Annotated in this window: 52 protein-coding genes (2 of these 52 cut by a window edge); 24 read left to right on the forward strand and 28 right to left on the reverse strand. The window is 55.3% G+C overall.

Annotated elements, in window-relative coordinates:
- Together envC and gpmM are read right to left on the reverse strand one after the other, a co-directional pair.
- Positions 1-393, reverse strand: the start of a protein-coding gene (gene envC, locus HVX72_RS00535) for a murein hydrolase activator EnvC (RefSeq protein WP_042286984.1). The gene continues 891 nt to the left of window position 1, outside the view; 393 of the gene's 1284 nt are visible here — the first part of the coding sequence; its start codon is at positions 391-393; its stop codon lies beyond the left edge, outside the window.
- Between the two features lie 9 nt (positions 394-402).
- Positions 403-1947, reverse strand: a complete 1545-nt coding sequence (gene gpmM / locus HVX72_RS00540) for a 2,3-bisphosphoglycerate-independent phosphoglycerate mutase (RefSeq protein ID WP_060570252.1) — start codon at positions 1945-1947, stop codon at positions 403-405.
- A 244-nt stretch (positions 1948-2191) separates the two neighbouring features.
- On the opposite strand from gpmM, the gene HVX72_RS00545 reads away from it, so the two are divergent.
- From HVX72_RS00545 to cysE, 5 genes are all read left to right on the forward strand, one after another.
- A complete protein-coding gene (locus tag HVX72_RS00545; protein ID WP_042286978.1) occupies positions 2192-2623 on the forward strand; it encodes a rhodanese-like domain-containing protein in 432 nt (143 codons plus the stop codon).
- A gap of 50 nt (positions 2624-2673) precedes the next feature.
- Positions 2674-2925 (forward strand): glutaredoxin 3, encoded by a 252-nt coding sequence (gene grxC / locus HVX72_RS00550; protein WP_012908148.1) that lies wholly within the window; start codon positions 2674-2676, stop codon positions 2923-2925.
- Positions 2926-2981: 56 nt separating this feature from the next.
- A complete protein-coding gene (secB, locus tag HVX72_RS00555; protein ID WP_003024155.1) occupies positions 2982-3449 on the forward strand; it encodes a protein-export chaperone SecB in 468 nt (155 codons plus the stop codon).
- Positions 3449-4468, forward strand: a complete 1020-nt coding sequence (gene gpsA / locus HVX72_RS00560) for an NAD(P)H-dependent glycerol-3-phosphate dehydrogenase (protein ID WP_181822338.1) — start codon at positions 3449-3451, stop codon at positions 4466-4468. The genes secB and gpsA overlap by 1 nt, the downstream gene beginning before the upstream one ends.
- A gap of 78 nt (positions 4469-4546) precedes the next feature.
- On the forward strand, positions 4547-5368 hold the full coding sequence (cysE, locus tag HVX72_RS00565; protein ID WP_042286927.1) for a serine O-acetyltransferase: 822 nt from the start codon (positions 4547-4549) through the stop codon (positions 5366-5368).
- Positions 5369-5554: 186 nt separating this feature from the next.
- On the opposite strand, the gene trmL is transcribed toward cysE, so the two are convergent.
- The 5 genes from trmL to HVX72_RS00590 all read right to left on the reverse strand — a co-directional run bounded on the left by trmL (position 5555) and on the right by HVX72_RS00590 (position 10302).
- Positions 5555-6028, reverse strand: a complete 474-nt coding sequence (gene trmL, locus HVX72_RS00570) for a tRNA (uridine(34)/cytosine(34)/5-carboxymethylaminomethyluridine(34)-2'-O)-methyltransferase TrmL (protein ID WP_060570301.1) — start codon at positions 6026-6028, stop codon at positions 5555-5557.
- Positions 6029-6071: 43 nt separating this feature from the next.
- Entirely contained in the window at positions 6072-7259 is a 1188-nt protein-coding gene (gene lldD / locus HVX72_RS00575; protein WP_042286923.1) for an FMN-dependent L-lactate dehydrogenase LldD, read from the reverse strand.
- A complete protein-coding gene (gene lldR, locus HVX72_RS00580; protein WP_042286920.1) occupies positions 7256-8032 on the reverse strand; it encodes a transcriptional regulator LldR in 777 nt (258 codons plus the stop codon). Before lldR ends, lldD begins: the two co-directional genes overlap by 4 nt.
- The gene (gene lldP, locus HVX72_RS00585) at positions 8029-9684 is read right to left on the reverse strand and encodes an L-lactate permease (protein WP_042286917.1); all 1656 of its coding nucleotides are present in this window, start codon (positions 9682-9684) and stop codon (positions 8029-8031) included. Before lldP ends, lldR begins: the two co-directional genes overlap by 4 nt.
- A gap of 255 nt (positions 9685-9939) precedes the next feature.
- Positions 9940-10302 carry a YibL family ribosome-associated protein gene (locus HVX72_RS00590; RefSeq protein ID WP_042286914.1) on the reverse strand — a complete coding sequence of 121 codons (363 nt, stop codon included), beginning with the start codon at positions 10300-10302 and terminating at the stop codon, positions 9940-9942.
- 288 nt (positions 10303-10590) lie between these two features.
- Here HVX72_RS00590 and HVX72_RS00595 point away from each other — a divergent pair, with 288 nt between their 5' ends.
- Positions 10591-10800, forward strand: a complete 210-nt coding sequence (locus tag HVX72_RS00595) for a hypothetical protein (RefSeq protein ID WP_181822339.1) — start codon at positions 10591-10593, stop codon at positions 10798-10800.
- Positions 10801-10811: 11 nt separating this feature from the next.
- Here the strand turns inward: HVX72_RS00595 and mtlR are convergent, their stop codons facing one another.
- The 3 genes from mtlR to mtlA form a co-directional block, all read right to left on the reverse strand.
- The gene (gene mtlR / locus HVX72_RS00600; RefSeq protein WP_042286909.1) at positions 10812-11402 is read right to left on the reverse strand and encodes a mannitol operon repressor MtlR; all 591 of its coding nucleotides are present in this window, start codon (positions 11400-11402) and stop codon (positions 10812-10814) included.
- Positions 11399-12547, reverse strand: coding sequence for a mannitol-1-phosphate 5-dehydrogenase (gene mtlD, locus HVX72_RS00605; RefSeq protein WP_181822340.1), 1149 nt, complete (start codon positions 12545-12547; stop codon positions 11399-11401). The genes mtlR and mtlD overlap by 4 nt, the downstream gene beginning before the upstream one ends.
- A 130-nt stretch (positions 12548-12677) precedes the next feature.
- On the reverse strand, positions 12678-14591 hold the full coding sequence (mtlA, locus tag HVX72_RS00610; protein ID WP_060570247.1) for a PTS mannitol transporter subunit IICBA: 1914 nt from the start codon (positions 14589-14591) through the stop codon (positions 12678-12680).
- Positions 14592-15243: 652 nt separating this feature from the next.
- On the opposite strand from mtlA, the gene HVX72_RS00615 reads away from it, so the two are divergent.
- From HVX72_RS00615 to yiaY, 4 genes are all read left to right on the forward strand, one after another.
- Positions 15244-15852: a glutathione S-transferase gene (locus HVX72_RS00615; protein WP_042286899.1), complete on the forward strand. Its 609-nt coding sequence runs from the start codon at positions 15244-15246 to the stop codon at positions 15850-15852.
- A gap of 99 nt (positions 15853-15951) precedes the next feature.
- Positions 15952-17343, forward strand: coding sequence for an L-seryl-tRNA(Sec) selenium transferase (gene selA / locus HVX72_RS00620; protein WP_042286896.1), 1392 nt, complete (start codon positions 15952-15954; stop codon positions 17341-17343).
- Positions 17340-19187: a selenocysteine-specific translation elongation factor gene (selB, locus tag HVX72_RS00625; RefSeq protein ID WP_181822341.1), complete on the forward strand. Its 1848-nt coding sequence runs from the start codon at positions 17340-17342 to the stop codon at positions 19185-19187. Before selA ends, selB begins: the two co-directional genes overlap by 4 nt.
- Before the next feature lie 184 nt (positions 19188-19371).
- Positions 19372-20523 (forward strand): L-threonine dehydrogenase, encoded by a 1152-nt coding sequence (yiaY, locus tag HVX72_RS00630; protein WP_181822342.1) that lies wholly within the window; start codon positions 19372-19374, stop codon positions 20521-20523.
- A gap of 81 nt (positions 20524-20604) precedes the next feature.
- On the opposite strand, the gene HVX72_RS00635 is transcribed toward yiaY, so the two are convergent.
- Positions 20605-21486 (reverse strand): ROK family protein, encoded by an 882-nt coding sequence (locus HVX72_RS00635; RefSeq protein ID WP_042286886.1) that lies wholly within the window; start codon positions 21484-21486, stop codon positions 20605-20607.
- A 165-nt stretch (positions 21487-21651) separates the two neighbouring features.
- Between HVX72_RS00635 and aldB the strand changes: the two genes are divergently transcribed.
- Complete coding sequence (gene aldB / locus HVX72_RS00640; RefSeq protein ID WP_181822343.1) at positions 21652-23190, forward strand: aldehyde dehydrogenase AldB; 1539 nt, start codon at positions 21652-21654, stop codon at positions 23188-23190.
- 43 nt (positions 23191-23233) lie between these two features.
- On the opposite strand, the gene HVX72_RS00645 is transcribed toward aldB, so the two are convergent.
- The 3 genes from HVX72_RS00645 to HVX72_RS00655 all read right to left on the reverse strand — a co-directional run bounded on the left by HVX72_RS00645 (position 23234) and on the right by HVX72_RS00655 (position 27072).
- The gene (locus HVX72_RS00645; protein ID WP_042286880.1) at positions 23234-23548 is read right to left on the reverse strand and encodes a hypothetical protein; all 315 of its coding nucleotides are present in this window, start codon (positions 23546-23548) and stop codon (positions 23234-23236) included.
- 157 nt (positions 23549-23705) lie between these two features.
- On the reverse strand, positions 23706-25661 hold the full coding sequence (locus HVX72_RS00650) for a glycoside hydrolase family 127 protein (RefSeq protein WP_181822344.1): 1956 nt from the start codon (positions 25659-25661) through the stop codon (positions 23706-23708).
- Between the two features lie 10 nt (positions 25662-25671).
- Positions 25672-27072 carry an MFS transporter gene (locus HVX72_RS00655; RefSeq protein ID WP_181822345.1) on the reverse strand — a complete coding sequence of 467 codons (1401 nt, stop codon included), beginning with the start codon at positions 27070-27072 and terminating at the stop codon, positions 25672-25674.
- 234 nt (positions 27073-27306) lie between these two features.
- On the opposite strand from HVX72_RS00655, the gene HVX72_RS00660 reads away from it, so the two are divergent.
- From HVX72_RS00660 to HVX72_RS00670, 3 genes are all read left to right on the forward strand, one after another.
- Entirely contained in the window at positions 27307-28122 is an 816-nt protein-coding gene (locus HVX72_RS00660; protein ID WP_181822346.1) for an AraC family transcriptional regulator, read from the forward strand.
- A 334-nt stretch (positions 28123-28456) separates the two neighbouring features.
- Positions 28457-28837, forward strand: coding sequence for a helix-turn-helix domain-containing protein (locus HVX72_RS00665; RefSeq protein WP_233459247.1), 381 nt, complete (start codon positions 28457-28459; stop codon positions 28835-28837).
- Positions 28838-29068: 231 nt separating this feature from the next.
- Positions 29069-29542 carry a 4Fe-4S binding protein gene (locus tag HVX72_RS00670; protein WP_181822347.1) on the forward strand — a complete coding sequence of 158 codons (474 nt, stop codon included), beginning with the start codon at positions 29069-29071 and terminating at the stop codon, positions 29540-29542.
- A 42-nt stretch (positions 29543-29584) separates the two neighbouring features.
- Here the strand turns inward: HVX72_RS00670 and avtA are convergent, their stop codons facing one another.
- Together avtA and malS are read right to left on the reverse strand one after the other, a co-directional pair.
- Positions 29585-30838 carry a valine--pyruvate transaminase gene (gene avtA / locus HVX72_RS00675; protein WP_042286864.1) on the reverse strand — a complete coding sequence of 418 codons (1254 nt, stop codon included), beginning with the start codon at positions 30836-30838 and terminating at the stop codon, positions 29585-29587.
- 172 nt (positions 30839-31010) lie between these two features.
- Positions 31011-33041: an alpha-amylase gene (gene malS, locus HVX72_RS00680; RefSeq protein ID WP_181822348.1), complete on the reverse strand. Its 2031-nt coding sequence runs from the start codon at positions 33039-33041 to the stop codon at positions 31011-31013.
- A 316-nt stretch (positions 33042-33357) separates the two neighbouring features.
- Between malS and HVX72_RS00685 the strand changes: the two genes are divergently transcribed.
- Complete coding sequence (locus tag HVX72_RS00685; protein WP_181822349.1) at positions 33358-34182, forward strand: protein bax; 825 nt, start codon at positions 33358-33360, stop codon at positions 34180-34182.
- 122 nt (positions 34183-34304) lie between these two features.
- On the opposite strand, the gene xylR is transcribed toward HVX72_RS00685, so the two are convergent.
- Positions 34305-35483 carry a D-xylose utilization transcriptional activator XylR gene (gene xylR / locus HVX72_RS00690; protein WP_042286856.1) on the reverse strand — a complete coding sequence of 393 codons (1179 nt, stop codon included), beginning with the start codon at positions 35481-35483 and terminating at the stop codon, positions 34305-34307.
- Between the two features lie 328 nt (positions 35484-35811).
- Between xylR and xylA the strand changes: the two genes are divergently transcribed.
- From xylA to yiaB, 3 genes are all read left to right on the forward strand, one after another.
- Positions 35812-37134, forward strand: a complete 1323-nt coding sequence (xylA, locus tag HVX72_RS00695; protein ID WP_181822350.1) for a xylose isomerase — start codon at positions 35812-35814, stop codon at positions 37132-37134.
- Positions 37135-37233: 99 nt separating this feature from the next.
- The gene (gene xylB, locus HVX72_RS00700) at positions 37234-38688 is read left to right on the forward strand and encodes a xylulokinase (protein ID WP_181822351.1); all 1455 of its coding nucleotides are present in this window, start codon (positions 37234-37236) and stop codon (positions 38686-38688) included.
- 171 nt (positions 38689-38859) lie between these two features.
- Complete coding sequence (yiaB, locus tag HVX72_RS00705; protein WP_042286847.1) at positions 38860-39204, forward strand: inner membrane protein YiaB; 345 nt, start codon at positions 38860-38862, stop codon at positions 39202-39204.
- 126 nt (positions 39205-39330) lie between these two features.
- Here the strand turns inward: yiaB and HVX72_RS00710 are convergent, their stop codons facing one another.
- Complete coding sequence (locus HVX72_RS00710; RefSeq protein WP_060570300.1) at positions 39331-40326, reverse strand: acyltransferase; 996 nt, start codon at positions 40324-40326, stop codon at positions 39331-39333.
- Positions 40327-40502: 176 nt separating this feature from the next.
- Between HVX72_RS00710 and HVX72_RS00715 the strand changes: the two genes are divergently transcribed.
- The 4 genes from HVX72_RS00715 to hokA all read left to right on the forward strand — a co-directional run bounded on the left by HVX72_RS00715 (position 40503) and on the right by hokA (position 44372).
- On the forward strand, positions 40503-40805 hold the full coding sequence (locus HVX72_RS00715) for a YsaB family lipoprotein (RefSeq protein ID WP_181822352.1): 303 nt from the start codon (positions 40503-40505) through the stop codon (positions 40803-40805).
- Between the two features lie 95 nt (positions 40806-40900).
- Positions 40901-41812, forward strand: coding sequence for a glycine--tRNA ligase subunit alpha (gene glyQ, locus HVX72_RS00720; RefSeq protein WP_060570235.1), 912 nt, complete (start codon positions 40901-40903; stop codon positions 41810-41812).
- 9 nt (positions 41813-41821) lie between these two features.
- Entirely contained in the window at positions 41822-43891 is a 2070-nt protein-coding gene (gene glyS, locus HVX72_RS00725) for a glycine--tRNA ligase subunit beta (protein ID WP_181822353.1), read from the forward strand.
- Positions 43892-44219: 328 nt separating this feature from the next.
- Positions 44220-44372 (forward strand): type I toxin-antitoxin system toxin HokA, encoded by a 153-nt coding sequence (gene hokA / locus HVX72_RS00730; RefSeq protein WP_120714894.1) that lies wholly within the window; start codon positions 44220-44222, stop codon positions 44370-44372.
- 130 nt (positions 44373-44502) lie between these two features.
- Here the strand turns inward: hokA and cueP are convergent, their stop codons facing one another.
- From cueP to HVX72_RS00750, 4 genes are all read right to left on the reverse strand, one after another.
- The gene (cueP, locus tag HVX72_RS00735; protein ID WP_181822354.1) at positions 44503-45042 is read right to left on the reverse strand and encodes a copper-binding periplasmic metallochaperone CueP; all 540 of its coding nucleotides are present in this window, start codon (positions 45040-45042) and stop codon (positions 44503-44505) included.
- Positions 45043-45205: 163 nt separating this feature from the next.
- Positions 45206-45418 (reverse strand): RNA chaperone/antiterminator CspA, encoded by a 213-nt coding sequence (cspA, locus tag HVX72_RS00740; RefSeq protein WP_000014594.1) that lies wholly within the window; start codon positions 45416-45418, stop codon positions 45206-45208.
- Between the two features lie 272 nt (positions 45419-45690).
- Complete coding sequence (locus tag HVX72_RS00745) at positions 45691-45981, reverse strand: HTH-type transcriptional regulator (protein ID WP_042286829.1); 291 nt, start codon at positions 45979-45981, stop codon at positions 45691-45693.
- A 252-nt stretch (positions 45982-46233) separates the two neighbouring features.
- On the reverse strand, positions 46234-47604 hold the full coding sequence (locus tag HVX72_RS00750) for an MFS transporter (protein ID WP_042286826.1): 1371 nt from the start codon (positions 47602-47604) through the stop codon (positions 46234-46236).
- A gap of 441 nt (positions 47605-48045) precedes the next feature.
- Between HVX72_RS00750 and HVX72_RS00755 the strand changes: the two genes are divergently transcribed.
- On the forward strand, positions 48046-48756 hold the full coding sequence (locus HVX72_RS00755; protein WP_042286824.1) for a DUF3053 domain-containing protein: 711 nt from the start codon (positions 48046-48048) through the stop codon (positions 48754-48756).
- An 89-nt stretch (positions 48757-48845) separates the two neighbouring features.
- On the opposite strand, the gene ghrB is transcribed toward HVX72_RS00755, so the two are convergent.
- From ghrB to HVX72_RS00785, 6 genes are all read right to left on the reverse strand, one after another.
- Positions 48846-49820, reverse strand: a complete 975-nt coding sequence (gene ghrB / locus HVX72_RS00760; RefSeq protein WP_060570233.1) for a glyoxylate/hydroxypyruvate reductase GhrB — start codon at positions 49818-49820, stop codon at positions 48846-48848.
- Positions 49821-49842: 22 nt separating this feature from the next.
- Positions 49843-51123 (reverse strand): MFS transporter, encoded by a 1281-nt coding sequence (locus HVX72_RS00765; RefSeq protein ID WP_042286817.1) that lies wholly within the window; start codon positions 51121-51123, stop codon positions 49843-49845.
- A 67-nt stretch (positions 51124-51190) separates the two neighbouring features.
- Positions 51191-52129: a sugar kinase gene (locus tag HVX72_RS00770; RefSeq protein ID WP_181822355.1), complete on the reverse strand. Its 939-nt coding sequence runs from the start codon at positions 52127-52129 to the stop codon at positions 51191-51193.
- Positions 52130-52132: 3 nt separating this feature from the next.
- Positions 52133-52882, reverse strand: coding sequence for a sugar phosphate isomerase/epimerase (locus tag HVX72_RS00775; protein ID WP_181822356.1), 750 nt, complete (start codon positions 52880-52882; stop codon positions 52133-52135).
- 100 nt (positions 52883-52982) lie between these two features.
- Positions 52983-53999 carry a LacI family DNA-binding transcriptional regulator gene (locus HVX72_RS00780; protein WP_042286807.1) on the reverse strand — a complete coding sequence of 339 codons (1017 nt, stop codon included), beginning with the start codon at positions 53997-53999 and terminating at the stop codon, positions 52983-52985.
- A gap of 125 nt (positions 54000-54124) precedes the next feature.
- A complete protein-coding gene (locus tag HVX72_RS00785; protein ID WP_042286803.1) occupies positions 54125-54787 on the reverse strand; it encodes an OmpA family lipoprotein in 663 nt (220 codons plus the stop codon).
- A 152-nt stretch (positions 54788-54939) separates the two neighbouring features.
- On the opposite strand from HVX72_RS00785, the gene HVX72_RS00790 reads away from it, so the two are divergent.
- Positions 54940-57149, forward strand: the 5' portion of a protein-coding gene (locus HVX72_RS00790; protein ID WP_233459249.1) for a molybdopterin guanine dinucleotide-containing S/N-oxide reductase. Its footprint extends 115 nt past the window's final position; 2210 of the gene's 2325 nt are visible here — the first part of the coding sequence; the start codon lies at positions 54940-54942; its stop codon lies beyond the right edge, outside the window.

The following is a 57149-nucleotide window of genomic DNA, read 5'->3' on the forward strand; positions in this document are numbered from 1 at the left end:
CGCATCCAACTGTGCGGCGAGGCTGCGTTCCTGGCTGGCTTTTTGCTGCTCCAGCTTCGCGATGGAGGCGTTCATCTCATCAATTTGCTTGTTGAGCTGAGCGAGAGTGTTTTGGGTTTCGCGCAGTTTACGCGCGGCGACGGAAATCGCTTCTTCCTGTGCTTTCAACTGCGCTTGCAGGGTTGCGCGCTGCTGCTGCTGCTGGCGCACGGCGCGCTCTTTGGCGGCGATATCCGCCTGGATGGATTTGAGCTGATCGCGGTCATCCGCGTGGGCGGAAAAGGCGCACAACAATACGCCAGCGCTCAACACGCTGGCGTAAATCAGGGGCCTGACTGAAAACCGTTGCGTTTTCATGACCCCTTGTTTGGTATTCATCGCCTTTCCCCTCATGGGGAGGGATTATTCCACGATGAACAGCGGCTTACCAGTCATCTCTTGCGGGATTTCCATACCCATCAGCGTCAGCATGGTCGGCGCGATATCGGAAAGTTTACCGCCTTCCACCGCTTTTACGTTTTTGTCACCCACGTAAATCAGCGGAACCGGCAGGTTCGTGTGCGCCGTGTGCGCCTGACCCGTCGCCGGATCGCGCATCTGCTCGGCGTTACCGTGGTCCGCAGTGATCAGCAACTGTCCGCCAACGGATTCAACGGCTTTCGCGACCTGCTCAACGCAGTGATCCAGTGCTTCCACTGCTTTCACGGCTGCTTCCATCACCCCGGTATGACCGACCATATCGCCGTTCGGGTAGTTACAGATGATGGTATCGTACTTCCCGCTTTCGATAGCGGCGACCAGTTTTTCAGTCAACTCCGCAGAGCTCATTTCCGGCTGAAGATCGTAGGTCGCCACTTTCGGTGAATTAATCAAAATGCGTTCTTCACCGGCAAATGGCTCTTCCACGCCGCCGTTGAAGAAGAAAGTCACATGCGCGTATTTTTCCGTTTCGGAGATACGCAACTGGGTTTTGTCATTCTTCGCCATCCACTCGCCGAAAGTGTTTGCCAGAGAGGCTGGTGGGTAGGCGACGGCCGTTTTGATGTCCGCCGCGTATTCGGTCAGCATGACAAAATTCAGGTTAACCACTTTCTTACGCGCAAAGCCGTCGAAGTCAGTGTTAACGAATGCCCGTGTGATTTCACGCGCGCGGTCGGCACGGAAGTTCATGAAAATCAGCGCATCGCCGTCTTCCATTGCCGCATCGGCCTGGCCTTCCGCACGAATCACGGTCGCTTTAACGAATTCATCGTTTTCGTCGCGAGCGTAAGCGGCCTGCAGGCCTTCAACCGCGGTTGCGTACTGGAATTCGCCTTTTGCCAGGGTCATCAGATCATAAGCCTGTTCAACGCGATCCCAGCGGTTGTCGCGGTCCATGGCGTAATAACGTCCGATAATAGAAGCGACGCGGCCTTTGCCCAGCGCGGCAAACTTGTCTTCGAAGGCTTTCAGTGAGGATTCAGCGCTGCGCGGCGGGGTGTCGCGACCGTCGAGAAACGCATGCAGGTAGATTTTCTCCGCGCCGCGTTCTGCGGCCAGTTCCACCATCGCCATGATGTGGTCTTCGTGGCTGTGTACGCCGCCCGCAGAGAGCAGGCCCATGATGTGAACCGCTTTACCCGCGTTTTTCGCCTGGTCTACCGCCGCGGTCAGCACCGGATTGGCAAAGAAGGTACGTTCTTTAATTTCGACATCCAGACGCGTCAGGTCCTGATACACGATGCGGCCCGCGCCCAGGTTAACGTGACCTACTTCTGAGTTACCCATCTGACGGTCAGGCAGACCCACTTCCAGACCGGACGCGTCGATCAGCGTATGCGGACGTTGCGCCCACAGCGCGTCCATGACGGGCGTTTTCGCAGAGAAAATGGCGTTATCCTGGCTCTCTTCACGGTAACCATAGCCATCGAGAATGACCAGCACCATAGGTTTTTTCGAAACCGACATTGTGAAACCTCACACTAAAGAAACAAAAATTTTGCGTAATTTTACTACAGCTGAATCGATAAAATAGCCTCAGAAGATCAAATAATAGGGCCGCGCGGCGCATGGACGGCGCGGTTTTACGCTATTTTTTCCATTGCGCCCCGCAAAAATGCAATCCAGTGCACGCGCTGGCTGTATTTGCGCCATCGCGCAGGTATACTCCTTCCCTGGTTTTTAATCACTGAGTCGGGAGTTGTTACCCCCCATGCAAGAAATTATGCAATTTGTTGGTCGCCATCCCATACTGAGTATCGCCTGGATTGCGTTACTGGTGGCGGTTTTATTCACCACGTTTAAAGGCCTGACCTCAAAAGTGAAGGTCATCACCCGTGGTGAAGCCACGCGTCTTATCAACAAAGAAGACGCCGTTGTTGTCGATTTACGTCAGCGTGACGATTTCCGTAAAGGCCATATCGCAGGCGCTATCAACCTGCTGCCAAGTGAAATCAAAGCGAACAACGTGGGCGAGCTCGATAAGCACAAAGACAAACCGGTGATCGTGGTCGACGGTTCCGGCATGCAGTGTCAGGAAGCGGCAAATGCGCTCATCAAGGCAGGCTTTGAAAAAGTGTCCGTGCTGAAAGAAGGCGTTGCTGGCTGGAGCGGCGAGAATCTGCCGCTGGTTCGCGGCAAATAAACTCGCCGCTGGCACGAAATCCACAGATAAAGCGAATATCGGAGAGATGTATGGCCAATATCGAGATCTACACCAAAGCAACCTGCCCGTTTTGCCATCGCGCGAAAGCGTTGTTAAACAGCAAGGGCGTGAGTTTCCAGGAGCTTCCGATTGACGGCGACGCCGTAAAACGGGAAGAAATGATCAAGCGCAGTGGCCGTACAACGGTTCCGCAGATTTTTATTGATGCACAGCACATTGGCGGCTGTGACGACTTGTATGCGTTGGATGCGCGTGGTGGACTTGATCCCCTGCTGAGCTAACGTCATCACAGATTTAGGCTGTATTTTAAGGACAACACTAAAAGGGTTTTCTACACATGTCAGAACAAAATAACACCGAAATGGCTTTCCAGATCCAACGTATTTACACCAAAGATGTCTCTTTCGAAGCGCCAAATGCGCCGCATGTTTTCCAGAAAGACTGGCAGCCAGAGGTTAAACTTGATCTTGATACCGCATCTACCCAACTGGCAGATGATGTGTACGAAGTTGTACTGCGTGTCACCGTAACCGCTTCCCTGGGTGAAGAAACGGCGTTCCTGTGCGAAGTTCAGCAGGGCGGTATTTTCTCCATTAGCGGTATTGAAGGTACCCAGATGGCGCATTGCCTGGGCGCATACTGCCCGAACATTCTGTTCCCGTATGCCCGCGAATGCATCACCAGCCTGGTTTCACGCGGTACGTTCCCGCAGCTGAACCTTGCGCCGGTTAACTTCGATGCGCTGTTCATGAACTATTTACAGCAGCAGGCTGGCGAAGGTACTGAAGAACATCAGGATGCCTGATGAACCCACGTAATGCTTCAATGACAGTGATTGGTGCCGGCTCGTACGGCACCGCTCTCGCCATCACCCTGGCGAGAAACGGCCACCCGGTTGTCCTGTGGGGCCACGATCCGCAACATATTGCGACGCTTGAGCGCGATCGCTGTAACGTCGCGTTTCTTCCTGACGTGCCTTTTCCCGATACGCTCCATCTCGAAAGCGACTTAGCCACCGCGCTGGCGGCAAGCCGCGATATTCTGGTGGTGGTGCCAAGCCATGTGTTTGGGGAAGTGCTGCGACAAATCAAACCGTTGCTGCGTGCTGACGCGCGGCTGGTCTGGGCGACAAAAGGGCTTGAAGCCGAGACGGGACGCCTGTTGCAGGACGTTGCGCGCGAGGCGCTGGGCGATCAAATTCCGCTGGCGGTCATCTCCGGTCCGACCTTTGCGAAAGAGTTGGCGGCGGGATTACCGACGGCCATCTCGCTGGCGTCAACTGACGACACCTTCGCCGACGACCTTCAGCAACTGCTTCACTGCGGCAAAAGTTTCCGCGTCTACAGCAATCCGGACTTCATTGGCGTTCAACTTGGCGGCGCGGTGAAAAATGTGATTGCGATTGGCGCCGGGATGTCAGACGGCATCGGCTTTGGCGCTAACGCACGCACCGCGCTTATCACGCGTGGACTGGCGGAAATGTCGCGTCTGGGCGCGGCGCTGGGCGCCGATCCGGCCACCTTTATGGGGATGGCGGGACTGGGCGATCTGGTGCTGACCTGTACTGACAATCAGTCGCGTAACCGCCGCTTTGGCATGATGCTCGGTCAGGGCATGGATGTGCAAGGCGCGCAGGACAAGATTGGACAGGTGGTGGAAGGCTACCGCAATACGAAAGAAGTCCGCGAGTTGGCGCACCGTTTTGGTGTCGAAATGCCAATAACCGAGGAAATTTATCAAGTATTATATTGCGGAAAAAACGCGCGCGAGGCAGCATTGACCTTATTAGGCCGTACACGCAAGGACGAGCGTAGCCGCCACTAGTCGCAAGGATCTGTTTTCGTCAATGACCCGGCCCGCGAAGAACGGGCCGGTCGTTAGCCTCATTACCTGGAGTTCGCAATGCCGTGTGAAGAACTGGATATCGTCTGGAACAATATTAAAGCCGAAGCCCGTGCCCTGGCCGATTGTGAGCCAATGCTGGCCAGTTTTTACCACGCAACGCTACTCAAGCATGAAAACCTGGGCAGTGCGCTAAGCTACATGCTGGCGAACAAACTGGCCTCGCCGATTATGCCTGCGATTGCCATTCGGGAAGTGGTGGAGGAAGCCTACGCCGCCGACCCGGAGATGATTGCCTCGGCAGCCTGCGATATTCAGGCGGTGCGCACTCGCGACCCGGCGGTTGATAAATATTCCACCCCGCTGTTATACCTGAAGGGTTTTCACGCCCTACAGGCTTATCGCATCGGCCACTGGTTATGGAACGAAGGTCGCCGCGCGCTGGCTATCTTCTTACAAAATCAGGTATCTGTGACGTTCCAGGTCGATATCCACCCGGCTGCGCGGATCGGACGCGGGATCATGCTCGACCATGCCACTGGCATCGTGGTGGGCGAAACCGCGGTAATTGAAGATGACGTGTCGATTCTGCAGTCGGTCACCCTTGGCGGCACCGGCAAAACCAGCGGCGATCGCCATCCGAAGATCCGTGAAGGAGTGATGATTGGCGCCGGGGCGAAGATCCTTGGCAATATTGAAGTTGGACGCGGAGCAAAAATCGGCGCGGGTTCTGTGGTGTTACAGCCTGTACCGCCGCACACCACCGCCGCAGGGGTGCCAGCGCGCATCGTCGGCAAGCCGGACAGTGATAAACCGTCGATGGATATGGATCAGCATTTTAACGGGATACATCATACGTTCGAATACGGCGACGGAATCTGATTTCGGGCTATCTTACGTGCCAGCCTGAATCCAGGCTGTGCTTGCCACCTCACGGGCTATGCGTATGCTCCGGTGACTGCGTGCAGACTGTCTTCAATGTGGCGGCGTCGATAACGCCCGAAAAAAATGCCCCGTCTCTGCGTGATTCGTTGGCGGGGTAAGCGTAGCGTCGTCACCCGACAACCCTCAGCTACGCAATACCGCGCCGGGATACCCTAACTGTCGCCACGCCTCGTACACCACCACCGACACCGCGTTTGACAGGTTCATACTGCGACTGTCCGGCATCATCGGAATCCGAATTTTTTGCTCCGCAGGCAAGGCATCAAGAATGCTGGCAGGTAAGCCGCGCGTCTCCGGGCCAAACATCAAATAATCCCCGTCCTGATAGCTCACCGCGCTGTGGGCGGGCGTCCCTTTGGTGGTGAGGGCAAACAGACGCTGTGGCTTTTCGGCTTCCTGAAACGCCGCGTAATCACGATGGCGCGCCACGGCGGCAAATTCATGGTAGTCCAGTCCCGCACGACGCAGGCGTTTGTCGTCCCAGGTAAAGCCCATCGGCTCAATGATATGCAGACGAAAGCCCGTGTTAGCGCACAGGCGAATGATGTTGCCGGTATTGGGTGGGATTTCTGGTTCGAATAAAACGATATTAAGCATGTTTGCTGCCCCTTCAATTGCGCGGGGCAGCATAGCACGTTCACTACGCGGCATCACCCTGCGCGAGGGGGGCCAGCGCCGCGGGAAGGTTGCCGATCTCCTGAACCAGCGAGTCTTTGCTGATTTCGCTAATGGATTTCGCGCCGGTCAGCGTCATCGCGACTTTCATCTCTTTCTCGATCAGGTTCAGCAGGTTGGCGACGCCCGCCTGGCCGGCGGTGGCCAGCGCGTAAAGATACGCGCGGCCCAGCAGCACGCTGTCTGCGCCCAGCGCAATCATGCGTACCACGTCAAGCCCGTTACGGATACCACTGTCGGCCAGAATAGCGATGTCGCCTTTTACCGCGTCGGCAATCGCGGGCAGGGCGCGCGCGGAGGAGAGCACGCCGTCGAGCTGGCGTCCGCCGTGGTTAGACACCACAATGCCGTCCGCACCAAAGCGCACCGCGTCGCGAGCGTCTTCCGGATCGAGGATCCCTTTGATCACCATCGGGCCGTCCCAGAAGTCACGGATCCACTCAAGGTCTTTCCACGAAATTGACGGATCGAAGTTATTTGCCAGCCAGCCGATGTAATCTTCCAACCCGGTTGGTTTGCCAAGATAGGTCGAAATGTTGCCTAAATCATGCGGACGACCGTTCAGGCCTACGTCCCACGCCCATTGTGGATGGGTCACCGCCTGCCAGTAACGGCGCAGAGCTGCGTTTGGACCGCTCATGCCCGAATGTGCGTCGCGGTAGCGCGCGCCGGGTGTTGGCATATCGACCGTAAAGACCAGCGTTGAACAGCCTGCCGCTTTCGCCCGCTCCAGCGCGTTACGCATAAAACCGCGGTCACGCAGCACGTACAGCTGGAACCACATCGGACGGTTAAGGGTCGGCGCCACCTCTTCGATTGGGCAAACGGACACGGTGGAAAGGGTAAACGGAATCCCCTTCGCATCCGCGGCGGCAGCGGCCTGCACTTCGCCTCGACGGGCGTACATGCCGCAGAGGCCAACCGGCGCCAGCGCCACCGGCATCGACAGCTTTTCTTTAAAGAGGGTGGTTTCCAGGCTTAAGTCAGACATGTTTTTCAAAACGCGCTGACGCAGCGCCACTTCCGATAAATCCTCTACGTTGCGGCGCAGGGTGTATTCCGCATAGGCGCCGCCGTCAATGTAGTGGAACAGAAACGGAGGCAGAATGCGCTGGGCTGCGGCGCGATAATCGCTGGCTGCTGAGATAATCATGCTTTGTTCTCCCTGGAATGCTCATTGTGGTCGCCGGGCAGGCGGGTGATTCGCGCCTGGCGGGCCTGATCTTCATCAAATTGTTTAATGGTGGCGTGGACGAAGCTGAGATGCGCCATCATCGCTTTACGCGCGCCGTCGGCGTCACCGGCAAGAATGGCGTCCATGACCGCCTGATGTTGCTCCGTCAGCTTTGCAAAGACCGGCGGGACAAGGTACATACGCTGGCGACTCTGTTTTACCGACGAGTGCAGTACGTCGAAGAATCCGCGCATGGTCTGCAACAGCACCACATTGTGTGACGCCTCGGCGATGGCGAGATGAAACCGAACGTCGGCCTGAGAGGCGATGTCCGGATCTTCGCTGAGGGTCGCGTCAAAGCAGAGCCTGATTTTTTCTTTATCTGCCTGGGTAGCGCGCAGGGCGGCATGCCAGGCGGTGCTGGCTTCGATGGCGTGGCGGGCTTCCAGAATGTCGAAGCTGTAGTCCGGGTCGTCCGCCATCAGCGTTTTGAGCGGCTGTACGATGTTTTGCTCGGACCACTCTTCATGCTGCCAGCGGACAAACGTCCCTCCGCCGCGACGGCTGAGCAGGACGCCTTCGCTCACTAATTTCGCCAGCGCTTCGCGCAAAGAGTTGCGCGACACGCCAAGCTGCTGGGCAAGCTGGCGTTCGGCGGGCAGCTTCATACCCGCCTCCAGCTGCTGTTCTTCAATCAGCGCCCGCACACGAGAGGCTATCTCGTCGGACAGGCGTTTTGGCATCACAATCACGGGATCATCCAGGTTAAGACATACGCCTGAAGCGTGGTGATCACGCCCACCATGCAGGTGAAGATCAGGCTGTGTTTGACGGTGAAACGGAACAAGTCCGACTCTTTACCGACCAGTCCTACCGCCGCGCAGGCGATAGCAATGGACTGCGGCGAAATCATCTTGCCGGTGACCCCGCCGGTGGTGTTTGCAGCGACCATCAGCACATCCGACACGCCAATTTGCTGGGCGGCGGTAGCCTGCAGCGCGGCAAACAGCGCATTCGATGAGGTATCTGAGCCGGTGAGGAACACGCCCAGCCAGCCGAGGAACGGCGAGAAGAAGGTGAAGGCGCTGCCGGTATGCGCCAGCGCTAATGCCAGCGTTGACGAAAGACCGGAATAGTTAGAGATAAACGCGAACGCCAGCACCATCCCGATGGAGTAGATAGGCAGCGCCAGCTCCTTCAGGGTGCTGCCAAAGGTCTGGATGGCGGCGGAAGGCTTCATCTTTAGCCAGACGATGGACAGCAGCGCGGCGAACAGAATGGCGGTACCGGTCGCTGAGAACCAGTCGAATTTATACACGGCGGCATAGGCGGTTGCTTCGTTGACTACCGGCGGCATGCGGGCAATCAGCTTGTCGAGGAACGGAACCGGGATGTTAATCACCCAGTCGTACAGCGCGCCGCCTGGGGCGAACAGGGCTTTAAACGGCGGTACGCTCCACAGCGTCACGGTGGCGGTCAGGAACAGGAACGGCGACCACGCGCGAACAATCTGTCCGGCGGTGTAGCCAGTGCGCGCCAGCGTCTGATCCACATGGGAAGCCCCCATATCCGCAAAGCGGAAAATACGCACCGGCTGCCAGCGTTTCAGGAACAGCGTCAGGCAGACCAGCGACACCAGTGAGGAAATGATGTCCGGCAGCTCCGGACCGATAAAGTTGGAGCTGAGGTATTGAGCAATCGCGAACGAGCCGCCCGCTACCATCACCGCAGGCCAGGTCTCTTTAATGCCGCGCCAGCCGTCCATAATCGCCATGATCCAGAACAGTACGATGATGGTCAGGAACGGCAGCTGGCGGCCCACCATCTGGCCGATCTCAAAACTGTCCAGTCCGGTTACCTGCCCGGCAACCAGAATCGGGATCCCCATTGCGCCAAACGCCACTGGCGCAGTGTTGACGATCAGGCAAAGCCCGGCGGCGTAAAGCGGATTAAAGCCCAGTCCAACCAGCAAGGCGGCGGTAATCGCCACCGGGGCGCCGAACCCCGCAGCCCCCTCCAGAAACGCGCCAAAGGAGAAGCCGACGATCAGCATTTGCAGGCGCTGGTCAGGGGTAATCGACAGAATCGACGAGCGGATAATGTCGAACTGCCCGGTTTTCACCGAGATTTTGTAGACAAACACAGCAGCGATAATGATCCAGGCAATCGGCCACAAACCATAGAAGAAACCATACACCACCGAGGCCAGCGCGCGATCGACCGGCATTTTGTAAAACAGCAGCGCCACAGCCAGCGCGATAACCACCGTCCACGAGGCGGCAACATAGCCTTTCAGCTTGAGCTTGATCAGCGCGAAGAAGAAAAACAGAATCGGGAGCGATGCGATCAGGCTGGACAGCCAGATATTCCCGGCCGGATCGTAGTTTTGTTGCCAGAGATTCATTGCAGGTCTCCTGAGGGCCACGCGCATAATGCTATGAGTCTGTGCTCATCTCGACATCACATTATGTGTAAAAGTGGCCCTGCCAATATTGTTGTGTAGGGATAATGACAACAAATGGTTAACCAAATGTTATGTATTGGCAACGATAGTGTAAGGCTAAATCAGCGAAGTGTGAACCAGTGGACGCAAAGGAGGGGGATTGGTAGGGCCAATTTACGCGTGGATTAGGGCGGCGAAGCGCCACCCGTAACGCAATTAGAATTCAGTCTTTGAAAAGCCGGTCATTTCTTCCAAACCCATTTCACGGCCCAGGGCGGTCATTGGATGTACGACCACCAGACCACGCACGCTTTTTTTCAGCTTGCCCATATCGGCCTGCTCTTTTTTACTGATTGCGCGGCGGAACGGCATGTTCATCAGCTTTTGCGCTTCTTTGCTCAGTTTCTGGCTGTGCACTTCGCGCAGGCGGGCGATCTCCGTTTCGAGCGTGGTTTTCTCTTTTTCCAGCTCCGCGTACTTATCGGCGGCCTCGACCAGCGACAGTTCAGCCTGCTGGTGGCGAACAGCATCAAGGCGATCGCTCAGGCGTTTAATTTCGTTTTTTTCGACTTCTTTCATGGTATGGCTTCTGATAGAAATAAAGGGAATGCCCTATAGTATGCGCGCTGAGCGGGTTTCTTCACAATCAATCGCTAAAAAATAATCAAAACGGATAAGAATGGCCGCGCAGACATCATTGTTACCTGGCTGATAAAAAAGGCTTTTTGCCAGGAAAAGAGTCAGGCTCGCCATTTTCTGCGCAGGATCATGTTTAAGCACGTTTTCCTCAACCCGTTCGCGTTTCTGATCCTAAACTAAAATTGGCGGCTGCGTTTGTTTACAGCGTTGACAGAGGGAGGACTTCTCATGGCGAAAATGGGTGAAAATGTTCCACATCTGATTGATAAAGCGATTGATTTTATGGCCTCAAGTCAGGCGTTCCGGGAATACCTGAATAAAACGCCTGCGCGCGATACGGTCCCGAATGATATCCCGCTGGAGCATGCGAAGATGTATCTCGCCCGGCTGGAATATTATCGGCAGCTGTATCAGCCAAAGCTGGAAGATAAGGTGTGAGACAACCGGGCCTATTTCTGGAAGGCTTTTTTTAAGCTGATTTTAGAAATCAGCTCAGTCAGGGAAAGCACCATTGTCGAGCGTACCGCTTGCTGGTAGCGCTGGATTTGCATGGCATACAGCGCCGGGTCGGAGGCATCAAACTGCGGCGGCGGCGGTAGCGCCGTCACGCAGTGAAGTTCGCCGAACGGTCCGAGAATTTCATCGTCGGTAAACGCGTACTCATTGCCATCATGGTTCATCTCTTCACGCAGCGCCATCAATAGCTCCGCATCCTCATACTCTGGACGACTCAGCACGCCGAGGCCATAGATAAGTTTCAGGCGCACCGACAGATCGCCCAGCGGTCCGTCGCCGTCGAGTAACGGTTCTACTGCGTATTTCACCGCGTAGTCGTCTTTGCGAAACACCTGAAGCACCAGAATGTTCACCGCCTCGGTGAGTAACTCGACGGCGGTGATCAGGAAACTTCGTACGGTTTTGCCAGCATTCAGACGCTCAAGCACACGGTTTTCAAAGGCCTGGGTTTCTTCCATTATTGCCTGCATATCTGACAATCTTTCATTCGGGCGCAGGTTCGCCTGCGCCGTATTTTGCATCATTTGATCGCGTTATACGCGTTTACGGCCTCGGCCACGACTTCGCTGCTGGCATCCAGTCCGGAAACCTGCGCCAGAGCGGCCTGAGGGCCTTTGTCGGCAATCAGCGCCGCCAGTTCCTGCGCCTGCGGATCGTCTTCGCTACGGAAATGCATCGCCGCGGCAATGCCTTTCACCATGTTCAGATGCGGCAGGCCATATTCCAGCGTGCCCAGCAGTGGTTTGATCAACCGATCACCGGCGCTCAGTTTCCGCAGCGGCTGACGGCCAACGCGCTCAACGTCGTCTTTCAGGTACGGGTTTTCGAAACGGCCAAGAATTTTCTGGATATACGCCGCGTGCTTGTCTGCATCAAAACCGTAGCGTTTGATCAGCACCGCGCCGCTCTCCTCCATCGCCCCTTTTACCACCGCGCGGATTTTCTCGTCGAGGATCGCGTCGCGGATAGTCTGATGACCGGTCAATTTTCCGAGGTAGGCGGTTATAGCATGCCCGGTGTTCAGCGTGAAGAGTTTACGTTCGACAAATGCCATCAGGTTATCAGTTAATTCCATTCCCGGGATGTCCGGCAGCGCGCCTTTAAACTGCGTTTTGTCGACAATCCACTCGCTGAACGTTTCAACGGTCACTTCCAGCGGATCGTGCGTAGCGGAGGCGGAAGGGGGAACAATACGATCCACCGCGGAGTCGACGAAGCCGACGTGCGCCTCCACCCATGCCTTGTCATCTTCCGCCAGCGCGTTCATGACATGGCCTTTCAGCTGCGTGGTGCCACGGACCATGTTTTCACAGGCGATGATGTTCAGGGGGGTGTCGATACCCTGCGCTTTGCGCTGCGCCAGCCCTTTTGCGATAGCAGGCGCGATGCGCTCAAGCACGACCGGACCAACGGCAGTGGTCACCAGATCCACTTGGGCGATTAGCTTAACCACGTCGTCGCCGATGCTGCTTACCGCATCAACGCCGGTAACGGTATCCACCTGCTCATTTTCACCCACCACGTGCACCTGATAGCTATGACGGGCGTTCAGGGCGTCGAGCACGACCTGATTTACATCAGCGAATGTCAGTTGTATCCCCGCGTCTGCCAGCAATTTGCCGATAAAGCCACGTCCGATATTACCTGCGCCAAAATGTAATGCTTTCATAGTAGTAACCTTCGTTAATGTTTTTACCCAAGAGGGCTGGGGTGAAAAGCGGTTCCTCACCCAAACCCTCTCCCTTACAGGAGAGGAAAATAGGGGCCCGGCAAACGCAAGCGCTACCGGGCAAATGCACTTACTTACGACCTGCCAGCAGCTCAAGCACTTCTTCGACGCTGGTGGTGTTAGCCAGACGTTCGATAACGGTTTCATCATCCAGCGCGTTGGTCAGGCTGGTGATCACCTGGATGTGCTCGTTATTGCGTGCGGCGATACCAATAACCAGACGGGCGATATCATCCTCTTCTTCACCGAAGCGAACGCCTTGCGGATACTGGCAGAACACGACACCGGTTTTCAGTACGCGATCTTTGGCTTCCACCGTACCGTGCGGAACCGCAATGGATTCGCCCAGATAGGTCGGGGTCAATTTTTCACGCGCCAACATCGCGTCAACGTATTCCGGCTCAACGTAGCCGCCTTTAACCAGTTGTTCACCGGCAAAGCGAATGGCCTCTTCTTTGGTAGCCGCGGTACGGCCGAGGAAGATGTTCTCCGCGCTCAGTTTGAACAGATGAGCGTTACTTTCGTCAAAACTGTCCTGCAGGCTGGTACGCACTTTCTCTTCATTGTCTGTGTGACGCTGCGCCGCAACCAGACGTTCGGTCAGGCTGGCGTACAGACCGCTGTCGAGGAAATTGGTCAGCGAAATATGCTGTGCCTGTGGAACCTGACGCATTGCGCGCTCGGTGAGATCGCGGTGGGTGATGACCAGGTCAACATCCGGCGGCAAGTTATTGATGGCGCTGTTGGTCACTGAAATCTGAGACAGACCGGCATCCTGTACTTTCTTACGCAACACGCCTGCGCCCATCGCGCTGGAGCCCATACCGGCGTCGCAGGCTACGATGATTTTACGCACATGGCTCAGGTCGTTGGTGACATCGCCTGCAGACAGCGGCGTGCCGCCTTTGGATTCTGCTTTCATGTCCTGCATACGACGGGTGGCCGCTTCAATGTCGTCTTCTTCTTTCACCTTGCTGGTTTTCAGCAGAATCGCCGAGACCACGAAGGAGACCGCCATGGCCGCACAGATTGCCGCGATGTTAGCGAAGTAGGCGCCTTTTGGCGTCATCGCCAGCACCGCCAGAATAGACCCCGGAGACGCCGGAGACACCAGACCGCCGTTCAGCAGCGTCAGGGTGAACACGCCGGTCATGCCGCCGAGGATAACGGCCAGAATCAGACGTGGGTTCATCAGCACGTAAGGGAAGTAAATTTCGTGGATCCCGCCCAGGAAGTGGATGATAGCCGCACCGCCCGCAGACTGTTTTGCACTGCCACGACCAAAGAACATGTACGCCAGCAGCACGCCCATCCCCGGGCCCGGGTTGGCTTCAATCAGGAAGAAGATGGATTTGCCCATCTCGTGCGACTGCTGAATACCCAGCGGCGAGAAGATACCGTGGTTGATGGCGTTGTTGAGGAACAGGATTTTCGCTGGTTCAACAAAGATGGACGCCAGCGGCAGCATGTCATGGACAACCATGAAGTTGACGCCCGCCGCCAGAATTTTTGACAAACCTTCCACCAGCGGACCAATACCGAGGAACGCCAGAATCGCGAGGATCATCCCGATGATGCCAGCGGAGAAGTTATTCACCAGCATTTCAAAACCGGACTTGATCTTACCGTCTACCCAGTTGTCGAATTTCTTGATGCAGTAGCCGCCCAGCGGACCTGCAATCATGGAGCCGAGGAACATCGGCATGTCTGCGCCGACGATCACGCCCATGGTGGTGATCGCCCCGACCACGCCGCCGCGCTCGCCGCCCACCAGTTTACCGCCGGTATAACCGATCAGCAGTGGCAGGAGATAGGTAATCATCGGGCCGACCAGCTTCGCCAGCGTTTCGTTTGGCAACCACCCTGTCGGAATAAATAATGCGGTGATAATACCCCACGCGATAAACGCGCCGATATTTGGCATCACCATATTGCTGAGGAATCGACCAAAGCTTTGCACTTTGATCTTAATATCGGATGACATAAAAACACCCCTTCTTATGTTTGCTGTCGCGCAGGCCGGAAGCCCGAGGTTTTGTTAATGTGGCGGCAGAGGTAGCCGGACCCTGTAGATACTGCGAAATCTGGCACTGAATCGATCAGCTGTCCAGTCTGCGCCCTTTTGTGTGATGTGAATCACATAAATATAGGGGGTAGGGAGGTATTTAATGTGATTTGCATCACGAAATGGTTGTATGGAAAAACATCAAAGTGGATTTTTGAACCATTAATGGCACAAAAATGTGATTTGTTTCACGTTTTTGTTTTATCGGTTTGTTGAATATTTGTGATTTAAATCACAATAAATTTTCAGTCGAATTTGCCCTGATGTGATGTAGCGCAGGTTCTGCGTTTGCCGCGCCATTGAGTTATTAACTGCATTTGCCCTTGATACCTTATAGAACATGCATTGTTCCTCATGAGGCTGATAGCAATGAAAACGTCTTTTTTATTTTCCTTGTCGTAACAGGCGTATATCGCATAAAACATATCTCTCATTTTCAGCACAACAGTGCGGTGTTTCGTTGGCAGTCTGCTAACTTTCATTCTCTTTGCACGCATCTGAGCCATACTGAATACTGTTGATTATTCTTTGGCGCATTGTCTTCCCCCTACGTTGGCATAAAGGACCCGGTATGAAACTCATAGGTAGCTACACCAGCCCGTTTGTACGCAAAATCTCGATTCTGCTGCTGGAAAAGGGCATCACCTTCGAATTTGTTAATGAACTGCCGTACAACGCGGAAAACGGCGTGGCGCAGTACAATCCATTGGGGAAAGTCCCGGCGCTGGTGACCGATGATGGAGAATACTGGTTTGATTCGCCAATCATTGCCGAATATATCGAACTGCTGGACATCGCCCCGGCGATGCTACCGCGCGAGCCGCTGGCGTCGCTGAAGGTGCGCCAGCTTGAAGCCCTGGCTGACGGTATTATGGATGCTGGCCTGGTGTCGGTGCGTGAACAGGCGCGACCGGCGGCGCAGCAGTCGGAAAATGAGCTTCTGCGTCAGCGTGAAAAAATCACCCGCAGTCTGGATGCGCTGGAAGGCTATCTGGTGGACGGAACCATTAAACCCGATACGGTGAATCTGGCGACTATCGCGATTGCTTGCGCCGTGGGCTATCTCAACTTCCGTCGCGTGTCGCCGGGCTGGTGCGTGGACCGTCCTAATCTGGTAAAACTGGTGGAAACCCTGTTTAGCCGCGAAAGTTTTGCCCGCACGGAACCGCCAAAGGCTTGATACGTATTATGTCCGCCTGAGCCATCTCACGTTACAATCCCCCTTATGTCGAAACGCCTCTCCGCACATGGAGAGGATTACCAACCGCCAGGCTATCCCATGACAACCGAAACGCGTTCGCTGTACAGTCAGCTTCCTGCCATTGATCGCTTATTGCGTGAAAGTGCATTTCTTACCCTGTGTGACAGCCACGGGCATACCCGTGTCGTTGAACTCCTTCGCCAGATGCTGGACGAGGCCAGAGAGACGATACGTGATACCCAGGCGCTGCCCGTGTGGAGCGACAACTGGGCGCAGGAAGTTAGCGTCCGTCTGCAGAAAGCGGCTCAGAGCGCGCTGCGTCCGGTAATCAATCTGACCGGTACGGTGCTGCACACGAATCTTGGCCGCGCATTGCAGGCGGAAGAGGCGATAGCGGCGGTGGCGCAGGCCATGCGTTCACCGGTGACGCTGGAGTACGATCTCGACGGCGCCGGGCGCGGCCACCGTGACCGCGCGCTGGCGGAGTTACTGTGCCGCATTACCGGCGCGGAAGACGCCTGTATCGTCAATAACAACGCGGCGGCGGTATTGTTAATGCTGGCGGCAACGGCGGCGGGGAAAGAGGTGGTGGTCTCGCGCGGCGAACTGGTAGAGATTGGCGGCGCGTTTCGCATTCCTGACGTGATGCGCCAGGCTGGCTGTACGCTTCATGAAGTAGGCACCACCAACCGCACGCACGCGAAAGATTATCGCCAGGCGGTAAATGAAAACACCGGGCTGTTGATGAAGGTCCACACCAGTAACTACAGCATCGAAGGCTTTACCAAAGCGATAGACGAGAGCGAACTGGCGCAGATCGGCCAGCAACTGGATATTCCGGTGGTGGCCGATCTCGGCAGCGGTTCGCTGATTGATCTCAGCCAGTACGGTCTGCCAAAAGAGCCGATGCCGCAGCAACTGATTGCCGCGGGCGTCAGTCTGGTGAGCTTTTCCGGCGATAAACTGCTCGGCGGTCCGCAAGCGGGTATTATCGTCGGCAAAAAAGAGATGATTGCGCAACTGCAAAGTCACCCACTGAAGCGCGCGCTGCGGGCGGATAAAATGACCCTTGCGGCGCTGGAGGCGACGCTACGGCTATATCTGCATCCGGAAGCGTTGGCGCAAAAACTGCCGACATTGCGGGCGTTAACCCGCCCTCAGGAGGCGATTACCGCCCAGGCGCAGCGGTTACAGGTCTCGCTTGCCAAACATTATGCAAATGACTTTGCGGTCAGCGTGACGCCGTGTCTGTCGCAGATCGGCAGCGGTTCATTACCGGTTGATCGCTTGCCGAGCGCGGCATTAACCTTTACCCCGCACGACGGGCGCGGCAGCCGTCTGGCGGCGCTGGCGAGCCGCTGGCGAGCGCTGCCCGTTCCGGTTATTGGGCGGATTAACGATGGTCGCCTGTGGCTGGATTTGCGCTGCCTTGAAGATGAGACCCGGTTTATGGAGATGTTGTTGAAATGATTATTGCGACCGCCGGACACGTTGACCACGGGAAAACGACGCTGCTACAGGCGATCACGGGCGTGAATGCCGATCGTCTGCCGGAAGAAAAAAAGCGCGGGATGACGATCGATCTGGGCTACGCCTACTGGCCGCAGCCGGACGGGCGCGTGCTGGGTTTTATCGACGTGCCCGGACATGAAAAGTTTCTCTCTAATATGCTGGCGGGCGTGGGCGGTATCGATCATGCGCTGCTGGTGGTGGCCTGCGATGATGGCGTGATGGCGCAAACCCGCGAGCACCTGGCGATATTACAATTGACCGGCAGCCCGACGCTGACGGTGGCGTTAACCAAGGCCGACCGGGTTGATGACGCACGTGTGTCAGACGTTGAGCAGCAGGTACAAGAGGTGCTGCGTGAGTATGGCTTTGCCGGGGCGACGTTATTCGTGACCGCCGCCAATGAAGGGCGAGGCATTGAGGCGCTACGCGAACACCTGCAGCTGTTACCGGCACGCCAGCATGCCAGTCACCAGACCTTCCGTCTGGCTATCGACCGCGCCTTTAGCGTAAAGGGCGCCGGGCTGGTGGTGACGGGGACGGCGCTGAGCGGAGAAGTGCAGCAAGGCGACACGCTGTGGCTGACGGGCGTCAACAAACCTATGCGCGTGCGCGGATTGCACGCGCAAAATCAGGCGACAGAACGCGCGCATGCCGGGCAACGTATCGCGCTGAATATCGCTGGTGACGCCGAAAAAGAACAGCTGCGCCGGGGTGACTGGCTGCTCTCGGCGAAACCCCCCGAGCCGTTTAGCCGTATTATTGTGGCGCTGGAAAACCACGCGCCGTTAACCCAATGGCAGCCGCTGCATATCCACCATGCCGCCAGTCATGTCACCGGACGGGTCTCGCTGCTGGACAATAACCTCGCGGAACTGGTTTTCGACACCCCGCTGCTGCTGGCGGATAACGATCGGCTGGTACTGCGCGATATTTCTGCGCGGGCCACGCTGGCGGGCGGGCGCGTGGTTGCGCTTAACCCCCCGCGTCGTGGAAAGCGTAAGCCGGACTATTTACAGTGGCTGGCGTCGTTGGCAGAAACCACCGATGATGGCGCCGCGCTTGCTGTGCATCTTCAGCGCGGAGCGGTGAATCTGCCTGCATTTGCCTGGGCGCGCCAGCTTAATGGCGACGGTATGCGACAGCGTGTCCAGCAGCATGGGTTTATCCAGGCAGGCGACAGTCTGCTAAACGCCCCGGTTGCCGCCCGCTGGCAGCGTAAAATTCTCGACACGCTGGCGACCTATCATGAGCAACACCGCGATGAGCCGGGGCCTGGGCGTGAACGCCTGCGGCGGATGGCGCTGCCGATGGAAGATGAAGCGCTGGTGCTGTTGCTGATTGAGCAAATGCGTGAAAGCGGCGAAATTCATAGCCATCATGGCTGGTTGCATTTGCCCGATCACAAAGCGGGATTCAGCGATGAGCAGGCGGCGATCTGGCAAAACGTGGAGCCGCTGTTTGCAGACGACCCCTGGTGGGTACGCGATCTTGCGCGGGAAACGGCCACGGAGGAGCAGACCATGCGCCTTGTGCTACGGCAGGCGGCACAGCAGGGAATGATTACTGCGATCGTAAAAGATCGTTATTACCGTAACGATCGCATTGTTGCCTTCGCCACGCTGATCCGTGAGCTGGATCAAGAGAGAGGGTCAACGTGCGCGGCGGATTTCCGTGACCGTCTGGGCGTTGGGCGTAAACTGGCCATTCAGATTCTGGAATATTTTGACCGCATCGGCTTTACCCGCCGTCGTGGCAACGATCATTTATTACGCGATGCGTTATTATTCCCGGCCAGACAATAACATTACTTATTTATATTTCAAATGAATTGAGATAATATAAATAGTGATTCCTATGAAAGCACATTTGTTTATTATCCTAATGTGCTTTTTAATGTTTCTTTCGGAAAATAACAGCAACGATCATATTTTATTATTTCTCACCCTCGTATGCTTTTGCTCTTTTTCAACATTAAGGATTGAGCAAATGGCTGCTTCTACATTTTATATTCCATCCGTGAATATTATTGGTGCTGATGTATTAAATGACGCAATAAATACGATGGTGGAATATGGCTTTCGCCGCACGTTAATTGTGACAGACACGATGCTCACCCGGTTGGGTATGGCGGATAATTTTCAAAACGCGTTGCAGGAACGCGCTATTTTCAGCGTGATCTATGACGGTACCCAGCCAAACCCGACCACCGAAAACGTGGCTGAAGGGCTGAAACTGCTGCAGGAGAATAACTGCGACAGCGTGATTTCGCTGGGCGGTGGCTCACCCCATGACTGTGCGAAAGGCATTGCGCTGGTGGCGGCAAACGGCGGCGATATTCGCGATTATGAAGGGGTTGATCGTTCTGCTAAACCGCAGTTGCCGATGATTGCCATTAATACCACCGCAGGCACGGCGTCGGAAATGACCCGTTTTTGCATTATTACCGATGCTGAACGCCACATTAAAATGGCGATCGTCGATAAACACGTTACGCCGCTGCTTTCCGTCAACGACTCAACGTTGATGATGGGAATGCCGAAGTCGCTGACCGCCGCAACGGGTATGGACGCGTTAACCCACGCCATTGAAGCGTACGTTTCCATCGCGGCGACGCCAATCACCGATGCCTGCGCGCTGAAAGCCGTGGCCATGATTAGCGAAAACCTGACCGTCGCGGTGGAAGACGGCAGCAATGCGCAGGCGCGGGAAGCGATGGCCTACGCGCAGTTCCTGGCGGGAATGGCCTTTAATAACGCCTCGCTGGGTTATGTTCACGCGATGGCGCACCAGCTCGGCGGTTTCTACAATCTGCCGCACGGCGTGTGCAATGCGGTGCTGTTGCCGCACGTTCAGGTGTTTAACAGCCAGGTCGCGGCGGCGCGTCTGCGTGACTGCGCAGCGGCGATGGGCGTCAATGTGGAAGGGTTGAACGACGCCGAAGGCGCCGCGGCCTGTATCGACGCCATACGCACGCTGGCGCAGCAGGTGAATATTCCGGCAGGGCTGCGCGATCTCGGCGTGAAGGAGGAGGATATTCCGCTGCTGGCGACCAATGCGCTGAAAGATGCCTGCGGGCTGACTAACCCGATCAAGGCGACACACGAGCAGATCGTGGCGATCTTCCACGCTGCGATGTAAAACGCCGACCGGATGGCGCTACGCTTTACAGATCTGTACGGTTCAGCCTGATCCGATAAAGCGCAGCCGCCATCCGGCAAGTTAACCGCGGCTCAGTTTCTGCTTTGCCAGCCATACCGCGCCGAGTCGTCCCGCCTGATTACCCAACTCGCAGGGTAAAATCGGTACTTTCAGCGCTTCCCACTCCTCGAAGCGCTGCAAATATTTATCCAGTAATTTATAGATCTTTTCCTGCTCGCTGATGCCGCCGCCAATCAGTACTGCCTGCGGATCGAACATTGAAATCACGCTATACACTCCGCGCGCAAGGAAATGCGCCCATTGTTCAATCGCTTCGCGCAGGTGAACGTCGCTCTCCATGCGCTCGAACAGCGCTTCGCCGTCGGGCATTTCATCTTCGGGGACCGCCAGCGCCCGGCGGCACGCCTTCATCAGACCGCTCGCGGAGGCGACTTCATGCATGCATTCACCGTTATCGCCTACGGGGATCACGCCAAATTCGCCCGCCCGGTAGTGCGAACCGCGATAAATGTCGCCTTCCACCACGATCCCGCCGCCGATGCCGGTACCAATAGTGATGCAGACAAAGCTCTCATAGTCCCGGCCCGCGCCGCGCCAGCGTTCGCCCAGCGCCGCGCAGTTGGCGTCGTTTTCCGCCGTGACGGGCAGGTCCGTCAGTTGGGCGAACAGTTCGCAGAGATTCTCGTTATCGAGATAATCGAGTGCGCCGGCCTTTGCCGCCTGGCCCGTGTGGGTGTTGATATGACCAGGAAAGCTCACGCCGATCGCGGCGATATCATGTGCTTTCTGATACGCCTCCACGACCGCTTTCCACTGCTGTTTAAAGGCATTCTTATCGTCCGGCGTGTCGAATTCATCTGACGTCAGTTCGTTGCCGTTTTCATCAATGACGCCATGTTTAATATGGGTACCGCCCACGTCGAAGCCGATAAATAGCTGCATTGCACGTATCCTTATAAGACCCAGAGCTTATAAGTATGGCTCAGCGGCAAAAACGAAACGTAAAGTAAGGTAATCCGTGATATAGCTCGTAAAGCCGCCAACGACTGGCGAGAAAATCGCCAGCGGCGTCTACCCTTGTTATACACCTGCGGCAAGGAGACGATCATGACGAATAACCCCCCTTCAACACGTATTCAGCCCGGCGAGTACGGTTTTCCGCTGAAGCTAAAAGCCCGTTATGACAATTTTATTGGCGGTGACTGGGTTCCTCCGGCTGACGGCGAATATTACCAGAACCTGACGCCGGTTACCGGGCAGCTATTGTGTGAAGTCGCCTCATCCGGCAAACGCGATATTGATCTGGCGCTTGATGCGGCCCACAAGGTGAAAGATAAATGGGCGCAAACCTCCGTTCAGGACCGAGCCGCCATTCTGTTTAAAATAGCCGACCGCATGGAGCAAAATCTGGAACGGCTCGCCACGGCGGAAACCTGGGATAACGGTAAGCCCATCCGTGAAACCAGCGCGGCTGACGTGCCGCTGGCCATCGACCATTTTCGTTATTTTGCTTCCTGCATACGCGCCCAGGAGGGCGGGATCAGTGAAGTGGACAGCGATACCGTAGCCTATCATTTCCACGAGCCGCTCGGTGTGGTAGGGCAGATTATCCCGTGGAACTTCCCACTGCTGATGGCGAGCTGGAAGATGGCGCCAGCGCTGGCGGCGGGGAACTGCGTAGTGCTCAAGCCCGCGCGCCTGACGCCGCTGTCCGTTCTGCTATTAATGGAGGTGATTGGCGACCTGCTGCCGCCGGGCGTGGTTAACGTCGTGAACGGCGCGGGGGGCGAGATTGGCGAATATCTGGCGACCTCGAAACGCATCGCCAAAGTTGCGTTCACCGGTTCGACGGAAGTCGGACAGCAGATCATGCAGTACGCCACGCAAAACATCATCCCGGTAACGCTGGAACTGGGCGGCAAATCGCCAAACATCTTTTTTGCCGATGTGATGGACGAAGAAGATGCGTTTTTTGACAAGGCGCTGGAAGGGTTCGCGCTGTTTGCCTTTAACCAGGGCGAGGTCTGTACCTGCCCGAGCCGCGCGCTGGTGCAGGAGTCGATTTACGAACGCTTTATGGAGCGCGCCATTCGTCGAGTGGAAAGCATCCGCAGCGGTAATCCCCTCGACAGCGTGACGCAAATGGGGGCGCAGGTTTCCCACGGTCAGTTGGAAACCATCCTTAATTATATTGATATCGGTAAAAAAGAAGGCGCGGATATCCTTACCGGTGGGCGGCGTAAGCAACTGGAAGGCGAACTAAAAGATGGTTATTACCTCGAACCGACCATCCTGTTCGGCAAAAATAATATGCGCGTCTTCCAGGAAGAAATCTTCGGTCCGGTACTGGCGGTCACCACCTTTAAAACGATGGAGGACGCGCTGGAACTCGCCAACGATACGCAATATGGCCTGGGCGCGGGGGTCTGGAGCCGTAACGGCAATCTGGCTTATAAAATGGGGCGCGGAATTCAGGCCGGACGTGTCTGGACTAACTGCTATCACGCTTATCCTGCGCATGCGGCATTTGGCGGCTATAAGCAGTCGGGCATCGGCCGTGAAACCCATAAAATGATGCTGGAACATTACCAGCAGACCAAGTGTCTGCTGGTAAGCTATTCCGACAAACCGCTGGGACTGTTTTAACTGGCTGCGTTCTCGGGCTTACAAAATGCGTAAGCCCGATAGCTTAATCCAGCACCTTAACCTGTAGAGGGCGGAAACGGCTGTAAATCCATAATCCCAGGCAAGCAATCGAACCAACGAAAACGGTGAACAGGACAGTGATAAACAAACCGCTAAACAATGCGGTGGGGATCGCCAGTAAACCCTGTACCGGTTGGTCGTTCCATTTCACCATGTTGAAGCCGAAAAGGCTCAGCACGCCGCAAATGAAGCTGAAAAGCATCATGGGAATACCGAGGCCTATCAACAATAACCGGTAGATGGCCGAGGCTTTGATGCGTTTGAAGCGGGTTGAAGATGTATCGTCCGTGCTGCTCATGATGCTCCTTAGTGTGTTTGCCAGAAGATGGTCGCCGCATTATTCCTTTAAATGTGCTTGTCTGGCAAACGTCGCTTCCGTGGATGGCGGCCTGGCATAGTGGCGCCGTAGAATAAATAAGGCGCAAGCCGCCATCCAGTAATTTAGCGCGGCTCCCTCATCGTTCGTTAACCCAGATCCGCATTTCGCCTTCGCCCCGATTGGCCCAACTGAACCACGGAATAAAGGTCAGCGTGTGCGGCTGCCAGGCGCCGGGAGCGCGATCATAGTGCCAGAGTGCGCTTTGCGCGGCGTCGGGGGCGCTCTGTTTTAACCCTTCCGCCTGGATCAGCATCTTATGGGCAAACAGTCCTTTACCCTCAAAGATCCGCAGATCGCTCTCTTTTGGTAACCACAGATTATGCAGCTCCTCGCCGTTGTCGGCTTGTTCAAGGCAATACACCAGCGGTCCGCGTTGAAGGGCGACTTTACCCGCGACGTGGCGTACCCGCGGGTTGCCATACACCCGGCGCACCGGCATCGGTAGCGTCAGCCCGATGGTGTCGCCTTCCTGCCAGTCACGGGTGATGTGCAGATAGCCTTTGCGGATATCCTGGCTGACCTCATCGCCGTTAAGCGTTACGCGGGCATCTGAACACCAGTCCGGCAGGCGCAGCGCCAGCGTATGCCGCACAGCTTGTGGCGAGTCGATGGTAATACTGACGTGCTCCTGCCACGGATAGTTGCCGTCAATACGCAGCCTGAGAGAGCCGTTTTCCGTTTGCAGTTCAATACTGTTACCCACGTAGAGGTTGATATACAGCGCTTCCGGACGCGGCGTATAGATGTAATGACCCAGCGAAGTCAGAACCCTGGCGATGTTCGGCGGGCAGCAGGCGCAGCCAAACCAGCGCTGGCGCACGGGCTTCACGTGGTCATAGATATGATTAAATTTTAATGACTGTGGATGCACTTCCAGTGGGTTAACGTAGAAAAAGTGCTTTCCGTCGAGCGCCATTCCGCCAAGGACGGTGTTATATAACGCGCGTTCCATGACGTCGGCGTACTGGCTGTCTGCTTCCAGTTCAATCATCCGCCGGGCGAACATCATCAGGCCGATTGAGGCGCAGCTTTCCGCATATACGGTATCGTTCGGCAGATCGTAGTCGCTGCTGAAGGCTTCGCCGCTACTCTGCGAACCGATCCCGCCGGTGATATACAGTTGGCGTTGCGCCATGTTCCGCCACAAGCGCAGACAGTCCTGACGCTTGCGTTCATCCTGGCTAAGCCGCGCCAGATGCGCCACTCCGGTCATCAGATACACAAAACGCACCGCATGGCCCGTCGCCGTTTGCTGCTCTGAAAGCGGCTGGTGCGCCTGGCTGTAGGCTTTATCTTTCACCATCCACGCCGGGCCGTAGGTATGCCAGTAAGATGTTTGCCCACGCTTTTCGTACTCCAGATCGTAAAAGTGCGGCTGCGTTCCACGTTGTTCAACAAAGTAATTCACCAGCGCCAGATAGCGCGAACACCCCGTCGCTTCATACAGCCGCATTAGCGCCAGCTCGATCTCCGGATGGCCCGGATAGCCGTGCAACTGATGTTCGCCGGGGCCGAATACGCTGTCGATATGGTCCGCCAGACGGCAAACGACCTCCAGCAGGCGGCGTTTGCCGGTGGCCTGGTAGAAGGCCACGCCTGCCTCAATCATGTGCCCGGCGCAGTAAAGCTCATGGCACTCCGCCAGGTTGGTCCAGCGCTCCTGCGGGGCTTTGACGGTAAAATACGTATTGAGATAGCCGTCGTCACACTGGGCGGCGGCGACCAGCTCAATCACCTCATCGGCGGTCTTTTCCAGTGCCGGGTCTGGCTTCTGGCACAGGGACCAGGCCACGGCCTCCAGCCACTTGGCGACATCGCTGTCCTGAAAAACCATGCCATAAAATTCCCCGGACTGCTGTCCTGCCGCGATGCGGAAGTTTTCGATCGCATGGCTGGGATCGGCCTCCGGAATACGGTCGTTCAGCGCGTCCCATTGATAAGGGATCACGACGTCGCGAACCAGGCGTTGATATTGTCCGAGGAACGGATCGCTGACCTTCAGCATGTGCAGGTCGACTTCCGGTACGTTCATGGTGGGCTCCTTATAAATGAACATGACGCTGACGCAGGTCGCTGGCGATTCGCGTCATCATGGGGTTATTGAGTTTGCAATAGCGGATCGACAGCGCCAGCAGCAAATGGAACAGGGCGGGAAGCAGGGTTTCCATTGCGGTAATGCCGCCAAGCGACTGCGCCGTCTGGTTTTCCGCCCCCGGCTGGTAGGCGACAAGAATGAACAGCAGGCTGATGATCCCGGCGCTGGAAGCCCAGGCCAGCTTGATGAAAAACAGGTTAAAGGCGAAGTTCATGCCGGACGAACGCACGCCGGTTTTCCACTCGCCGTAGTCATCGGCGAACGCCATCAGCGAAAAGTGCAGCGGCAACGTGAAGCCAAGAATAATACCGTTACCGAGGATCACCCCCAGCCACAACGTCTGCCAGGCCGGACCGGTGGGTAATAACCACATCAGCACCGCCAGCGCCGCCAGCACCAGGTTGGTGGCGGAGTAAAGTTTGACGGTGTCCACGCGTCGTGTCAGCGGGCTGACGAGCACCGAGCCGATAATCGAAGCGAAGGTCACCATTGTAAAAAACAGTGAGGTATAAGCGGTGCTGCCTTCCAGCACATAGGTGATGAAATACATGTACCCTCCGCCGCGAATGTTGAAGACGTTAATCAGCAGGAACGACATCACCAGCATCAGCAGCAACTGATCGTTTTTACGCAGCCCGGCAAGGTGCTCGCGCAGCGTAAATTTTCCCATCATCTCAATTGGCACGCGCTCGCGTACCCAGAAGAAACAGCACAGAAACATGATGACCGCGACCGTACAGAGCACGCCGACGCCCAACTGGTAGCCCTGGGCGGCGCTACCTTTGCCAAAGATATCGACCATCCACGGCAAACCAACAGAGACCAGAAAGCCCGCCACGCCGCAAAGCACAAAGCGCCAGGACTGACAGGAAATCACCTCATTGTGCCGGGTGGTCATGGTGTTGATCAGCGCGCAATAGGGCACGTTGATCGCGGTATAACCAACGGAAAGCAGCAGATAGGTGCCAAACGCCCAGGCGATTTTGACCCCCATACTGGCGTCCGGCACGGTAAAGGTCAGCACGCCGATGACGCCAATGGGAATGGCCACCCACAGCTGCCAGGGGCGAAAGCGCCCCCACCGGCTTTGCGTGCGGTCGGCAATCACCCCCATGATGGGGTCGGAAACGGCATCAAATACGCGCAGGGCAATAAACAGCGTGCCGACTAACGCGGGCGTTAATCCAAACACATCGGTATAGAAAAAGGTGAGAAAGTTCATGATCAGGCAGGTAATAACGGTGCCGCCTGCATCTCCCAGGCCGTAGCCTATTTTTTCACGCACCGAGAGCGCATCGTCGACGCGGCCTTGTGCGAGTTGATCGCGGGTAATCGGTGTAGAGGTCATAGTTATTCCTCGCTAAATGAGGTTTCGGTCAGTGATTATTTTTTTATGACTGATGACCTGATTAATTCTGCCTGGAAGCGGCGATGCAACAAGGCAACGAAAGAGTAAAAAAAGGTGACGATTCCGACCTCTGTGTAAAAGTGTGAGGCAGATCCGGTGATTGGCTTATTTTTAGATAATAATCAATAGGTAAAGATATTATTAGCTTCATTTAAAGCGGGAATTTCCATATCTATGCTCGAATTATCCATGACGCTTCCGATCAAAGTTCAAAACGGCGGATTATTTCTTTCCCGGGGGATCGGACGTCACCCGGCGAGGACATTGTCGTCGTGGGAAATTATTTTCGTTGAAAAAGGTCTGCTGACCATTCAGGAAGAAGAAAACCGATTTTGCGTGGAAGCGGGAGAAAGTTTGCTGCTCTGGCCCCAGCGTCGCCATGTTGGGGTAGAAGATTTTCCCGCTGATCTGCGTTTTTATTGGCTGCATTTCGAGGTAAAAGCGCCGGACAACGATCCGAGATGGCTGACGCACCTTTCAGTGCCGCAGCACACGCGCGTGGCGGATCCGCAGGCGCTGATCGCGCTTTTTCGCCAGTTCATGATAGAGCAGGAAAAAATGCAACGCAGTCCGGCGCTGGAATTTATTGTGTTGCTGATATTACAGCAAATGGCTCAGCCTTCCCGACCTACTGATAATACGCAGGAGGCGGGCGTTTCGCTGGCATGGAAAGCGCAACAGTTGATCCGCACGCAATATCATCGTCCTCTTTCCACCGCTATTATGGCGCGAGAACTACACTGTAATGCGGATTATCTGGGGCGAGTTTACCGGCGCGTTTTTCATTTAACGCTGACCGAGGCGATTCATCGTCAGCGCGTGCGGGCGGCGGAGAAATTATTGATCAGCGATGCGCGATCCTTAAAAGAGGTTGCTGAACAATGCGGCTTTAGCGACGTGGGCTATTTCCGACAAATTTTCCGTAAGCATACTGGTCTGACCCCTGCCGTCTGGAAACGACGTTACTGCAAAGAACATGTTAATTCATGAGCCTGCTTTACCGCTTCCATAGAAGAAAAATTTGCAATTTGCGTTAAATATGTATGATTAACTTGCAGGGTTGAGCAGTCACCCCTCTTTAGGGGGATTATCTGAAATTTTGCCCTATGGTGTCACAATATGTTGAATAATCGTTTTTTGCAGAGAGAAAACCTGCATCTTTCCCGTGGGAATACGGAAAATACCTCCGCGGGGATCTATTGAAATTAATGCTATTTTTTTTAAACTTGCGATAGACATTAACTACAAGGACTTAATCATGTTTATCTTTCGATAGTGAATTAAATGTGAGTGCTGCAAAATGGAATACCAGTTACATGGATTTATGATTGGTCGTGAAATTTTTTTTGATATAAGCGAGTCAAGAATCTTCAGGCTGCCAGTAAATAAAATGGACAGCGTGATTACTTTCGGCGGCGTTTTTTTTAATCATACCATGCTGCGTCTGTTTGTTTACCTTTTACTTAACGCCCGCACCCATTATGTGTCAAAAGATGAATTACTCGTCAACATCTGGGAAAAAAATGAATTAAGCGCTTCCACACAACGTCTGTCAACGATGGTGAAAAATTTAAATAACAAATTAAATATGCTTGGCCTGCCGCAGCATTCTATCGTTAGCGTAAAAGGAAGCGGATACATACTGGCACTGGATAATATCCAGGCGCTCTATAGCGTCGTCGATGAGGCCGATTATCAAATTTAGATGCCTCTCAATCTGGTGTCAGTTTATTCCGTAGCGTGATGTCGCCTGCGGATTATTCCCCCTGGGCGTTGTCGTCCAGGGTTTTTTTTATGCCGGAACGGTGAGCAATCTTTGGCAAAATCCCAGAACGCCTCGGGCATCTGACAAAATTTCACCGTATCCCCTGTGCGATCAAAGCGACAACGCAATGCTCTCTGGCACTCTGTCATTTTTGGGCGATCGGAGTGAGCTATGAACCGGTTTATTATGGCGGATGCGATGAAATGTATTGGCTGTCGTACCTGCGAAGTCGCATGCGTGGTCTCGCATCAGGAAAATCAGGACTGTGCGGCGGTATCGGCAGGACAGTTTGTTTCACGTATTCAGGTCATTAAAGAGAACACGTTTACCACCGCGGTCGCCTGTCATCAGTGTGAAGATGCGCCATGCGCCAACGTTTGTCCAACGAACGCGATTCGCCGCGATCGTGGGCACGTTTTTGTGGAGCAGGAACGGTGTATCGGCTGTAAAAGCTGTATGCTGGCCTGTCCGTTTGGCGCCATGAATGTCACCGTTCAGATTTCACGGGTTCAGGCGATCAAATGCGATCTCTGCTGGCACCGCGAGACGGGACCGACCTGCGTCGCGGCTTGCCCAACGGGAGCATTACAATGTGTGAATGCGGCAGATATTCAGCGCCAGCGTTTGCATGCGCAGCCGCTGTAAAAAGGATGGCCCGGCTTGCGTTAGCCGGGCCGTTTCGCCAGGCTATTGATTTTCCGCCCAGGCGCGTTCAACTTCTTCCGCCAGTATCTTCACGCCAGCTTCAATCTTTTCTGGGTCCGGCACGTAGTTCATACGCATGCATTGATGCGTGTGCGGCCAGGGTTTATCCAGACCGGGGAAGAAATAGTGCCCCGGCACCATGAGCACGCCGCGCGCTTTAAGACGCTGGTACAGCAGCTCGGTGGTGATGGGCAAATCCTGAAACCACAGCCAGAGGAAAATCGCCCCTTCCGGTTTGTGGATCAGGCAACGATTTTCTGGCAAATAGCGGCGAATGATCGCGAGAGTTTGCTGAACGCGCTGATAATAGAACGGTTTAATTACCGTTTCCGACAAACGCAACAGATCGTTACGTTTGATCATTTCGTTCATTATCGCTGGCCCGATGCCGCCCGGGGCAAGACTGATAATGCCGTTCATATTGGCGATCGCCGTGATGATTTTTTCATTGGCGATGATGATGCCGCAGCGCGAGCCAGGCAGACCCAGCTTGGAGAGGCTCATACACAGCACAATGTTTGGGTTCCACAGCGGACGCGCTTCGCTAAAGATAATGCCCGGGAACGGGACGCCGTAGGCATTATCGATCACCAGCGGAATGCCGTGCTGGTTAGCAAGCGAGTCGAGCTTCATCAGTTCTTCATCGGTAATCACGTTCCCCGTAGGGTTTGTCGGGCGTGAGACGCAAATCATCCCCGTATCTTCACCAATGTGCAGATGCTCAAAGTCAACGTGATACTTGAACTGTCCTTCCGGTAGCAGCTCAATATTGGGGCGTGCAGAGACAAACAGATCTTCTTCCAGCCCTGAATCCGCGTAGCCGATGTATTCCGGCGCGAGGGGGAACAGCACCTTTTTTGTGCTGCCATCAGCGCGGCGACCGGCAAACAGGTTAAATAAGTAGAAAAACGCGCTTTGACTGCCATTTGTTAGCGCAATATTCTGTGGTTCGATATCCCAACCCAGATTCTCACGGAGTAGCGAAGCGAGCGCGCTGAGCAGCTCGGTTTTTCCCTGTGGACCGTCATAATTGCAAAGCGCATCAGTGGCTTTGCCGTTTTCCAGCATTCCGGCAAGCAACGAATGGAAATAATCCTGCATCGCCGGGATTTGTGCCGGATTACCGCCACCCAGCATGATAGCGCCGGGGGTGCGTAAACCGTCGTTGAGGTCTTCCATCAGGCGGGTAATGCCTGAATGACGGGTGAATTTGTCGCCAAAAAGTGAAAATGTCATAACGGATGGTCTGTCAAACGCTGAATCAAAGTGGCTTACCTTAACGCCAGCACTGGCAGGGTGCAAATCGGGTCTGTCATGGGGTCTTGACGTTTTATGCTGGATATCCTGACCACCATGGTATTTCCTGTTGCGGCGTCGGGCGCGCTATGGAACCAGACGCCGCTTCCGCTTAGCGCTGTCCGGCCCAGACAACCATCACTTTGTCGTCTCCGGCCTGGCGCACGAAGCCGTATCCCTGCGTCAGGGTGAGCGTGGTTTGCTTACCCGTGCCGATTGCCGGATGCCTGGCCCTGAACTGACCGAGCCGCTGCCAGTGCGCGATGTTAGCCGCAGATTTCCCGCTGACATCTTGCCAGTTCATCTGTGACCGTGTGCCCTGTAGCGGATCTGAACCGGTCGGACCAAAGGGCCGCGCCGACTCATCGCCATAAAAAATTTGTACCGCGCCCGGCGTCAGGAGTAGCAACTCCGCCGCGTTGCTGCCGCCTTCGCGGAACAGGCGAGTATCGTGGGACGACAGATAAGTCAGCACGTTGAAACTCTGCAACTTTTCCGCCATTTGCTGCCAGGTGGGATCGATAGCCGCCAGGCAATCAATCGCTTTCGCCGCCTGCTCCTGGTAATCAAAGTTAATCATTGCGTCAAAGCCGTGGCGATAGTAGTCACTTTGCATCACCCCGTGTCCCCAGGCCTCACCGGTCATCCAGAAAGGCTTGTCATCAAGCGTCTTGTCCGGGTTGGCTTTTTTCCATTCGACCAGCGCGGCGCTGGCCTGCGTTTTTAACTGTTGCCACGCCGGAAGCTCGACATGTTTGGCCGTATCCACGCGGAATCCATCAATCCCGAAATCGCGGACCCAGCGGCTCAGCCAGTGGGTCAGATAGTCCCGCGGCGTAAACCCGTCAATGGCTTTAGCATGGGTATCCGTTTTATGTCGATAAAACACCGGCAGACCGGAAGGGTGTGTGGATTCGGTTTTCAGATCCGGCAAGAAGGCCAGCGACATTGTGAGATCGTCAAAGCCTGGACTGTCGTACTCGCCGATATCGGTGCGTATCCACCCTTTGCCCCACCATTTTTCCCATGCTGCTTTGTCGCTGAAGTTAATGTAATCGTTAAAACTGTGCCAGTTCTGCCCGGCGGCAGGTTTCCAGTCGGTCCAGCGTTCGCCGAGGATCTTTTGCCGTTCTTCGTCGGAAAGATAAAGCGCGCCGAAGCCGAATTCTTGCATGTCGGCCAAGGTTGCATAGCCCGTATGGTTCATCACCACGTCAAAAAGAATGCGGATCCCCCGCTGGTGGGCGCCGTCAACCAGTGCGCGCAGGTCGTCTTCGTTGCCCATATTAGTGTCGAGACGGGTCCAGTCCTGGGTGTAATAGCCGTGGTAGGCATAATGCGGGAAATCGCCTTTCGTCCCGCCGCCAACCCAGCCGTGGATTTGCTCAAACGGCGCGCTGATCCACAGCGCATTGACGCCCAACTGTTGCAGGTAGTCCAGCTTGCGGGTCAGGCCGCGTAAGTCACCGCCGTGAAAGGTGCCGATCTCTTCCATGCCGTCTTTGTGACGACCATAACTCTGGTCGTTTCCGGGATCGCCGTTTTCAAAGCGATCGGTCAGCACAAAATAAACGGTAGCGTTGTGCCAGTCGAACGGGGCTGGCGCGTCGGTTTCTGCCCGCTCAAGCAACAACAGACCGTTGCTGTCCGGCGCGGGTTGCAGGGTGATTTTGCCGTTTTTGACCATTGCAGTCTGCTGACTGTAGAATTCGCGGACTACCGACCCTTCAGGAAAAGTCGGCGCCACATCAAACGTCAGCGGGGATCCGTCCCATTTCGGACACTGGCGAATCACGCTAGCGACCGGTTCCGCATCGCGCTGGAGCGTAATCATTAACGTCGGCGTCCCTGAGCGCGTGTCGATTTCCAGTGTGTAATCGCCGTCTCTGAACAGCCGCCACTGCGGCGGCGCGCCTTCGCAGGGCTTCAGCGACAGCATCTGATTGAGTTTTATGGCATTCGCTGGCTGCCAGCACTGTTGGTCAAAATTGAGCGTCAAAGGGCGGGTACCCTTCGTGAGCGTTGCGTGGCTGGAAAATGTCCCCGATCCCCCGGCAGTAAATGCCGGAAAGCCCTGAGCCGTCCACGATGAGGCAACGGCGATCCCCGGCAGCAGCGCCAGAGCAACGGCGGCAAGTTTCATAGTGCGGTCCTTATTGCGGCGATTTTGACCAGTTTGCCTGAGAACCCGTAGGGAAAACTCATCCCCTCGTGGCATTCGGTCAGGATGAGGCGCGCGGATGAGCGATCGCCGGCAAAAAATGGCCTTAATTTGCGATAACCGCCACATTTTTCTCGAATGACTTCGGTGCGTGATGGTTTATGCGTGACATGATTTCGGATTTAGACTATTTCTTGAGATGCTCTTGATCGTTATTTTTGATATGATTTGAGATTCAGCTCTCAAAATTATGAATAAGATAAGGTGTTGGAATGATTCAATCCGACCAGGAGACCTAATGATATTGACGCCCATGCGACGATATGGGGCAATGATTCTTATGTTACTCACCTTCGTATTTTCGGGTGGGGTGCTGGCAAAGACGCACACGACAACATCGAGTCAAAAGTCCCACATAACAAAAGTCAGTGATAAAAAGGTAAGCAGTAAACAAGAGTATTCTCGCAATAGTGCAAAGAGTCGTTCACTTCCTGATTTGCGAAAATACCCTTCCGGAACACCGCGAAAAAAAGCGTTTCTCCGGACGGTTATGCCTTATATTACCAGCCAAAATGCGGCGATCACCGCAGAACGTAACTGGCTGATTTCAAAACAGTACCAGAACCGCTGGTCGCCGTCTGAGCGTACGCGTTTGAAAGATATCGCGAAGCGCTACAAGGTGAAGTGGTCCGGCAACACGCGCCACATTCCGTGGAATACGCTGCTGGAACGCGTGGACATCATCCCGACCAGTATGGTGGCGACGATGGCGGCGGCAGAAAGCGGCTGGGGAACCTCTAAACTTGCGCGTACCAACAATAACCTGTTCGGTATGAAATGCGCGAAAGGGCGTTGCACCAATGCGCCAGGCAAGGTGAAAGGCTACTCGCAGTTCGACTCGGTAAAAGAGTCCGTGAGCGCGTACGTCACCAACCTGAACACGCACCCGGCTTACGCCTCATTCCGCAAGTCGCGCGCGCAGCTGCGTAAAGCGGATCAGGAAGTCACGGCGACGGCGATGATTCATAAGCTGAAGGGCTATTCGACGAAGGGACAGAGTTATAACAATTATCTGTTCGCGATGTATCAGGATAACCAGCGCTTAATCGCTGCGCATATGTAAGCAAAACGCCGGATGGCGGCTTCGCCTTATCCGGCCTGCAGCGTCCTGCAGGCCCGGTAAGCACAGCGCCACCGGTTTTTTTTCGCCCTCCTGGCGATGCCTGATCTCACACGCGCCTCTCCTCACATCAATACTTCACTGTTCACATCGCGGTACTCTTTTGGCGTCGTACCGTATTCTTTTTTGAACACGGAATAGAAATATTGTAGAGAAGGGTATCCACACATTTGGGAGATTTCGTTAATCGACAAGGTGGTGGAGATCAGCAGGCTCCGGGCTTTCTCCAGCTTTTCTGCATGGATCACGGCGTGAATCGTTTCGCCGACCTCCTCTTTAAAACGTTTTTCGAGATTTGAACGGGAAATGCCGACGGCATCCAGGACCTGCTCTACCTTAATGCCTTTGCAGGCGTGATTACGGATAAAATGCATAGCCTGAATCACCGCAGGGTCGGTAAGGGAACGGTAATCCGTAGAGCGTCGTTCGACCACACGAACCGGCGGTACCAGAATCCGCTGGAGCGGCATTTCCTCATTCGCGAGCAGACGGTGCAGTAGCTTTGCGGCCTGATAGCCCATCTGCCGCGCCCCTTGCGCCACCGATGACAGCGCCACGCGGGACAGATAGCGGGTCAGCTCCTCGTTATCAATTCCAATTACGCACAGCTTTTCTGGCACCGGAATATGAAGATGCTCACACACCTGCAGGACATGGCGGGCGCGGGCGTCGGTCACCGCGATAATACCGGTTTGCGGCGGCAGGGTTTGCAGCCAGTCCGCCAGTCGATTCTGCGCGTGCTGCCACAGCTCCGGCGCGGTTTCCAGCCCCTGGTATACTACGCCCCGGTATTTTTCTTCCGCCACCAGTTGGCGGAAAGCGTGCTCGCGCTCCGCGGCCCAGCGTTTCCCACTGGACGGCGGCAGTCCGTAAAAGGCGAAACGGTTGATGCCTTTCTCTTTCAGATGCAGGAAGGCGCTCTCGACCAGGGCATGGTTATCGGTGGCGATATAATGTACCGGCGGGTAATTTTCCGCGAGGTGATAGGAGCCGCCTACGCCGACGATGGGAACGTCAACGTCGACCAGCAAACGCGCGATTTCCGCATCGTCGTAGTCGGCAATCACGCCATCGCCTAGCCATTCTTTGATGTTATCAATGCGGGCGCGAAAATCTTCTTCTATGAATATATCCCATTCAGACTGCGACGCTTGTAAATATTCACCGACACCCTCTACAACCTGGCGGTCATAGGCTTTATTCGCATTAAATAACAGGGTAATACGGTGACGTTTATCAAACATAAGAACATATCCTGAACAATGTGAACATGGGCTGGTCGATACTATCACTGGCGTGGCGCCATGCGAAATTGACCATAGCGAAACGAGGAAGGCAATTCTCATTTCTTATCTGGCGGTTACGGTTTTTTGTTTATTTCTCAACCTTCGAGCTGGATCGCTTTTTATCCCCCCTCATTTCTGCGGTTTTGCGCCTTTTTTTGGGAGCCAGCGCACATTTGGGTATTCTCTTAATGGCGGTGTGAAATAACGTAATTGAGCTCTAAATCGGGAAATTCCAGTATTAAGTCATCGCAATTACTCGCTGTATTACCTGATTACGGAGCTTATTATGCAGGCTTATTTTGACCAACTCGATCGTGTGCGTTTCGAAGGCGCCAAATCCACGAATCCTTTAGCGTTTCGTCATTACAATCCTGATGAAGTCGTGCTGGGCAAACGGATGGAAGATCATCTGCGCTTTGCTGCCTGCTACTGGCATACCTTCTGCTGGAACGGGGCGGATATGTTCGGCGTCGGCGCGTTCAACCGTCCGTGGCAGCAACCGGGTGAAGCGCTGGTGCTGGCAGAACGTAAAGCAGATGTCGCGTTTGAGTTTTTTCACAAGCTGAATGTTCCGTTCTACTGCTTCCACGATGTCGATGTTTCTCCGGAAGGCGCGTCGCTGAAAGAGTATAAAAACAACTTTGCCCACATGGTCGATGTGCTGGCCGCGAAACAAGAAGAAAGCGGCGTGAAGCTGCTGTGGGGCACCGCAAACTGCTTCACCAACCCACGTTACGGCGCAGGCGCAGCGACCAACCCGGACCCGGAGGTCTTTAGCTGGGCGGCCACGCAGGTGGTGACGGCGATGGACGCCACTCACAAGCTGGGCGGCGAAAACTACGTGCTGTGGGGCGGTCGTGAAGGCTATGAAACCTTGCTGAACACCGACCTGCGTCAGGAACGCGAACAAATTGGCCGCTTCATGCAGATGGTCGTTGAGCACAAACACAAAATTGGCTTCCAGGGAACGCTGCTGATCGAGCCGAAACCGCAGGAGCCCACCAAGCATCAGTATGATTACGACGCGGCGACCGTCTATGGCTTCCTGAAGCAGTTCGGTCTGGAAAAAGAGATCAAACTGAATATTGAAGCGAACCACGCCACGCTGGCAGGCCACTCTTTCCATCATGAAATTGCGACCGCGATCGCGCTGGGCCTGTTCGGATCTGTTGATGCTAACCGCGGCGACGCGCAGTTGGGCTGGGATACCGACCAGTTCCCGAACAGCGTTGAGGAAAATGCGCTGGTCATGTATGAAATCCTGAAAGCGGGCGGCTTCACCACTGGGGGCCTGAACTTTGACGCCAAGGTCCGTCGTCAGAGCACCGACAAATACGATCTGTTCTACGGTCATATCGGCGCGATGGACACCATGGCGCTGTCGCTGAAAATCGCTGCGCGCATGATCGAAGATGGCGAGCTGGATAAACGCGTGGCGAAGCGTTATGCAGGCTGGAACAGCGAACTGGGTCAGCAGATCCTCAAAGGCCAGATGTCGTTAAGCGAACTGGCGCAGTATGCTGAACAGCATAACCTGGCGCCGGTTCATCAGAGTGGACATCAGGAGCAGTTGGAAAACCTGGTGAACTATTATCTGTTCGACAAATAAGCGTTTTTGCCGGGCGGCGCTCTGTTTGCCCGGCCTACGGTTGTTGTAGGCCCGGTGAGCTTCGCGCTGCCGGGCCTTTTCATTGAAGGAACCCACAACATGTATATCGGGATCGATCTTGGCACCTCGGGCGTGAAGGCTATTTTGCTCAACGAGCAGGGCGAGGTTGTGGCATCGCAAACGGAAAAGCTCACCGTCTCTCGTCCCCACCCGCTTTGGTCTGAGCAGGACCCCGAGCAGTGGTGGCTGGCGACCGACCGCGCCATAAAGGTGCTCGGCAAACAACATTCGTTGAGCAATGTTAAAGCGTTGGGGATTGCCGGACAAATGCACGGCGCGACGTTACTTGACGCCCGACAGCGCGTTTTGCGTCCCGCCATTTTATGGAACGACGGGCGCTGCGGCGAAGAATGCGCGCTACTGGAGACGCAGGTTCCGCAGTCGCGTGAAATCACCGGCAACCTGATGATGCCCGGCTTTACCGCGCCGAAGCTGCTCTGGGTGAAGCGCCATGAGCCGGATATTTTCCGCCAGGTGGCGAAAGTGCTGCTGCCGAAGGATTATCTGCGTTTACGTATGACGGGCGAGTTTGCCAGCGATATGTCGGATGCGGCGGGAACAATGTGGCTGGATGTTGAAAAGCGCGACTGGAGCGACGTGATGCTGAATGCCTGCGGCCTGAGCCGTGACCATATGCCCACGCTGTTTGAAGGCAGCGACATCAGCGGAACGCTGCTACCAGAGATCGCGATGGCGTGGGGAATGCCGTCGGTATCGGTTGTCGCGGGTGGGGGAGACAATGCGGCGGGGGCTGTGGGCGTCGGGATGATTGATGCCAATCAGGCCATGCTGTCGCTGGGTACCTCCGGGGTTTATTTTGCTGTCAGCGAAGGATTTCTTAGCAAGCCGGAAAGTGCCGTGCACAGCTTCTGTCACGCGTTGCCGGGCCGCTGGCATTTGATGTCGGTGATGCTGAGCGCGGCGTCCTGCCTTGACTGGGCGGCAAAACTCACCGGGCTGGAAACCGTCCCCACACTGTTGGCGGCGGCCCAGAAAGCGGATGACAGCGCCGATCCCGTCTGGTTTTTACCGTATCTTTCCGGTGAGCGGACGCCGCATAACAATCCACAGGCGAAGGGGGTTTTCTTTGGTCTGACGCACCAGCACGGTCCGGCTGAACTGGCGCGCGCGGTGCTGGAAGGGGTAGGTTATGCGCTGGCCGACGGGATGGATGTCGTGCATGCCTGCGGCGTGAAGCCGCAAGGCATTACGCTTATCGGCGGCGGCGCGCGTAGCGCCTGGTGGCGACAAATGCTGGCAGATATCAGCGGATTGCAGTTGGATTACCGCACGGGGGGCGATGTCGGGCCAGCGCTTGGCGCAGCCCGTCTGGCGCAGATCGCCGTCAATCCGGAGAAGCCGTTATCTGAGCTGCTGCCGGAGCTGCCGCTGGAACAAACGCATCTGCCTGACGCACAGCGTCATACGCTTTATCAGCAGCGACGCGAAACGTTCCGCCGTCTTTATCAACAGTTACATCCCCTGATGTCCTGATCGTACTCCCTCCTGTATACAGGAGGGTTTTATTCTGCGTATAGAAATGATTTATCTATAAATTATTTATATGAATTTATTCTTAAATTCTTTCACTTAAGTCTTTTTTAATTGTTGTTCCTGTCGGGTTATCCCTAATCTGCATAACACGCGTTGGATAAGGAGATCCCAGTGAAAGGCGCAACGTTGATTGCATGGCTGTTATGTATTTCAGGCACGTTGACTTACGTTATTGGCCTATGGCGAGCATGCCCGTTACTCAGTGGAAAAGGCTATTTTCTCGGGGTGCTGATGACCGCATGGTTTGTCACATGGGTTTATCTACGAGAAATGACGCGTGGACAACTTGACGAACGCTTTATTGTCGTCTGCAAACTGGTGGCATTAATTACGATGGGTTTATTTTGCGTCGGAATTATGAATGCGCCGCTCACGACAGTGGAGAAAGTGATTCACCCCATTGCTCTCTTTGTCAGTCTTCTGGGGTTTGTTCGTCTCATACGTGCGTCAGATTAGTAAAATAATGATTTTATTATTGTGGTGCCTGACCTGTTTATTATTGCGGCGATTGAAACGCCGTCTTGCCTGAAGTCGTTAATTCTTACCCTCTACGCCCGGTCAGCACAGACCGGGCGTTTTGTTTCAGCTAACCAGTCGGCGGGTATCGACCCGCTGCAACAGCATTGACAGCAGTAAACTGACGCAAAGCGTTGCGCTAAAAATCCACAGCATGTCCAGCGGCGGCCAGCGTTTGATCTCCAGGCCGCTGGTGCGCAACGCGTGAATGATCAACGCATGGAACCCGTAAATGCCCAGCGAATGGCGGGAGATCAGCCCAAGCCCCGGAAGCGTTCCGCCATTCAGCGTGTTTTTCACCAGCGTCAGTAGCGCGATGGCGCAGATAAACACCATTGGCCCACAATAAAGATACCAGGTATCAGCGAAATTACCGCGCCACTGTAGCTCGTGCAGCGTGCCACGAGAAATAACCCCGACGGCGACAATAAATACCACGGCGCTTAGCCAACTTAGCGCCCGTTTTTGTGTCTCCATCATGCCGATCGCACGTCCCAACATTCCATAGAGGATGTAATAGAAGGTGTCGCCGTTGATATACAAATTGATGGGCAACCATTCAACCCCGCCGATTTTTTGCGGTACGGTATTGGGGTTGGCGACAATCCCTGTCACGACCATCAGCACCAGCAGCATCTTGCCGCTAACGTTTTTTACCTGGATCAGCGGTGAAACCAGGTAGATCACGGCGATCGCAAAGAAAAACCACAGATGATAGAACACCGGTTTTTGCAGCAGATTTTTGAGAGAAAGCTCAGCGTTAATAGAGGTAAACAGCGTGATGTATGCCAACGCGACGGCGCTGTAGAACAAAAGGCACAGGGCGATGCGCACGAAATGGCGCTTTTGTGCGCTGCGTTCGCCAAAAAAGAGGTAACCTGAAATCATAAAAAACAGCGGTACGCTGACGCGGGAAGCGGAATTCAGGATATTCGCGAGATCCCAGTTCGCGGGGCTGACGCTGTGGGCGTTGGTGATGTACCAGGTCGTGGTATGGATCATCACCACCATCAAACAGGCGATCCCTCGCAGGTTGTCAATCCAGAAAATTTTGGGCTGCATCAGTTCCTCTGTTTCGATGTTAAAAAAGGTCTGACTCACATTTCATCAGCCTGTCTTGTTGGAAAAATCTGAGTTTTTACGCTAAAGCTTGTGATGGCCCAGTAGGGTTCGCAAAAATATGTTTGCCCTGCACCGTAATAATAATAAAACGTTCTCATCCACCAGGCGGTAATAAAATGATGATAAAGCCACTCTTTTCAACCGTTGTCTTCGTCATGCTGACGGGCTGCGCCGTGACGCCGCCACCGCCGCAAAAGGCGCAGCAGGCTAAAATGAGCCCAACGCGCTCGCTGGATATGGAAGCGCTCTGCAAAGATCAGGCGGCCCGACGTTACAACACGGACACGAAAGAAATTGATGTCACCGGCTTCGAACAGTTTCAGGCAAGCTATGAGATGCGCGGTTATACCTTCCGTAAAGAGAGTTTTGTCTGCTCTTTTGACGCGGATGGGCAGTTTTTACATCTTTCCATGCGCTAAGCCCTGCCTTTTTCCCGTTACGTACTGTATATCTTGCAGTCAGCGGGTATACTGGACCCTTCCTTTAAATCCACACGTATCCAGCACGAAATAATATGCAAAAGTTTGATACCAGGACCTTCCAGGGCTTGATCCTGACCTTACAGGATTACTGGGCTCGCCAGGGCTGTACCATTGTTCAACCATTGGACATGGAAGTCGGCGCGGGAACTTCTCATCCCATGACCTGCCTGCGCGCGCTGGGGCCAGAACCGATGGCGACTGCTTATGTGCAGCCTTCTCGTCGTCCGACCGATGGTCGTTATGGCGAAAACCCGAACCGTTTACAGCACTATTACCAGTTCCAGGTGGTGATTAAGCCGTCTCCGGACAACATTCAGGAACTGTATCTTGGCTCGCTGAAAGAACTGGGTATGGACCCGACCATCCACGATATCCGTTTCGTTGAAGATAACTGGGAAAACCCGACGTTGGGCGCCTGGGGTCTTGGCTGGGAAGTGTGGCTGAACGGTATGGAAGTGACGCAGTTCACTTACTTCCAGCAGGTTGGCGGCCTGGAGTGTAAGCCGGTTACCGGTGAGATCACCTACGGCCTGGAACGTCTGGCGATGTACATTCAGGGCGTAGACAGCGTTTATGACCTGGTCTGGAGCGACGGCCCGTTGGGTAAAACCACCTACGGCGACGTGTTCCATCAAAACGAAGTGGAGCAATCCACCTATAACTTCGAATACGCGGATGTGGATTTTCTCTTTACCTGCTTCGAGCAGTACGAGAAAGAAGCGCAGCAGCTGCTGGCGCTGGAAAACCCGCTGCCGCTACCCGCTTACGAGCGTATTCTGAAGGCCGCCCATAGCTTCAACCTGCTGGATGCGCGTAAAGCCATCTCCGTCACCGAGCGTCAGCGCTACATTCTGCGCATTCGCACCCTGACCAAAGCAGTGGCAGAAGCTTACTACGCTTCCCGTGAAGCCCTCGGCTTCCCGATGTGCAATAAAGACAACTAAGAGGCGGCCATGTCTGAGAAAACTTTTCTGGTGGAAATTGGCACTGAAGAGCTGCCACCAAAAGCCCTGCGCAGCCTGGCTGAGTCCTTTGCTGCGAACGTCACTGCGGAGCTGGATAACGCTGGCCTCGCACACGGCAACGTTGAATGGTTTGCCGCGCCGCGCCGTCTGGCGCTGAAAGTGGCGAACCTTGCGGAGTCCCAACCCGATCGCGAAGTGGAAAAACGCGGTCCGGCGATTGCGCAGGCTTTCGATGCAGAAGGCAATCCGAGCAAAGCGGCTGAAGGCTGGGCGCGCGGCTGCGGTATCACCGTCGACCAGGCCGAGCGTCTGACCACGGACAAAGGCGAATGGCTGCTGTATCGCGCTCATGTGAAAGGCGAGCGCGCCGAAGTATTGCTGCAGAACATGATCGCCACGTCTTTGACGAAGTTGCCGATTCCGAAACTGATGCGTTGGGGCGCGTCTGACGTCCATTTCGTGCGTCCGGTTCATACGGTAACGCTGTTGTTGGGCGACAAGGTGCTGCCGGCAACGATTCTGGGTATCCAGTCCGATCGCGTGATTCGCGGTCATCGCTTTATGGGCGAGCCAGAATTCACCATCGACAATGCCGATCAGTATCCGCAAATCTTGCTGGAGCGCGGTAAAGTCATGGCCGACTATGAAGCGCGTAAAGCGAAAATCAAAGCTGACGCCATTGAGGCGGCGCGCAACATTGGCGGTAACGCCGACCTGAGCGAAAGCCTGCTGGAAGAAGTCACCTCGCTGGTGGAATGGCCGGTGGTGCTGACCGCGAAGTTCGAAGAGAAATTCCTTGCGGTGCCGTCTGAAGCGCTGGTTTACACCATGAAAGGCGACCAGAAATACTTCCCGGTTTACGCGAATGACGGCAAACTGCTGCCGAACTTTATCTTCGTCGCCAACATCGAATCCAAAGATCCTCAGCAGATCATCTCCGGTAATGAGAAGGTGGTTCGCCCGCGTCTGGCGGATGCGGAGTTCTTCTTCAATACCGACCGTAAAAAACGTCTGGAAGATCATCTGCCGCGTCTGCAAACCGTGTTGTTTCAGCAGCAACTGGGTACGCTGCGTGACAAAACCGATCGCATTCAGGCGCTGGCTGGCTGGATTGCCGGTCAAATTGGCGCTGACGTGAACCACGCGACCCGGGCGGGCCTGCTGTCAAAATGCGACCTGATGACCAATATGGTCTTTGAGTTCACTGACACTCAGGGCGTCATGGGCATGCACTATGCTCGCCACGACGGCGAAGCAGAAGATGTGGCCGTCGCGCTGAACGAGCAGTATCAGCCGCGCTTTGCGGGCGACGCACTGCCGTCTAATCTGGTAGCCTGCGCGCTGGCGATTGCGGACAAAATGGACACTCTGGCGGGTATCTTCGGCATTGGTCAGCATCCGAAAGGAGACAAAGATCCGTTCGCGCTGCGTCGAGCCGCGCTGGGCGTACTGCGTATCATCGTCGAGAAAAACCTGAATCTGGATCTACAGACACTGACCGAAGAAGCGGCGCGTTTGTATGGCGACAAGCTGACCAACGCGAACGTCGTGGACGATGTGATCGACTTTATGCTCGGTCGTTTCCGCGCCTGGTACCAGGACGAAGGTTATAGCGTTGACACCATTCAGGCGGTACTGGCGCGTCGTCCGACGCGTCCGGCAGACTTCGACGCGCGTATGAAGGCGGTCTCACACTTCCGTACGCTGGAAGCCGCGTCGGCGCTGGCGGCAGCAAACAAGCGTGTCTCCAATATTCTGGCGAAGTCTGATGAAACGCTGAATGACATCGTTCACGCATCCGTACTGAAAGAGGCGGCGGAAATGGCGCTGGCCAGAGACCTGGTGGTACTGCGTGACAAGCTGCAGCCGTACTTTGCCGAAGGTCGCTACCAGGACGCGCTGATTGAGCTGGCTTCCCTGCGTCAACCGGTGGATGAGTTCTTTGAGAATGTGATGGTCAATGCGGAAGACAAAGAGGTGCGTATCAACCGTCTGACGCTGCTGTCTAAACTCCGTGAACTGTTCCTGCAAGTCGCGGATATTTCGCTGCTGCAATAAGCGAATCGTTAATAATAAAAAGCCTGCCATTGCGCGGGCTTTTTTATTGTCAAAAAATGATTAATAGAATCGCTAATAATATTCTGCTAAATGACAATGTATAATTCATTGAGCGGAAGAAAATACTTTAGGAATTTATTAACGAAGGCAAACACGATATTTGCAGTAGAATGCAGACGGGTGCTTGAGACTGGCTGTCTCAGGTATTCACCAGATGGCAGACAGAGAAAAGCCCCACCTGACAATAAATCAAAGTGAGGCCGCCTCTATACCTGAACACCATAAGAGTAGCCTCTTACCTGTTGAAAATCAACACCGGAGGCTGATGATGCCGCAAAGATGTATATTGTGCAGTTTAATAGTGATATGTCTCACTATTTTATTATTTACCTGGATGGTTCGTGATTCATTATGCGAATTACATATCAGACAGGGAAATAATGAACTGGCGGCGTTTTTAGCCTGTGAAGTGAAACAGTAAGAGCATCTGGCGGGGCGTTGTCCCCGCCATTCTTCTGGTGTGAAGCATTCTCAATGCACCCTTTTACTCTTTGCGTTACTGTGTTTTTCGCCCGATCGGCATAGCGCTATCGGGCATTATCATTATGCGTTTATTGTAACTGCAATTCCGTCAGACAGGTCTGGCTGTCTTCTCTTGTCGCAATAGCATGAGACGCCATTTTCCCGTTGTAGCTCACCTCGATTATCCCTTCCATATTGCGCGGCAGCCACACGCCGATAAAGCCATTCTGATGGCTTTTCATCGGTTTCTCAATTAGCACATCGCCTTTGCTGTCCGTGATTTTGACGTTAAATGTGGTGTCAGGCATTTCCCCCTGGCAGCCGGAGAGGCTGTGGTTAAAGCAGGGATGGGTCTGGCGCTGGTAGGGCGCAAAGGAAAGATAAAACTTTTCGCCCAACGGCAGTGTATACGCCTGTTCGCCGGAAGAGAGTTTCAGCGCCGTACTGGTAATGGAGGCAGACAGGGGGAGCGGGCGCGCCTGCGGCGTCTGGTCAAGCGCATCGACCATCTGTTCGACGGTTTTACCGGCAAGCCCATGTTCCGCCAGGAAAGCGGCTTGAGGAGAAGCAGCGAAAACAGTGCCGCTGGCGAACAGGCCCAGCGTCAACAGCAGAGGACGTATAGACATTGTATCAATTCCATGTGAAAAGAAAGGATATCACTATAAAGCTTTCCCTAAGGGGAAGGTCAAAGCCAGACGAGGTAAAGTAATGCAAAGACAGGAGGGCAGGGCGGAGATAAAAAAAATCCCCGCCGTCTGGCAGGGATTCTGAATACTGAGCTTTTAAAGCTTACAGGCTGGTTACGTTGCCAGCTGCCGGGCCTTTAGCGCCGCTTTCGATGGTGAAGGAAACTTTCTGACCTTCATCCAGAGATTTGTAGCCATCGTTCTGGATAGCAGAGAAGTGTACGAACACGTCTTTAGAGCCATCGTCAGGAGTGATGAAGCCGAAGCCTTTGTCAGCGTTGAACCATTTTACGATACCAGTCATTTTACCGGACATAGTGTATTACCTTTTAAAAAATAAGTGTGCCTTTCGGCGATATGGCGTGCTTTACAGATTTTTTAAGCGTTAAAGGAAATGCGCACTACGAGGGGTATCAACGATAACTCTTGAAGGGGACTGCCTTACTAAACTGCTTTTATGGTCTGTACGTCAAACCGTTGAACGCATTAACTCATGTAACGCCGGGTGATGCAACTTTTATTTTACTTCTTTCTGCTTTATGGTCGAAAAACGGTCCTGAAACAGGACCGTTCATCCTAAGAGACAGGTCATTCCATCAACTGCTTACTGAGCGCCGGGTTAGCTTGTATCAGGCGCATCAGCTTCAATTCGGTACTCGAAGGCTTCACGCGTTTCGATTCCCATTCCTGAACCATGGCGACAGACACGCCTAACGCTCTGGCGAAATCGTCAATTTTAAGTCCGCTGCCCCGTCTGCACTGTTCAATGTCAGTGAGGGAGGCGGATTTTTGCGTCAGGGTCGTTCTCGGCAATTCATCTTTAAAAACAATTTGTTCCAGGCTGCTCAGCAGCTCAAACATCGGATCTTTATATTCCATTTAGAACTCCTGTAAATCACACAGCGGGATCGTGAATTTCATCGAAGCCAGTTAAGAATAGTCGTAAAAGAGAAAGTTTGTGGGCCGTCACAGTTTTTAGTGGATGAAAAGACACGTTTCAGCGCCGCGCAGGACTATTTTGTAGCCTGCTAAGAATCTGATAATGAGCGGATTACGCTACGGTAAAGGACGTATTGTAAAGATTGCAAAAATATGACGCTTCCCGACAGGCGCGCACCTGTCGGGAAAACATCAGGCTTTTTGTGTGGCGTTGCCTGGGTCTTTTGCCGTCCCCGGCGACGTGGAAAGCTGGCGATTGCCCACCCAATATTTCACCATCAGGGCGAAGGCGGAAACCAGCGCAGGGATCGCCAGGAAGGTGAAAATGGTTTCAAAAGCCAGTTGCGCCTGCATCAGGAACGCGCCGCTAAACGCGCCAAGAATGCCGCCGAAGCGACCCAGACCCAGCATCCATGCCACGCCGGTGGCGCGCCCCTGAGTCGGATAAAACCCGGCAGCCAGCGCGGGCATGGACGATTGCGCACCATTCATTATCGTCCCGGCGATAAAGACCATCACGCCCATTAATACCAGACTGCTGGTAGAGAACCCGACCAGACAGACGAACACCCCGGTCAGCAGCCAGCCCACCGCCACCACTTTGTTCGGGTTGAACTTATCCATTAACGCGCCGAGCACCAGAACGCCAATACCGCCGCCCAATGGGAAGAGGGCGGTAATAATCGACGCCTGGCTCAGGGTCGCGCCCGTTTCGCGGATCAGCAGCGGCAGCCAACTGGTCAACAGATAAAAAATCAGCAGACCCATAAAATAGGTCAGACAGAGCATGACTGTCCCGAGCGCATAGCGCGGTGAGAAGATCACGCCCAGCGCCGATTTCTCTTTCACCTGGCCGGTTTCATGCAACACAAAATGGGTGGCGTCGGGGACGGGGGCGATGCGGCGCAGAATCGCGCCAATCTGCTGTTGGGATCTGTTTTTAACCACCAGATAGCGGGCCGATTCCGGCAGCAGAAACACCAGTATTACCGCCAGCGCCAGCGGCATCACGCCGCCGAGGATCAGTACGCTCTGCCAGCCGTAGTGTGGTATTAACCACGCAGAGATAAAGCCACCCATTGATGAGCCGATCGGAAAGCCGACAAACATCAGGTTCACCAGCAGCGCGCGGCGGCGTTCCGGGGCATATTCGCTCATTAAGGTGGCGGCATTCGGCATCGCCGCCCCCAGCCCCAGCCCGGTTAAAAAACGCAGCGCGGTCAACTGATTGAGCGAACTGGCAAAGGCGGTCAGCAGGCTGAAGCCGCCGAAGACGATGATCGACATGATCAGCACCTTTTTGCGGCCAATCCGGTCCGCCATCGGACCTGCGGTCAGCGCCCCGACGGCGAGGCCGACCAGCGCGGCGCTCATGACTGGCCCGAGCGCGGATTTTTCCACGCCCCATTCGGAAACCAGATCGGAGGCAATGAAGCCAATAATGGCGGTGTCGAATCCGTCCATCGCGACGGTCACAAAGCACAGCACGAGAATCATCCACTGGTATTTCGAGAAAGGATGCTCGTTAATAAACGCTTGAATATCAGTCGTTCTGTTTGTCATGCGGTTATTCCTGCAAAAGCAAGGCGGGGGGACAGAGGCTTTTTTATATTCTCCACCGCAGGCGTTGAAATTGAATGTGCTATTATCGAACATTTATTCGTTAATCGTTCATTTAATCAAAACATTGAAGTGACGCCTGGGCAATCGTTCCGCCGTGGTTAACGTGCGATAATCGGTCGAATTAGCCGGATATTGTCGGTAAACGGAGTAAAAGCGCTGATAAATCATAGTGCTATTTCTGTACCGCGCCATTCTTCTGACCGCGGTAATTGTGATGCAATTAACAATAAAGTAACAAGTCAGGGAAGGACGTCTGGTGACAGAAATTCCGCCACAAGATTATGCAGAAGGGGTATCCTGCGAAGCTGACCTGGACTATCCTTGTGAGCGTCAGGCACGCGTATTGCGTTGTGCGCATTTTTGGGTGAAAGGAGTATAAAAATGGCGACAGGTAAGTCCTGCTCTCGCTGGTTTGCGCCTCTTGCGGCGTTATTAATGGTAGTTAGCCTGAGTGGGTGTTTTGATAAAGAAGGCGATCAGCGTAAAGCGTTTATCGATTTTCTGCAGAATACGGTGATGCGTAGCGGTGAACGCTTACCGACACTGACTGCCGATCAGAAAAAAACATTCGGTCCGTTTGTATCTGATTACGCGATTTTGTACGGCTATTCGCAGCAGGTGAATCAGGCGATGGACGCCGGTCTGCGCCCGGTCGTTGATAGCGTAAACGCCATCCGTGTGCCGCAGGATTATGTCACGCAACGCGGGCCTCTGCGCGACTTAAACGGTTCGTTGGGCGTATTGGGCCAACAGCTACAGAACGCGAAGCTGCAGGCCGATGCGGCGCATGGCGCGCTGAAACAGGCCGACGATCTGAAGCCGGTGTTCGATCAGGCGTATAAAAAAGTGGTAACTACTCCAGCCGAGGCGTTACAGCCGCTGATCCCGGCCGCGCAAATCTTTACCCAGCAACTGGTGCAGGTGGGCGATTTTATCGCGCAGCAGGACACCCAGGTGAGCTTCGTGGCGAATGGTATTCAGTTCCCGACTTCGCAGCAGGCAAGCCAGTACAATACGTTGATTGGACCGCTGGCGTCGCAGCACCAGGCTTTTAACCAGGCCTGGAGTGCGGCGGTGAATGCCGTTCAGTAACCGTTAAAAGCCCGAGGGCGAAGTGGCCAGTCGGGCCAGTTCACGCCCCTGCCGGACGAGGCGACGTCGCCTTCCGGCAGGGGTATCCATTACCCCGCCACCTGCGGATTCACGCAGTTCTTCCTGACCTTTCCTTGCAGTGCGTCAAGCAAATTATCCACCGCGCAGGCCGCCATGTTGTAGCGGGTTTCATGCGTTGCCGAGCCGATATGCGGTACCGCCACGACGTTGTGCATTGACAGCAATGGAGAGTCAACCGGCAGCGGCTCCTGTTCAAACACATCCAGACCGGCGGCCTGAATCTCACCGTTTTGCAGGGCGGTCACCAACGCCTTTTCGTCGACCACCGGACCGCGCCCGGCATTAATGAAAATAGCCGAACGCTTCATATGGGCGAACTGTTCCGCGCCAAACAGATGATGCGTTTCGTCGGTCAGCGGCAGGATCAGACAGACAAAATCTGCTTCCTGCACTAGCGTATCAAGATCGCAGTAACGCGCGTTGAAACGTTCTTCCGCTTCGGGATGGCGGCGGCGGGCGTTGTAAAGAACCGGCATACTGAAGCCAAAATGCGCACGCTGCGCCAGCGCGAGACCAATACGTCCCATACCGACGATCCCCAGCGTTTTATGGTGTACATCAGTGCCAAACCAGTCAGGGCCAATACTTTTGGTCCATTGGCCCGCTTTAACGCGTTCGGCGACGTCCACCACCCGGCGGGCGGTTGCCAGTACCAGCGCCATGATCGTGTCGGCCACGGTCTCCGTCAGTACGGTCGGCGTGTGCATCAGCAGCACGTTACGCGCGTTCAGCGCCTCCACGTCAAAATTGTCGTAACCAACGGAAATGGTTGAGGCGGCACGCAACCTCGGCATCTTCTCCAGCAGCGCGCTGTCGACGGTTTGACTGGAGCCGAGCAGACCTTCCGCGTTGGCAAACGCCTGGGCGTATTGTTCAACCGTCTCCGGGCGCAGGTTCGGCACCTGGGTAACGGTGACATGTTCTTCCAGGCGGTGCAGTAAATCGTCGGGTAACGCTTTATAGAGAATAATGGACGGCTTCATACGACTCTCCATGAATGTGATTTTACGCGTGGCGTGCGCCAGTCGGTAACTGCTGATTATTCGCGGGTCTGACAATCAGAGTTAGCCATACGGAGGCGAAAAGCGCCACCCCCATAAAAATGTACGAGGCGGACGGGCTGCCGGTGACGCCGTTCAGGTAGCCGACGAACCATGAGCCTAAGAACGAACCCAGCGCGCCCATACTGTTGATGAGCGCCATCGCGCCGCCAGCGACGTTACGCGGCAACATTTCGGGAATGATGGCGAAGAAAGGCCCGTACGGGGCATACATCGCCGCCCCGGCAATTACCAGCAGGATGTACGAGGCCCAGAAATTATTCGCGCCGACCGCCCAGGAGCCGATGAAGGCGAAAGCGGCAATCAACAGCAGCGGCCAGACGAACAGTTTGCGGTTCTGCAATTTATCCGATGCCCAGGAGGCCAGAATCATCGCGACCGTTGCTGCCAGGTACGGCACGGAGGAAAGCCAACCGACTTCGACCATGCCGAGGTTCGCGCCACCGTCGCGAATAATGGAAGGCAGCCACAGCACGAAGCCGTACACGCCGATGCTCCAGGTAAAATATTGCAGGCACAGCAGGATAACGTTACGGGAGCGAAACGCCTCGCCGTAGTTACGGACGGCCTTGATGCCCTGTTGCTCCTGTTCGAGTTGGGTTTGCAGCGCTGTTTTTTCCGCATCGGACAGCCAGCCGACCTGCGCCGGTTTGTCGCGAACCAGCGCCCACCAGCAGAATGCCCACAGAATGGCGGGAACGCCTTCGATGATAAACATCTCGCGCCAGCCGAGCGCCTGGATCAGATAGCCAGAGACCACCGACATCCACAACACAGTCACCGGATTGCCGAGGATCAGGAACGTGTTGGCGCGGGAACGCTCCGAACGAGTAAACCAGTTGCTGATGTAAATCAGCATGGCGGGCATAACTGCGGCTTCGACCACGCCAAGGATAAAGCGGATCGCGGCCAGCGCGGGAATGTTGCTGACCACGCCGGTCAACGACGCGCAGCCGCCCCATAAGATCAGACAGACGAAGATCAGCTTGCGCACGCTGCGGCGCTCGGCGTACACCGCGCCGGGGATCTGGAAGAAAAAATAGCCCAGGAAGAACAGCGCGCCGAGCAGCGATGAGATCCCTTTGGTAATCCCGAGATCCTCGTTAATGCCCGCTGCGGAAGCGAAGCTGAAGTTTGCGCGGTCAAGATACGCCAGGCTGTACGTGATAAACACGATTGGCATGATGTACCACCAGCGTTTTGCTGCATTTGTTGAGCTTGCCATAGTCAACCTCTGTTGTTTATGCCGCCGCTGTCTGTAGGGTACAGGGGGCCGTTATCATGACGTGACGTTATTCGCCTAACGTTTCACGTGTGGGTAAACCTTCGCTGTCGCCCTGTACCTGAATCGCGAGCGCGCCAATTTTATTGCCGCGGGCGACTGCCTGAGCCAGCGTGCGGCCTTCCAGCAGGGCGCTGATAACACCGACGGCGAAACCATCTCCGGCGCCGACGGTGTCCACAACGTTGTCCACCTTGACCGGCGCAACGCTGCCTTTTTCACCGTCGTGGGTTTTATACCAGGCGCCGTCTGCGCCCGTTTTCAGCACCACGGCCTTCACGCCGTGACGCAGGTAGAAATCCGCAATCCCTTCCGGCGTCTGCTGGCCGGTTAATATCATTCCTTCCTTCAAGCCCGGCAGCACCCAGTCGGCCTGAAAGGCGAGACGGTTGAGCTTCTCGACCATTTCTTCTTCGCTTTTCCACAACGTTGGGCGCAGGTTGGGATCGAAAGATATACGCTTTCCCTGAGCCTTAAAGGTGCGTGCGGTATGCGCCAGTAATTCATATGAACTGCTGGACAGCGCCGCCGCCACGCCGCTCAGGTGCAAATGACGGGCGCGGGAGAAGTATTCTGCGTCAAAGTCTTCCAGTGAAAGACGGCTGGCCGCAGAGCCTTTACGAAAATACTCCACAATGGGATCGGTTCCATTTTCAACTTTCGATTTTAGCTGAAAGCCTGTGGCGTAACCGTTGTCAACGGTCACCCCACAGGCGTCAATCCCCTCTTTGTGCAGGGTGTTGAGCACAAAGCGCCCGAAAGTGTCGTTTCCTACCCGGCTTACCCAGCCGACCTTCAGGCCGAGCCTGGCCAGTCCGGTCGCCACGTTCAGTTCGGCGCCGGCAACGCGCTTGATAAAGCGATCGACGTCCGCCAGATCCCCGGTTTCTGTCGCGACAAACATCGCCATCGCTTCGCCAAGGGTGATGACATCCAGTGCATTTTTCATGGGTTACTCCTTGCGTAAAACGTCGACGTAGCGGCGGGTGACGGCGGTCAGATCGGCCCCTTCCAGCGGAAACTCGATACCGCGCGGTACGTGTGCAGGCAGCGCTGAGAGAAGCGCCAGCCAGCGCGGGTCGGCCCGATCCGGCGGGATAGCGCGGTAGCTGTCGTGGTGCCGTGTCGCTGCCTTAACGTGGACGTATCCAACAGAGGACGCCAGTGCATTGGCGGCCTCTTCCGGCGAGTCGCCTACCCACAACCAGTTGCCCATATCAAACGTCAACTGTACCGCAAGCGCCTGCTGCTGGCAGGCGGCGTTAAAGCGCCGCATTGATTCAAGACGACCGCAGGCGGTCTGGTCGTTTTCCACCACCAGCGCCATGCCGCTGCTTGTGAGCCAGTCGCGCAGCGTGTCAAACGAATCAGTATGCTGAAAATGGCCGAGCGAAACTTTCAGCCATAGCGCACGCAGCGTTTGCGCTTCCTGAAGCAGCGCGGGTAACTGCGGGTTGAGGCTGGCGTCGGTGACGAACAGCGGTTGCGGCACGGAGTAGCAGGCCTGCAGCCCGACGCTTTCGATGGCTGAGGCCAGCGCCGGCAGGGTGTTCAGTTCCGCGTCGGTAAACATCTCGCGGCGTATCTCAACGCCGTCGGCGCCTGCGTTGGCGATCACCGGCAGCATCGCGATTTGTCCGCCCGCATCGCGTACGGTGTCATAACCATACGCGGCGGTGACCACCATAATTTTTCTCTGCATGAGGACCCCCGATCTTGCGTGCTTTTTATTACGCTAGATGGAACCGGTTCCAAAGAAAAGTGTAGTGTGTCGAAATTATGATCGCCATCACGAAGGGAGATTAACGGGCGGTAGAACCGCGGACGATCAGCTCGCCGGAAAAAACCTGCTCATGGATAGCCTCGCTGCCGCCTTCTATACGGCGGACTACCTGCTCTACCGCGGCGTAGCCAATCTGCCAGGTGGGTTGTTTTAACGTGGTGATGCCAACGCCCGCCAGCTCTGCCCATTCCAGCTCGTCAAAGCCCAGCAGGCCGATGTCGCTGCCCCAGTTGAGGCCAATGCGCTTCAGCGAACGGGCGACCTGCAACGTCAGCGCGCCGTTAGCCGAGATCACCGCCTTACGCATGCCACGGTGCTGCTGGTGAAATTGACGCAAGGTGTTATCTAACTGCGCGTTTTCCGCCAGCGGGACTTCGGCGTTCTCTGCGACCACGCCAGGGTAGCGCGCCAGCGTGGCGCGAAAAGCGTTGAGGCGTTCGCGGCGGGTATTGACGGTCCCCAACGGCTCGCTAAGAAACAGTAGCGCCTCAAAGCCTTGCTCGATCAAATGCTCAGTGGCGGTGGTTGCGGCCTGCGTGTTATCCAGTCCCACCACGTCGCAGGCGAAGTCAGGAATTTTCCGGTCGATCAGCACCATTGGCAGCGCGGATTGTTGCAGACGGTTTAAGCCATCCTCGCGCATACCGACAGCGTTCACCACAATCCCTTCGACCTGATAGCTGCGCAGGAGATCAAGGTAGTGCAACTCCTGATCCACTTCGTTGTTGGTGTTACAGACCAGTGGGGTAAACCCCTTCTCGCGGCAGGCGGCTTCTATACCGCTGAGCACGTTAACGGAGTAAGGGTTGGTGATATCGGCGATAATCAGGCCGATGAGACGGGTGCGGCCTCGCTTCAGGCTGCGCGCCATCAGGCTTGGGCGATAGTCGAGATCAGCAATGGCTTTTTCAATACGCGCCAGCAATGCCTCTGAAAGCAGATGCTTTTCGCCGTTCAGATAGCGTGAAATACTGGTTTTACCGGTTTTTGCCGCTTTCGCCACGTCGCTGATGGTGGGGCGCCCTGATTTGCTCATCGCTGATTTCCTTACTTTAGATGAGCATACCTTAGCGCGAAAATACCCGGTGGCGCTACGCCTGGCGGGTAGGGGAATCGATTTTCCGGGCCGGAAGGCGTTCAGGCCGCCATCCGGCACAAGAATTACTGAATGGGGCTTAAGGTGATTTCGACGCGGCGGTTCTGGGCTTTGCCTTCTGCGGTGCTGTTGCTGGCGATCGGGTTCGCCGGACCCATACCGCTGGTGCGGATACGGTTAGCGTCTACGCCCTGAGCGATCAGCGAGCTGGCAACGCTATCGGCACGCTGTTGCGACAGACGCATATTCAGATCGTGGCCGCCAGTGCTGTCGGTATAGCCAATGACGTTGACGGCGGTTTTCGGGTATTCCTTCAGTACCATCGCGACACCCGTTAGCGTGTTCGCTCCCGCTGGCTTCAGCGTGGCGCTGCTGCTGTCAAAGGTGACGTTGTTCGGCATATTCAGAATGATGTTGTCGCCGCTGCGCGTGACGCTTACGCCGGTTCCCTGCATTTTTTCACGCAGCTTCGCTTCCTGCACGTCCATGTAATAACCCACGCCGCCGCCCAGCGCCGCGCCGGCTGCTGCGCCTATCAGCGCGCCTTTGCCGCGATCTTTCTTCGAGGATGACAGCGCCCCAATACCCGCGCCAACCAGCGAGCCAATCCCGGCGCCGACGCCGGATTTACCCGCTTCGCGTTCACCGGTGTAGGGGTTGGTTGTGCAGCCAGATACCGCCAGCGCGCCGCTCACGATAGCGGCAATGACTAAAACACGTTTCTTCATCTTAATTCCTTAATGTCTTTCTTATTTTTACCACGGCAAGCGTGGCGGTAGATTATGACGTGTGAAGTTGAAGAAAATTCCAGGGATCTCTCTGAAATTTGTAAGTAACATTGAACAGAGAAATACATCTACCCCTCTTCAGGAGCGCCATTTTGCCAACGCACAAACCGGTGTTAACCGCGGCCCACTGGGGGCCTGTCCTCGTGGAAACAGACGGAGAGACCGTCATTTCTTCCCGCGGCGCGCTGCCCACGGAGCATCCCAATTCGCTGCAAAGCGCAGTTCGCGATCAGGTGCACAGCAAAACCCGGGTGCGTTATCCCATGGTGCGTAAAGGTTTTCTTGCCTCGCCGGAAAGGCCACAGGGCGTGCGGGGACAGGATGAATTTGTGAGGGTGAGCTGGGACGACGCCCTGGCGCTTATCCATAAGCAGCACAAACGTATTCGCGATACCTATGGCCCGTCCTCTATTTTTGCCGGTTCCTACGGCTGGCGCTCCAACGGCGTGCTACACAAAGCCGCCACGCTGTTGCAGCGTTATATGGCGTTGGCAGGGGGATACACCGGGCATCTGGGGGATTATTCCACCGGCGCGGCGCAGGCCATCATGCCGTATGTGGTAGGCGGCAGCGAGGTTTATCAGCAGCAGACCAGTTGGCCCGTTGTGCTGGAACACAGCGATGTGGTTGTACTCTGGAGCGCCAATCCCCTGAATACGCTAAAAAATGCCTGGAACGCTTCGGATGAAAAGGGAATCGCTTACTTTGATGCGCTGCGGCGCAGCGGCAAACGGGTGATCTGTATTGATCCTATGCGATCGGAAACCGTCGATTTTTTTGGCGATAACATGGAATGGATCGCGCCGCACATGGGCACTGACGTGGCGCTAATGCTCGGTATTGCCCACACGCTGGTGGAAAATGGCTGGCATGATCAGGCATTTCTGGCGCGCTACACCACGGGCTACTCACTATTTGCTGAGTACCTCACTGGACAGCGCGACGACATAGCCAAAAACGCTGAGTGGGCGGCCGACATTTGCGGCATTCCGGCAGAAAAAATCCGCGAACTGGCGGCGATTTTTCACAATAATACCACTATGCTGATGGCCGGTTGGGGAATGCAGCGCCAGCAGTTCGGCGAGCAAAAGCACTGGATGATTGTCACTCTTGCGGCAATGCTTGGGCAAATCGGTACCCCGGGCGGCGGTTTTGGTCTCTCTTATCACTTCGCCAACGGTGGAAATCCGACGCGCCGCTCCGCCGTGCTGGCCTCAATGCAGGGGAGCTTGCCTGGCGGCACTGATGCGGTGGATAAAATCCCGGTTGCGCGCATTGTCGACGCGCTGGAAAACCCCGGCGCGTCTTATCAGCATAACGGCATGGATCGTCACTTTCCGGATATCCGTTTCGTCTGGTGGGCGGGTGGCGCCAACTTTACCCATCATCAGGACACCAACCGACTGATTCGTGCCTGGCAGAAGCCGGAGCTGGTGGTGATTTCCGAATGCTTCTGGACCGCGGCCGCTAAACACGCCGACATTGTACTGCCCGCCACCACCTCCTTTGAGCGCAACGATCTCACCATGACTGGCGATTACAGCAACCAACATCTGGTGCCGATGAAACAAGTTGTGCCGCCGCAGTATGAGGCGCGCAATGATTTTGACGTGTTTGCCGAACTGAGCGAGCGCTGGGAGCGCGGCGGCGGACAACGTTTTACCGAAGGGAAAAGCGAACGGGAATGGCTGGAGACATTCTACAACATCGCTGCCCAGCGTGGGGCCAGCCAGCAGGTAACATTGCCGCCGTTTGCGACTTTCTGGGAAGCCAACCAGCTGATAGAAATGCCGGAAAACCCGGACAACGCGCGGTTTGTGCGTTTTGCTGATTTCCGTCGTGACCCGGCTGCGCATCCGTTAAAAACCGACAGCGGCAAAATCGAAATCTATTCCCGGCGCATTGCCGGTTATGGCTATGCGGATTGTCCCGGGCACCCGATGTGGCTGACGCCAGACGAGTGGCACGGCAATGCGCAGAAAGGCCAGCTTCAGGTGCTGTCGGCGCATCCGGCCCATCGTCTGCACAGCCAGCTTAATTACAGCGAACTGCGTGAACGCTATGCGGTGGCAGATCGTGAACCGGTTACAATTCATCCCGACGACGCGCTGGCGCGCGGCATCCGTGACGGCGATACGGTGCGGGTGTGGAATCATCGCGGGCAGATTCTCGCAGGGGCCGTGGTGAGCGCGGGCATTAAGCCGGGCGTGATCTGCATTCACGAAGGAGCATGGCCGGATCTGGATCCTGCCGCCGGAGGCATCTGCAAAAACGGCGCGGTGAACGTGCTGACCAAAGATTT

The sequence above is a fragment of the Citrobacter sp. RHB21-C05 genome, from assembly GCF_013889015.1.
GTDB classification, from domain to species: Bacteria; Pseudomonadota; Gammaproteobacteria; order Enterobacterales; family Enterobacteriaceae; genus Citrobacter_A; species Citrobacter_A sedlakii.

Coding starts and splice junctions, on each gene's coding strand:
- gpmM (WP_060570252.1), bottom strand. CDS start 1,947: ATGTCGGTTTCGAAAAAACCTATGGTGCTGGTCATTCTCGATGGCTAT.
- HVX72_RS00545 (WP_042286978.1), top strand. CDS start 2,192: ATGCAAGAAATTATGCAATTTGTTGGTCGCCATCCCATACTGAGTATC.
- grxC (WP_012908148.1), top strand. CDS start 2,674: ATGGCCAATATCGAGATCTACACCAAAGCAACCTGCCCGTTTTGCCAT.
- secB (WP_003024155.1), top strand. CDS start 2,982: ATGTCAGAACAAAATAACACCGAAATGGCTTTCCAGATCCAACGTATT.
- gpsA (WP_181822338.1), top strand. CDS start 3,449: ATGAACCCACGTAATGCTTCAATGACAGTGATTGGTGCCGGCTCGTAC.
- cysE (WP_042286927.1), top strand. CDS start 4,547: ATGCCGTGTGAAGAACTGGATATCGTCTGGAACAATATTAAAGCCGAA.
- trmL (WP_060570301.1), bottom strand. CDS start 6,028: ATGCTTAATATCGTTTTATTCGAACCAGAAATCCCACCCAATACCGGC.
- lldD (WP_042286923.1), bottom strand. CDS start 7,259: ATGATTATCTCAGCAGCCAGCGATTATCGCGCCGCAGCCCAGCGCATT.
- lldP (WP_042286917.1), bottom strand. CDS start 9,684: ATGAATCTCTGGCAACAAAACTACGATCCGGCCGGGAATATCTGGCTG.
- HVX72_RS00590 (WP_042286914.1), bottom strand. CDS start 10,302: ATGAAAGAAGTCGAAAAAAACGAAATTAAACGCCTGAGCGATCGCCTT.
- HVX72_RS00595 (WP_181822339.1), top strand. CDS start 10,591: ATGGCGAAAATGGGTGAAAATGTTCCACATCTGATTGATAAAGCGATT.
- mtlR (WP_042286909.1), bottom strand. CDS start 11,402: ATGATGCAAAATACGGCGCAGGCGAACCTGCGCCCGAATGAAAGATTG.
- mtlD (WP_181822340.1), bottom strand. CDS start 12,547: ATGAAAGCATTACATTTTGGCGCAGGTAATATCGGACGTGGCTTTATC.
- mtlA (WP_060570247.1), bottom strand. CDS start 14,591: ATGTCATCCGATATTAAGATCAAAGTGCAAAGCTTTGGTCGATTCCTC.
- HVX72_RS00615 (WP_042286899.1), top strand. CDS start 15,244: ATGAAACTCATAGGTAGCTACACCAGCCCGTTTGTACGCAAAATCTCG.
- selA (WP_042286896.1), top strand. CDS start 15,952: ATGACAACCGAAACGCGTTCGCTGTACAGTCAGCTTCCTGCCATTGAT.
- selB (WP_181822341.1), top strand. CDS start 17,340: ATGATTATTGCGACCGCCGGACACGTTGACCACGGGAAAACGACGCTG.
- yiaY (WP_181822342.1), top strand. CDS start 19,372: ATGGCTGCTTCTACATTTTATATTCCATCCGTGAATATTATTGGTGCT.
- HVX72_RS00635 (WP_042286886.1), bottom strand. CDS start 21,486: ATGCAGCTATTTATCGGCTTCGACGTGGGCGGTACCCATATTAAACAT.
- aldB (WP_181822343.1), top strand. CDS start 21,652: ATGACGAATAACCCCCCTTCAACACGTATTCAGCCCGGCGAGTACGGT.
- HVX72_RS00645 (WP_042286880.1), bottom strand. CDS start 23,548: ATGAGCAGCACGGACGATACATCTTCAACCCGCTTCAAACGCATCAAA.
- HVX72_RS00650 (WP_181822344.1), bottom strand. CDS start 25,661: ATGAACGTACCGGAAGTCGACCTGCACATGCTGAAGGTCAGCGATCCG.
- HVX72_RS00655 (WP_181822345.1), bottom strand. CDS start 27,072: ATGACCTCTACACCGATTACCCGCGATCAACTCGCACAAGGCCGCGTC.
- HVX72_RS00660 (WP_181822346.1), top strand. CDS start 27,307: ATGCTCGAATTATCCATGACGCTTCCGATCAAAGTTCAAAACGGCGGA.
- HVX72_RS00665 (WP_233459247.1), top strand. CDS start 28,457: ATGATTGGTCGTGAAATTTTTTTTGATATAAGCGAGTCAAGAATCTTC.
- HVX72_RS00670 (WP_181822347.1), top strand. CDS start 29,069: ATGAACCGGTTTATTATGGCGGATGCGATGAAATGTATTGGCTGTCGT.
- avtA (WP_042286864.1), bottom strand. CDS start 30,838: ATGACATTTTCACTTTTTGGCGACAAATTCACCCGTCATTCAGGCATT.
- malS (WP_181822348.1), bottom strand. CDS start 33,041: ATGAAACTTGCCGCCGTTGCTCTGGCGCTGCTGCCGGGGATCGCCGTT.
- HVX72_RS00685 (WP_181822349.1), top strand. CDS start 33,358: ATGATATTGACGCCCATGCGACGATATGGGGCAATGATTCTTATGTTA.
- xylR (WP_042286856.1), bottom strand. CDS start 35,483: ATGTTTGATAAACGTCACCGTATTACCCTGTTATTTAATGCGAATAAA.
- xylA (WP_181822350.1), top strand. CDS start 35,812: ATGCAGGCTTATTTTGACCAACTCGATCGTGTGCGTTTCGAAGGCGCC.
- xylB (WP_181822351.1), top strand. CDS start 37,234: ATGTATATCGGGATCGATCTTGGCACCTCGGGCGTGAAGGCTATTTTG.
- HVX72_RS00710 (WP_060570300.1), bottom strand. CDS start 40,326: ATGCAGCCCAAAATTTTCTGGATTGACAACCTGCGAGGGATCGCCTGT.
- HVX72_RS00715 (WP_181822352.1), top strand. CDS start 40,503: ATGATGATAAAGCCACTCTTTTCAACCGTTGTCTTCGTCATGCTGACG.
- glyQ (WP_060570235.1), top strand. CDS start 40,901: ATGCAAAAGTTTGATACCAGGACCTTCCAGGGCTTGATCCTGACCTTA.
- glyS (WP_181822353.1), top strand. CDS start 41,822: ATGTCTGAGAAAACTTTTCTGGTGGAAATTGGCACTGAAGAGCTGCCA.
- hokA (WP_120714894.1), top strand. CDS start 44,220: ATGCCGCAAAGATGTATATTGTGCAGTTTAATAGTGATATGTCTCACT.
- cueP (WP_181822354.1), bottom strand. CDS start 45,042: ATGTCTATACGTCCTCTGCTGTTGACGCTGGGCCTGTTCGCCAGCGGC.
- cspA (WP_000014594.1), bottom strand. CDS start 45,418: ATGTCCGGTAAAATGACTGGTATCGTAAAATGGTTCAACGCTGACAAA.
- HVX72_RS00745 (WP_042286829.1), bottom strand. CDS start 45,981: ATGGAATATAAAGATCCGATGTTTGAGCTGCTGAGCAGCCTGGAACAA.
- HVX72_RS00750 (WP_042286826.1), bottom strand. CDS start 47,604: ATGACAAACAGAACGACTGATATTCAAGCGTTTATTAACGAGCATCCT.
- HVX72_RS00755 (WP_042286824.1), top strand. CDS start 48,046: ATGGCGACAGGTAAGTCCTGCTCTCGCTGGTTTGCGCCTCTTGCGGCG.
- ghrB (WP_060570233.1), bottom strand. CDS start 49,820: ATGAAGCCGTCCATTATTCTCTATAAAGCGTTACCCGACGATTTACTG.
- HVX72_RS00765 (WP_042286817.1), bottom strand. CDS start 51,123: ATGGCAAGCTCAACAAATGCAGCAAAACGCTGGTGGTACATCATGCCA.
- HVX72_RS00770 (WP_181822355.1), bottom strand. CDS start 52,129: ATGAAAAATGCACTGGATGTCATCACCCTTGGCGAAGCGATGGCGATG.
- HVX72_RS00775 (WP_181822356.1), bottom strand. CDS start 52,882: ATGCAGAGAAAAATTATGGTGGTCACCGCCGCGTATGGTTATGACACC.
- HVX72_RS00780 (WP_042286807.1), bottom strand. CDS start 53,999: ATGAGCAAATCAGGGCGCCCCACCATCAGCGACGTGGCGAAAGCGGCA.
- HVX72_RS00785 (WP_042286803.1), bottom strand. CDS start 54,787: ATGAAGAAACGTGTTTTAGTCATTGCCGCTATCGTGAGCGGCGCGCTG.